The following is a 57671-nucleotide window of genomic DNA, read 5'->3' on the forward strand; positions in this document are numbered from 1 at the left end:
ATTTGCTTCAATGTAGAAAGCCACCTTTCGTTCTAGGCTCAACCTCAGTCGTTACCTAGAAAGAATACGTTAGATTGTTTTACAAGTTCATAGGAGGATGTTTTTTATGGAAAGTGTTATGAAAAAGCGTATTCGCCTACTCATTTCTTGTCATGATCAGCCAGGAATTGTTGCGGCGATTTCAACATTTTTAAACCATCACGGTGCCAACATTGTGCAATCCGATCAATATTCTACCGATCCTGAAGGCGGACGTTTTTTTATGAGGGTTGAATTTGATCAAAATAACGATTCGATTACATTTGAAGCGTTAAAAACAGCCTTTACGGATGTTGCTGCCGAATATAAAATGAACTGGCGCATGGAACAAGCATCAAGAAAAAAACGTATGGCGATCTTCGTCTCAAAAGAAGACCACTGCTTACTTGAGCTATTATGGAAATGGCACTCAAATGAGCTCATCTGTGACATTCCACTCGTCATTAGCAACCACGATGAATTACGAGATGTTGTTGAAGGTTATGGAATCCCTTATTATCATATTCCGGTTTCGAAGGAAAGAAAAGCAGAAGCCGAACAAAAACAAATTGAGCTTCTTCATCAATATAATATTGATGTCATCGTTTTGGCGCGCTATATGCAAATCATTTCATCGCATTTTGTCGATACGTTTAAAGATAAAATCATTAATATTCACCATTCATTCTTGCCCGCTTTTATCGGAGCCAATCCATATGCAAAGGCGTTTGAGCGGGGCGTAAAGCTAATAGGAGCCACAGCTCACTTTGTGACAGATGATTTGGACGAGGGGCCAATTATTGAGCAGGATGTTCTTCGTGTCAATCATCGTTACTCCGTTCCCCAATTAAGAGTGGCTGGTCGTAACGTTGAACGTGTGGTGCTGGCCCGTGCGGTCAATTGGTACCTCGAAGATAAAATTATCGTTTATAGCAACAAAACAGTTGTGTTTTCGTGATTAGTCGAGCCTGCCTTTTGCATGCAAAAGGCGGGCTTTTGTCATGGAAGTGGACATCCCTTCTCCGTTACAGAGGTAAAAAAAACGATCCTGCGTTATCCACGGATCGTTTTTTCAGCAAATACACGTAATTCATCATTTATCCAATCAAATTCTTCAATCGACATAGGTGGCTCCAAATAAATGATTTGCGCCCCATCTTCGACTTCTGGTAACGCCCTTTCTCCGTGCTTTCGGACCCAACCACCAAGTGCTTCCGTCAGTCCTTTTTTCGCTTCACGGATCGTGGAACCATAGCTAAGGCAGCCCTCAAGTTCTTCTAGCTCGATCGTATACCCTTGGCTACCAGACCAATCAAAAGGGCGGGAAATTCTCCATGAAAACGCATCAGGTCCTAATCCACCCAAAGGTGTTAAACGAGTGTCGGCCATTCATATCCCCTCAGTTGTTCTCTCATTGTTTTTCTACTATACAGCCTTACCCATTATACTGATTTTCCTGTGCTATTTCAATGGCTCCTCATCGATAAGAATCTCTTCATCTGGCTCTCTAGGAATCGCAACCGTCTGGCAGTGAGCCAGTAGAGCTTCTGCCGCCATGACTTGATTTTTTTTCAATGGGGACGAATGACGCTTTAGCTTCTCCATCCATGAGGCAATCCGGCGTTTATCGATATACTCAACCGAATGGCCTTGGGCTTGAAGGTCAAAAAATCCATCAGTAGCCAGTACGACCTTTTTGACCGGTAGAGTGCTCCCCGCTTTTTTTAGTATGGGACCAACCACACTAGTCGTTCGATTCAAGGTGATGAGAGGACTTAGTCTTTTTTTCTGCTTTTTCTCGATATACTCGAGCCAAAAGCGTTCAGAGCTTACGGAAAATACGCTATTTTTCGTCCCTTCTAGCAACGTAATACAATATACTTCAGTCGGACTTAACAGTACGATATCAAGTTGGATCGGCGCATTTTTAATAAAAAAAACAGGCTTGTACATGAGGAGATAATTGTCCGGAATTTGCGTTACGAACGTTCGAAGCCATTCGTCCCATTTGTATTTTGGATGCATGCGTGATTCTTCAAGTAAAGAGGTGCTAGCCCAGCGCAATTGGGAATGAAATGTTTCCTCCAAAAATTGCTGCTTCAATGCTTCGAGAGTAGCTGGAAATGAAGGGAGTTGCTTCTCTTCTTCATCCAAGTCCTCCTCAAGCAGTTCCGCCTCTTTCGTATACATTTTTCGCTTCATTTTTTGAAACAGTTGGACAAACTTATTCGGTTCCGTTGCGAACCAGTCAGTATCCTCGTCATCTAGCTCGTCGTTCGGTTCACTTTCTACGAGCTGACGATGTCTCCACTCATTTTCTAGGTAGTACCATTTTTCGCGCTTTAACCGGGTAAACTGACTCGTATATCGCTTCAAATCATACTCATACCGAGATGCGTATTCATCTAGTTTGATTAGCTGAGCCACCAGCCCACCTCCACTCTGGTTACGAATTTTTCAGTTTGCTAGCAGTATTTGAAGTAACGGGAGTAAGCCTGCTACTAGCATGGCACTTATACTCATCGCCAACGTGCTAGCGGCTCCTTCTTGAGGGTGATCTTCCATTGCTTTCGCTGTGCCAATGGCATGTGAGGCTGTGCCAATGGACACCCCTTTTGCTATATGATGATGAATTCCACTGATCTTTGAGAGAACGGTACATAAAACCGCACCACCAATCCCTGCTACCATTACAAATAGGGCAGCAATTGGCGGAATGCCACCTAAGGATTGAGCCACTTCCATCGCAACAGGAGTCGTAATCGACTTTGGGGCAACGGAAGCAATCAGTTGCTCGTCAAAGCCAAGCAGTTTGGCCATTAGAACCCCCGAGCCAACGCCAACGATAGCACCGATGAAAATCCCAATCGTAATCGGGACAAAATACGATTTTAAGCGTTTGAACTGTTTGTATAACGGGAAAGCTAAGGCAACGACAGCTGGACCTAGTAAATGTTCAATCCATTTCGCACTACTGTAATACGTTTTATACGAAATATCGGTCAAAAGTAATAACGCAATGATGCATCCCGTCGCTACTAATATCGGCAATGTCAACGGGTTGTTTACTTTTTTGTGTAACTTCACGGTAAGAAAATAAATAATCACGGTAACAATGATTCCAAAACTAGAGGTGATCATGTTTATCGATCCCCTTTGTCTTCCATACAATGAGCCATTGTGTTATCCAACCGGATATGATAAAAACAAGAATCGTGCTCACAAATGCGATGATAAGTAGCCAAAATCCGCTTCCATGGAACATGTGCCAGTATTCCACAATCCCTACCGTTACTGGAAGAAACAGCATCGGCATCAAGAGCAACAGTTGCATGCTCCCTTGCTCGATCCACTTTGGAGAAATCGCCTTAATGGCTAAGGCGATAAGAAGTAAAACCATCCCGATTATGCTCCCTGGAACGATCAGTTCAAAGGATTTCTGAATCCATGAGCCAACAAGATAAAAGCCATAAAGTATTCCTACTTGAAGTAGGATGTGTACCAACCTCATCTGCTCATTGCCCCCTTAATGGAAAGCTCTCGATGATTTCATACGAAGGGGTTTTTCCTATGTGGGAGCGATAGAGGTGAAAAGATGTCACATGAAGCAGACGAGCAGGTGGTTGAGACACCTCGCTTGCTACTTCTTTAAAGCTTCCCTTACCTATCCACTTTTTCGCCAGCGTTACATGGGGGCGATATGGGCGCCGCTCTACCGAAATTTCTTCCTGCTGACAGCACGTTTTGACCGACTGCTGGAAGGCAGACAGCTCAGCCGAATCACGCACCCCCGCCCAAAAAATTCTAGGTCTCTCCTCTTGACCAAACGTCGAAAGACCTTCGAGCTGAATCGGGAACGAAGTAATATGTTCACCAAGCTTTTGGCAAGCAGTGACAAGGCGTTCGAGACGATCATGAGGCTGAGCGCCAAGAAACACGAGTGTAATATGGTAATCTTCAAGGTGAGTCCACTTTTTAAACGGAAGGCTTTGCTTGTGCCTCTGTACAAACGTATCCAATTGTTTCTTTATTTCGTCTGGCAATGAAATCGCTAGAAAATAGTGCGTGTGAGTCATAACATCACCTGTTGTCTACTTAAGATTCATGACTTATTATACCCCTTTCCCATCAAAAAAGGGGCGTTTTGTTTCAACTATTCCTATCCAATCAGTGGGAATAACCGATTCGTCTATGATACACTTAGGAAAGAAAAAGGTGTAAGAAGGAAGGGACACAACATGAAGATCGTAAATAATATTGCCGAGCTCATCGGTGACACACCTTTGGTTCGGCTTAATCGCTTGCCAAACCCAAAGGGAGCTGCCGTTTATTTGAAAATGGAGATGTTTAACCCAAGTGGGAGCGTAAAAGATCGAGCAGCCTATCAAATGATTGTTCAAGCGGAAAAGGACGGCTATCTTAAGCCAGGTTCCACGATCATTGAACCGACAAGTGGAAACACAGGCATTGGTCTTGCAATGAATGCTGCGGCGAGAGGCTATCGGGCCATTCTTACCATGCCTGATACAATGTCAGAGGAGCGGATCAACCTATTAAAGGCCTACGGGGCAGAGGTTGTACTGACCGAAGGAGAAAAGAAAATGCCGGGGGCTATCGAAAAAGCCCATGAATTAGTAAGAGAAATCCCGAATAGTTTTATGCCGATGCAATTTGAGAATTCGGCAAACCCTGATGCTCACCGTTTCACGACCGCTGTGGAAATCAAGAAAGCCCTTGATTCCATCGGTAAAAAGTTAAGCGCCTTTGTTGCCGCCTCTGGTACGGGTGGTACGATTACGGGAACAGGAGAAGAGTTGAAAAAGTTTTATCCAAACGTAGAGATCCATGTCGTTGAGCCGTTCGGATCCCCCGTTCTCTCAGGAGGAAAGCCAGGTCCACATAAACTAGTTGGGACGAGCCCCGGATTTGTACCTCCGATTTTAAACCAAGACGTTTATGATGTGATTGATAAAATCAAGGATGAAGATGCATATGAAGCTGCGCGAAATCTTGCTCGCCTGGAAGGAATCTTAGTCGGTCCTTCATCAGGTGCGGCTTGCTATGCGGCGATGAAGGTGGCCGAGCGCTTAGCTCCAGATGAGGTCGTTGTCTGTATCGCGTGTGATACTGGGGAACGTTATTTATCTACCGACCTGTTTGATTTTGAAAGTCAATAAAGACAGGAGATATAGGCACAGTTGCCCTTGTCTCCTCGATTCGCTCGCCAGTTGGCGAGTTTTTATTTTGTATAACCGGTCCTTAGACTTTCACTTTAAGACGGCGACTTTGTGGGGAACTGCGAACCAAAGCCATTACGCCCTCGGGTACGTCTATGTGACCTACAGCGTGCCCGCTTAGGCTAACTTCCTGTGACGATGAAAGAAGAAAATCCCCGTTGAATGAAGTTTCACATTATTGACTTGCCAATTCATAGATCGCTTCAGCATATAAAGCCGTCGCCCGTAGCAATTGATCGATGCTGATTGATTCATCTTTTTGATGGGCCGTATCTTCCTCGCCTGGAAATAGTGGTCCAAATGCGACACCCGTTTTTAATGCGCGCGCATACGTCCCGCCTCCAATGGCCAATAATGTCGCTTCTTCTCCCGTTTGTCGCTTATAGACAGTCTGCAATGTTCGAATCAATGGGTGATCCTTCTCCACATAGCTAGGCTTCAGATGGTTCATGATCCTATGGTTATGGGCTTGTAATCCAGCCAAAAAAGTCTCGACATCCACTGTTACCGGATAGCGTATGTTCACGCCGATCGTCCCTGTTTCCCCATATGTATAGGCGAATCTACCCGCATTCATCGTGAGCGGGCCGGAAACGTCATCAGAACAAGCGATGGACAGGCCGGCGCCGTTCGTCTCCCTTAGATGTTCGCTAATAAACTGAATAAACGGATCGGATAATCCATTCACGTGATGTAGAAATTGGGCGAGCTTTACGGCTGCGTTAATCCCTTTCTCAGGTGTGGAGCCATGAGCTGACTTTCCTTCTAAAGTTAGCATAAGCAATCCATTCTCAGCTTTCGTCTTTCCCTCTAATTGATGTTCCTCTATAAAATGATCGAAGCTCGCCTTGATCGCTTCTGTCGATTCATGTGAGCAGATGAGCGAAGCAATCGCTCGATCCGGTACCATATTTAGCCGCTCTCCTGCATAAAATGTTTGCAAGCGAACCGGATGCTCACTCGTATCATGGAAGGGGATCGAGACTTCGACATCGAGAACCCCTTTTTCTGCAACGATAATCGGAAAATCAGCATCTGGGACAATCCCTACTGTTGGCATTTCTTCATGACGAAAATAAAAATCGACACACTCCCAATTCCGTTCTTCGTCAGTGCCGATGATTAAACGAACACGGCGCTTGATCGATAAATTCAGCTCATGGATGATCCGCATCGCAAAAAAAGCGGCAATCGTCGGACCTTTATCGTCAAGAGCGCCTCTTGCCACGATTCGATCATTTTGAATCTCCGCCGCAAAAGGAGGTGACGACCACCCTTCTCCCGGAGGAACGACGTCAATGTGACAAAGAATCCCAACCGATTCTTCACCTTGTCCCATTTCGATGTAACCTGCATAGCCTTCAAGATTTTTCACAGAAAAGTTTGCCTTTTTACCTAAGTTTAATAAATGTAACAAAGCTGCCTCAATTTTTGTCCCAAATGGAGCTCCAGCTTTTCTCGTTTTTTCGTCATAAACGCTGTCATATTGCAAAAATTCGCGCAGTTCATAAACAATCTCATCACGCCTATTTTTCACTTCTTTCAGCCAATTAATTTCCATTTTATCACTCATTTCTCTTTCTTTTCTCTTGACAAAACGTTTCGATGCTTTGCGTATTTCTTTGAATTATTGTACAATGGTACTACATAGGGTTTTTAATGAAGTATGCCGATGTAGACAAAACCACATGGACACATTGAATATCCGCTATACACTCTTATGTTCACACAACAGTTGCCTAGGTTATTCATTTCAATGACCGCCATGGCATCTCTAAACCCTACATATGGTATGTCATTGTCATTCGACAATGAATGAACCATAGGACATTCACATATGTATAAGGAGTGGTTTTTTGAAAGCTTCAACTGATCGTATGTTGACTCGGATCAAGTCCATCTATTTGTACATTCACCAAAGGGGGACCGTCACGACGAATGAATTAGTTGAAGAATTTGGCATCACCCAACGAACGATTCAGCGAGACTTAAATGTACTAGAGTATAATGACTTGGTGGAAAGTCCTTCTCGAGGAAAGTGGACAACAACGAATAAAAAAATCAGAGTTTCTTAAATGATAAACGAACGTTTTCAAAAGACGGAGCCATGAGATGAGGCATCGTCTTTTTATTGGTTTTTGAAAACGCTTAATATCGATACCCCACTCCTCCTTTATTCATTTTTCTCCAACAAGAGAGCAATCTCCTCCTTTGTCAATTCACGGTACTCGCCTCGGGCAAGCTCAGGATCTAAAAGGAGGTTTCCGATCTTTATCCGTTCCAACTCGAGTACCCGCTTGCCGACGGCTTGAAACATCCGCTTCACTTGGTGAAACTTCCCTTCCGTCAGAATGAGTTCAATGTGAGACCGAGCCCCAGCCTCTAAAATGTGAAGGGTCGCCGATTTTGTCACATAGCCATCGCCTAACACTACCCCGTGCGAAAAAGCCCCCACATCTTCTTCTGTCACGTGTCCCTCCACAAGCGCTCGATACGTTTTCGGCACATGGTGCTTTGGTGACATGAGCCAGTGGTTGAATTTCCCGTCATTTGTAATGAGTAGCAACCCGACCGTATCTTTATCTAATCGGCCAACTGGAGATGGTTCATAATGACGCTCTTCTTCTCCTAGCAAGTCAATGACGGTTTCGTGTTCCAGATCTTCCGTCGCACATATGACCCCTTTAGGCTTGTTCATCATTAAGTATACATACGGTTTGTACTCTACTTCCTCTCCATATACGGTAATGCTCTCGGATTCTGGTTCCACATGGGTGGAAGGGTCTTTAATCGGCTGTCCTTGCACGCGCACAGCCCCTGTTTTCAACAGCTTTTTTACGTCTTTTCTTGAGCCGAACCCCATATTCGCTAGTAACTTATCGATTCTCATCGTCTGACTCCTTTTGTTTCATCGTGTTCTTAGCAAAATCCCCTAAATCATCGTTTACATACGCTTTAATGACTCCACGGACCGTTTGCTCTAAAATATGGTCATGCCAATCCGCCGGAATTTGTTGCTTCTGCAATTGTTGCCGAAAAGAAGCAATCCACACCAACGTCTCCTTCGTGGCAAGAGTATTGGCGCGAAGGACGTCCTTTTCATCCCCTACTGTGATCGTGACTTTTTCATTAAACCAGAGCTTGAGCGTTGGCTCCTCTTTCTCAACAACGATCAAGGCATGTTCATCCTCAATCATTTGCCGTGCATGACCAACGACCTTACATAGAATGATCGTTCCTGTCGGTATGATAGAGCGAGCCTCCTTTTTCAAAAGCGCGGTCGCTAAACAATAAAAGCGTGTGTTGGACGAAAAACAGCCTCCATATTGAGCAAAAAACGCTTCATATGCTCCCTTCGGCAAACAGACAAATACATCTGTTGCTTGTGGGAAAGCTTCTGGCGTCACCGTATGTATCCATGAATACCGATCGACCAATTCCTTTGCAGTTTGGTCGTTTCGACTATATAGTCCAACTGTTCTCACTTCCCGTGGCTTTAAAAAAGAAACAAGAGCGGCCGTCAGCCGCCCTGATCCAAGAAAGAGAATCATAGGCTCTCCTCCAGTTATGCTTGTTGCTCTGCCTGAAACATGTAATTTTTCGTTCTCATCCCTACATTTAATACAATTCCGATTGCAATCATGTTTGTGACCAATGCTGTTCCTCCGTAACTAATAAACGGCAATGCTAATCCAGTGACCGGAAACAATCCGACGGTCATCCCGATGTTTTGAACCACTTGGAACACTAACAAGCCGATAATCCCTGATACTAAATAAGTACCAAACAAGTTGTTGCACGTTAAAGCAATAATGACCATTCGGTAAAACATGAGGAAAAAGACGACGAGTAAGACCGTTGCACCGAGAAACCCGAACTCCTCTCCGATGACCGCAAAAATAAAGTCAGTGTGCAATTCTGGAACGGCTGCGCTTTGCGCTTGAACACTATTCATAAAGCCTGAACCGAACAGCTGCCCCGCTCCGATACCGAGAATCGCTTGAGTCGTTTGATATGCAAAGGACCCCGCGTATTCGTCCGGGTTGAGCCAGCCATAAATCCGATCCAACTGATGGGCTTTTATAAGGTTCGATGAGAAAAACTCGTAATGGAAATTGTGTAAATAGACAAGCGTCACAATTCCTCCAACAACGGCTAATAAGCATAAAAAGATTAGCCGCCATGAAATACCAGCAACGAGAATCATCGTTGCGATGACGCTGCCGATGACTAAGGCTGTTCCTAAATCGGGCTGCTTTAAAATCAAAAGAAACGGCGGCATGCCGACAGCTAGGATTTTCCCGAGTAACACTAAGTCACCTTTTAGACTTTTATCTGTTCGATTGGTGGTCAGTAGATAGAGCATATGGGCTAAAGCAATAATTAGAAAGAACTTCATAAATTCCGATGGCTGGAAGGCTGGTCCTACCCCGAATAGTTTCATCCATCGCTGTGAACCATTTTGAACAATTCCGTTAAACTCCACATAAATTAACAGCAACAGGCCGATAACATAAAAAGGAATCGAGAAATTCTTCAGAAGTTCGTAATCAAACGTCATGATGGCAACCATGACAATGAATCCGATGACATAATATACTATTTGTTTTTTTAAAAAGAAGTCTCGACCCATCTCTTCGTAATCGACATATTGCTCTGTTGTCCCGCTATATATCGCTAAAAAGCTAATACACATCAACAAAAAAACTAAAAAGATTAGCGTATAGTCGATTTGCTGAAATGGTGTTTTCTGTTGGTTCATTGGACCTGTTCCTTTCAAACGTAAACTAAACGCACTTCATTATTATAGCAGAAACATCCTAGCACAAATATGGGAAAGTAAGGGATCTAGTAACTACAGCCCCTTATATAAACAGAGAAAAGTCCTCCAACTATACCTGTGAACAATAATTCTATTTTAGCGCACTTTCCGCGGTGTTTCATCTGTTTTCCTTGATGGAATGTGACTTGTTTTTGAAAGCGAGACGCTCATATGACGGTTAAAACTTGTTACAGAGGGTAAAGTACATAAAAGTGTAAAAGAGCATTCCCTGTCGGTGAATGCTCTAACCTGTATCTTCTCTGTTACGAAGCATGCAACGCTTCCTCTTCCCCTTGTTCTTCTTTCCGGCGCTGGCGAATGTTGTTTCGCGAAATGTTCGCTAAGATGGCGAGCGACATAAGCGTTACAAGTAACGACGAGCCACCATTGCTGACAAGAGGGAGCGGAATCCCGGTAATAGGCAATAATCCAGTGACAGCCCCGATGTTAAACACAACTTGGACGGCCAGCTGAAACACGATACCGAAAGCGAGCAAGCTACCAAAAGGACTTTTGCAGCGAGTGCCGATCACAACGCCTCGAAATAGAATCATAGCGTAGCAGAGGAAAACGAACGCCACACCGAAAAATCCTAGCTCCTCGGCGATAATGGCTAAAATAAAATCCGTATGGGCTTCAGGAAGGTACGCTAGCTTCTGAATGCTTTGGCCAAGCCCCGTTCCTGTTAATCCCCCATTAGCAATCGCTAGGTAAGACTGGATGAGCTGATAGCCTGTCCCAGACTGATCGCTAAAAGGATTGACGAACGCGGTTAACCGAGCTAAACGGTACTGTTCTGACGTCGCATATTGGACAAAGAGCGTCACCCCTACCACACCTAAAGCAATCAAGTGGCGCCATTTCGCTCCTGAAAAAAAGACGATCAGCGCAGTCACAATTAAAATCGATGTAGCGGTACCTAAATCGGGCTGACGCATAATTAGGACGAATACAAGACCAACGACAACTAACGGGGGCATAACCCCTGTAATGAACTTGTTAATGTAGGCTTGTTTTTTAGAATAAACAGCCGCTAGATAAACAATGATCCCTAGTTTTACAAATTCGGACGGCTGCAACGTAAACGGACCAATGATGAGCCACCGTTGTGCTCCGTTTCCTTCAACCCCGAAATAGATGACAAGCACTAATAAAGCGAACGAGACGATGAGAATCGGAATCATGAGCTTTTTATAGAAGCGGTAAGGAAAATGCATTAAGAATAAAAACGCTACTGTCCCTATTCCTAACCACATCGATTGTCGTTTAAGAAAGTAATAAAAATCACCGTACTCTCTCAATGCGAGCGCATAGCTTGCACTGAAGATCATCACTAAGCCAAAGGCAGCAAGAAGAAACGTGGTGATAATTAACACCCAATCATTATCTTTTGTAAAAGAATATTTCATTGCCGCCTCCCATCTGCAAACACGTCCTTACTTGATGTTTATACTTGATGCTTGTTCTATTATAGCAAACGCTGTTTGGGAGAAAAAGAGACTTTGGCAATCCTTTCTACTTCTACCCTTGACTTTTTCCTTTTCGTTTTAAAATAGAGAATCGCTCGCCTAATACACGTCCTGCCAAGTTGGATCGGTACGATAGATAGAGGTAAACGGCCGCACCGACTGTTACTCCAACAAACGTCAGAATGAAATAATCTCCGCGCGACGTAGCGTTAATCACATAGGATAGCAAGTGGGTCACGATATAAACCGCCCCGCCCATAATCAAAGCAAAGACCGTAATAAGTAACGTCCGTTTCGCTACAAGCCGGAAATCAAACTGTCCATATTTAGCGATTGCCCATATGTTGATTCCAATCGCAACGACATTCCCTAAATATGAGGAAAAGATTACCCCATTTGGCCCGAACCAATGCAAAAACGGAACGTTCGTCACAAGCTTAATCAACAACCCGACTATAAGGGCAATTACAGCCATCCGTTGGCGGTTAATTCCTTGTAATAAGGCTGCTGAAACGGCAAATAGCGAAAAACAAAGGGTGATCGGTCCGTAATAGCGCATGACATTTCCGCCAAGTTCCAGATTTTCAAAGTAGAGCGCCCCGTAAATAGGGTAAGCAAGAACCGCCATCCCAACCGCAGCCGGAATTGCGATAAACAAAATAATTTGAAACGTTTGTGTCGTTTGCTGTTGGAGTTTTTTCATGTCTCCATCTGTAAACGAGCGAGTAATCGTTGGAATAAGCGTTACTGATAAAGCTGTAGCCAACGCCATAGGGATAAGTACCACTTTATGAACCGCTTGGGTTAATACCCCAATAAAGTCAGTCGATATCGACTCGAATTCTGTTCCAATCAACGCACCTTTAATCGTGTACGTATCAACAAATTGAAACAGAGGAATCGCCAAGCCGACAAATGACAAGGGCAATGCGTAAAGAATAAGCTCCTTATACATATCCTTCAACGTTAAATTGTGACGCACGGTGCTATTCTCGACCTGCTCCAAGATGCCTTTACGCCGTTTAAACCAATAGTACGCGAGAACGGCAAGTCCTCCGAGAGCACCGACAAAGGCCGCAAAGGTGGCAAAGCCAACAGCGGTTGCCATATCACCGTTCAGTACATTTAAGACCGTAAACGCGGCTCCGAGAATAAAAACGATCCGCACAATCTGTTCAACAACCTGAGAGACAGCGGTTGGCCCCATCGATTGATAGCCTTGAAAATAGCCACGGATGATCGACATCGCCGGAACGACGATTAAGGCAACACTCACCATCCGAATTGAAAGGACGACCTCTGCTTGTGTCAAATCTTCCTCCCCAGGATTCATGACATTCGCTAAGAACGGTGCGGCAAAAAACAAGACGAGAAACGATAACGTACCTGTGATCGTCATTAAGACGACGCCCGATCTAAACAGGCGATATCCCGTTTCATAATCGCCCAAGGACTGATATTTAGCGACAAACTTTGAGACAGCAAGAGGGACACCCATTGTCGATAAACTCAGCAAGATAACGTATTGAATATAACCGAACTGATAAAGGGCGATCCCCGTCGTTCCTACCAATGCAGTAAATGGAATGACATAGATAAACCCTAAGATTTTCGAGATGAGCGTCGCGGCTGTTAACACCATCGTCCCGCGCACTAACTTGGAATTCCCCATTTCTGCCTCCTGTATCGATCAAAACAAATTTTTCACTTCTTGCATTGTAGCACAACTCTTTTTCGAGGAAAAAAGAGAACCTTTTTTGCTGTAGTTCAACTATTCCATTAAGAAATCCCCTACCATAATGGCAAGGGAACAAACACGGTTTATCTTTTTAGAAAAAACTCTCGTCTTAAGCGAGTCGGCTTGAGCAATTTGAATTGGACCAACCGTTTTATGTCTTGAGCCTTCGTGTAAGACAAACGGATATAGTACAAATTGATATACTCGACTAAGGAAAAAAGAGAATAAAATGTGACCGCAATGACATGAATGGTTGATAGCTTGTCATTTCCACTAATCAAATAAATGCCGTATGCTAAGAAAAGCAATCCGTTGACCAATCTGAATAGTTTAAAGATGGTCTGATTGAACGTATAATCCAACGGTCGTTTAGCGATTTTTTTCGAGTAATAATACCAAAAATAACATCCTTGCAACAAAATAAAAATGAGCAGCGCATACGGGAAAAACGTAACGACGCTTAATTCCATCTCCCAATAACGATAAAGCGCATAAAACGTAAGCGAAAACATCAGACTAGCTAGGAGATGTCCTCTTACTAATCCACGAATGGTGGCGTTTAGTTCTTTTTTCAAAAAATCCCCTTCTTATGACCAGCAAAATGTAAATATTTCACACCTTCAGCTTACCATAGCGATCTTTCGTTGAAAATAAGCATTTTTCAGCAAATCTTGTTCTCTTTTTAAATGACGCTACCTGTGTATGAAAAGATAATAGTCGAGAAAACCGACAAGTGATATGATAATAGACGATTCTTGCTAAGTGAACGTCGTTCCCAATCAGGTCTATTGACCTTAGGTAAAAAGAATCAAATGGAACTATACATAGATCATAAAGGGTGAATCTCATGCATGAAGTGATTGTGATTGGTGGAGGGCCTGCTGGACTAATGGCTTCTGTTTCCGCAGCGGAGCACGGTGCTCGCGTGCTTCTTCTCGACAAAGGTGATAAACTCGGGCGAAAACTAGCCATCTCAGGAGGAGGTCGCTGTAACGTAACGAATCGGATGCCTCTCGATGAATTAATTGCTCACATCCCAGGCAATGGTCGGTTTATGTACAGCCCGTTTTCTGTATTTAACAATGAAGACATTATCCGTTTTTTTGAACGATTAGGAATTGCACTCAAGGAAGAGGACCGAGGACGAATGTTTCCGGTGAGTGACAAGGCGACCACCGTTGTACAAACATTGTTGAAACGAATCAACGACCTAGGCGTGACGGTTCGAACCAATACAGCGGTTGCTTCCCTTGAATATGACGATGGTCGAATCGCTATGGTTCAGCTTAAAAACGGTGAACGACTTAAAACGAAAACAGTGATTGTAGCGACTGGAGGTCAATCGGTTCCTCATACAGGAAGTACGGGAGATGCCTATCCGTGGGCAAAGGCTGCAGGACATACGATTACCGAGCTGTATCCGACAGAGGTTCCGATCACGTCTGCTGAACCTTTTATTCAAGAAAAGAAACTCCAAGGACTATCGTTACGAGACATTGAGCTCTCTGTTTATGCACCAAATGGAAAACAGATCAAGACCCATGACGGCGATATGATTTTCACCCATTTTGGTCTATCTGGTCCTGCGGCTCTAAGGTGCAGTCAATATGTCGTCAAAGCTTTAAAAAAATATAAACAGCCGACCATTGAAATGAGAATTGATTTACGTCCAACCATCCCAGCAGAAGCTCTTTTCCAAGAAACGATTCAAAACATAAAAGCCGAGCCAAAAAAAGCTTTAAAAACAGTATTAAGAGGAATCGCCCCGGAACGATTCCTCCAGTACGTATATGAGCGCCTTCGCATTGATTCTAATTTGCCTTGCGCAAGTGTGCGCCATGAGGTGATCCGTGAGATCGTGCAACAACTAAAAAGCTTTTCCTTTCACGTGAACGGCACTCTTTCCATCGAGAAAGCGTTCGTCACAGGTGGGGGTGTATCGGTCAAAGAAATTGAACCAAAAACGATGCACTCAAAGAAAAAAGCGGGGCTATTTTTTTGTGGAGAAGTTTTAGATATTCACGGATATACAGGCGGATACAATATTACGTGTGCCTTCTCAACCGGCTATACAGCGGGAAAAGGAGCCGCGGAGTATGTTCATCATAAGTCTTGAACTATGTGACGGTGTGAAACGGATCGAGCCGCTGATACGTAAAAAGAGATGGAGGTGATGGCTTTTGCTGCATTTTCAGAAGCTGTTCAACCATGTTCTCTGGATGACAAAAGGGAATCTACATTTGATTACTTTAGAGAATATTGAACGGAAAATGGTGGAGTATGGTTTTGACCGTGGCTTGAGACAGAAGGTGATTTCCGCTTTTGAAAAAAGGCTCACCACGTACGGAGAAATCGATTTCCAACTTTGGTTCTCTCGTTTGCACTACTCTACCCCAGAGGAATTTCAACATGAGCAAGTAGCGATTTCCCTCTATAAAACATATCAGCCTTGGTTCGATGCTGAAGTAAAGAAACTAGAGCAGGAAACGGATTTATCATGGGTGGAGCAGACAGAAGATCTTGTTGGATTACAGGATGAGGCGCGAAAGGCCCAATTGGTTTTACGACATCGCCTTTCAGAAATTCAATTAGACTTGACCTCATAAAAGCAAAAGCGCACGAATGCTGTTCAATCACAACATTCGTGCGTTTCGTTTAGTTAGCGACAATATTGACAAGCTTACCTGGAACAACGATCACTTTTCGTACGGTCTTTCCGTCGATCGATTCTTTCACCCGTTCGTTGGCAAGTGCCGCCTCTTCCATCTGCTCTTTCGTCGCATCTTTTGCCACAACAACTTTGGCTCGGACTTTTCCGTTATGCTGAACGACGATTTCCACCTCATCTTCCACTAGAAAGGCTTCGTCGTACGTTGGCCACGGTTCATAGGCGATTGTTCCCTCATGACCGAGCTTGCTCCAAAGCTCTTCGGCAAGATGTGGTGCAACAGGGGATAATAGCTTCACGAATCCTTCCGCCTGATCTTGCGGAAGCTCTTCTTGCTTGTATGCTTCATTCACATACACCATCAACTGAGAGATTCCTACATTAAACCGTAGCTCTTCAAAGTCTTCCGTCACCTTTTTCACCGTTTGATGATAGACGCGCTTAAGCTCTGGAGAGCCTTCTCCGTTTACAATTTTGCTGCTTTTGTCTTCCGTATTTTCGTCTACAAGCAAACGCCATACACGATCAAGGAAACGACGCGCTCCATCTAATCCAGTTGTCGACCATGCAATCGAAGCATCGAGCGGTCCCATGAACATTTCATATAAGCGAAGCGTATCGGCTCCGTGACTGTCTATAATATCATCAGGGTTGACGACATTTCCCTTTGATTTACTCATTTTTTCATTGTTTTCACCAAGGATCATTCCTTGGTTGTAAAGCTTTTGGAACGGCTCCTTCGTCGGTACGACCCCTAGATCGTACAACACTTTATGCCAGAACCGGGCATATAACAAGTGAAGCACTGCGTGTTCAGCACCACCGATATAAATATCGACAGGAAGCCATTTTTTCAGCTTTTCAGGGTCGGCGATCATCCGCTCATTATCAGGGTCGATGTAACGAAGGTAATACCAGCAGCTTCCAGCCCATTGCGGCATCGTGTTCGTTTCACGGCGACCTTTTTTCCCTGTGACCGGGTCCACCACTTCAAGCCAATCCGTTGCGTTCGCGAGTGGTGATTCACCTGTCCCAGAAGGTTTGATTTCCGACATTTTCGGAAGTTCTAGTGGTAGCTCATCTTCAGGAACAGTGGACATTGTTCCGTCTTCCCAATGAATCACTGGGATCGGCTCTCCCCAATAACGCTGCCGACTGAACAGCCAGTCACGTAAACGGTATGTGACTTTCTTCGTTCCTTTTTTCTCAGCTTCAAGCCACTGAATCATTTTCTCAATCGCCTCTTCTTTGCTGAGACCGTTCAAAAATTCAGAGTTCACATGAGGACCGTCCCCTGTATAAGCCTCCTGTTCTATGACGCCGCCTGATACTACTTCCTTGATAGGCAAATCAAATGTTTTTGCAAACTCATAGTCCCGTTCGTCGTGAGCCGGAACAGCCATAATTGCACCAGTCCCGTAGCTAACGAGAACGTAGTCAGCGATCCAAATTGGCACCTTCTCGCCATTCACCGGATTGATAGCGTACGCACCAGTAAAAACTCCGGTTTTTTCCTTCGCCAGCTCTGTCCGTTCCAAGTCGCTCTTTGTTGCGACTTCTTTCTTATACGATTCGACCGCTTGTTTTTGCTCGCTAGTTGTAATCGCATCCACGAGCTTATGCTCAGGTGCTAACACCATATAAGTGGCGCCAAACAACGTATCTGGACGAGTCGTAAAGACAGTAATCGTATCATCATGCCCGTCGACCGAAAACGTCACTTCTGCTCCTTCCGAACGACCGATCCAATTGCGCTGCATATCTTTAATGCTTTCTGGCCAATCGAGCTCTTCTAAATCCTCCAGTAAGCGATCAGCATACTCGGTGATTTTCAGCATCCATTGCTTCATCGGACGACGCTCAACTGGGTGTCCACCACGCTCACTCTTGCCATCAATGACCTCTTCATTCGCTAATACGGTTCCAAGGGCTGGGCACCAATTTACTGCCACTTCGTCGATGTACGCTAGTCCTTTGTTGTAAAGCTGAATGAAAATCCATTGAGTCCATTTATAGTAATCAGGATCTGTTGTATTCACTTCCCGATCCCAATCATACGAAAAACCGAGGGATTTTATTTGTCTGCGGAACGTATTAATGTTCTTTTCCGTAAACTCGGCTGGGCTGTTCCCCGTATCAATCGCATATTGCTCAGCTGGAAGGCCAAACGCATCCCACCCCATCGGATGAAGCACATTGTACCCTTGCATTCGTTTCATCCGCGATAAAATATCGGTTGCCGTGTAACCTTCCGGATGACCGACATGAAGTCCCGCGCCTGATGGGTATGGGAACATATCAAGGGCATAAAACTTTTCCCTCGTTTCATCTTCTTCCGTTTTAAACGTTTTGTTCTCTTCCCAATACTTTTGCCATTTCGATTCAATCTCTCGGTGTGAGTATGACATGATCGTTGCGACCTCCTTTTTCTTAACAAACCGATGTCAGTATGTTAGAAAAACTTGGCTTGTCGCCAAGTCTTATAGCGAAAGCCGTTGTTTTTCTTATACTTTAGTCCTTTTTCAAAAGTTAAACTCTCTTAAAAAAGGGTTCTTAGTCAAATGTTGGGGTGGCATAGGAGGGCGAGCCCCTCTTATCCTACCCCGAATGTTTGATGTTTGAATTGATGATGCAAGAGAATACGGTTTCGCAAGCGATCATAACGCCGAAAACCAAAGGCATTTCTCTTAATCACCTTCGTTTGATTATTCAGTCCTTCAATAAAACCATTGTTTAAGCCAAACGCGAGGCTATTCAAGATCTCGGTCTGCCAGTTCTTCAGCGTCTGAATGGCTCGGTGGAACTCCTTTAACGGGCTCGCCTCCACTCTTCGGTAAAAGGCGTAGAGCCCTTGCTTCACCTCGCTCATTCGTCCTTCCCTTCCTTGCATCTTCGCTTCTTGATACCACTGACGAAAATGTTCTTTTAGCTCATACGCTTCCCTTAAATCAGGGGATAGCTCTAAGTACCGCTCCACCTTCTTCTTTTGCTTATCATCCAGTCCTTCTCTCTCTTTCTGAAACAGATGTTTGATCCGTTTACATCGTTTTCGATGATACGGATGGAACGCTTTTTGCACTCGGCGGCGAACCCCTTCCAGAGCCCAGTAGATGTAACGACAGAAATGGAACGGATCCCCAATGATGAGCGGGTGGCCTAAGGCCTTTTGAACAGCCGACTTGAAGGTATAACTGAGATCCATCACGACTGTTTTCACATGATGACCCTTCTCTTGAAGCGTATCGGCTTTACGATCCGGTAAGATATCCAGTGGCTTCCGTGTATCTGCATCCGCAATGATCACTTGATATTTCCCCGCATTCGTATCCCCTTTGTAATCATCAATCGCAATCCGAGGAGGAAGGTGATCCACCTTCTTCACGAGGGGGGCCGCCAATTGATCAAACCGGCGCATGGCAGTTGTCACGGACGTTTGGAATTGATTCGCTGTGTCCGTAAAGTTCTTCCCTTGAATGAGCCGTAAGCGAAACGCTTGATTCCATTCCACTGTCTGACGCTGATATCGCTCTACAAAACAGGCTTTCTCCGCAAACCGCTTCCCGCATCTGCACGCGTACCGGCGCTTTCGATAGAATAGATACACCCACCGTTCAAAGAGCTTGAGATGTTGAACTTTTTGGATGCGGTAATCATGGATTCTCTCGGTTCTCTCCCCGCAGGATGGGCAACGATGAGGCGTTCGCGGCATTTCTACATGGAGCGCGATAAAGTCCTCTCGTTCCTCCATCTTTGTGACCTTCACACCTTTTAATCCGGGCAAATCCATGGTAAAATTCATCGTACACGCAGCTCCTATCCTTTCTTTGTTTCTAGGCAATTCAAGGATAATGGATAAAGGAGCCTGCGTGCATTTTTTTTGCCCTCTTTTGTGCAAAAACCCCAACATTTATTGTAGAGCCTAAAAAAGTGTAAAAAACCTCCCATCCCAAAAAGGGACGAGAGGTTTGTATAACAAACGACCCGCGGTACCACCCTCGTTAACCTTGCTCCTTTAAAGGCTCACTCGTGTCCCTTAACGCGGGCAACGTCATTGGCTACTTCCTGTTCACCAATGCAACTTCAAGGCGAGTTCATGGCTGCTGCGATTGACTTCCACCAACCGTCAATTCTCTAGGCGCAAGCAGGGGCCCACTACTACTCCTCGTCACTGTTTTTTCATTCATGATATGCATTCGTCCCAAACCGTTCCATTAAAAAGACGACAATGAATAATGTAATTGTAAAAATACACTCACTATCTGTCAAGTTTTGATGTTGATCTTGACACCATTTTTGCCACCATTCCCTTACATCATTCCCTTACTGGCAAACATTTCTGATCGTTTCGTTAATAGAACGCGATCATAGAAAGCGGTCGTCACAAAGGCTAGGACAAACATGGAGCCAAGGACGTAAAACAACGTCTCCATTCCGTACGCATCAGCAAGGACGCCCCCAATAAATGGCCCAAACATCCGCCCACCTGTCGCCACACTATTGACAATACCTTGGTAGAATCCAGCTTTTCCTTCAGGGGCAAGCTGATGCGCGACCGTTGGGATCGCTGGCCAAACAAACATTTCTCCAATCGTTAATATGATCATGGCTATTAAAAACATGGAAAAAATCGTTGCTTGTGTTAGGACAAAATAAGCAATCATAAAAACGGCCAAGCCTACATATATCTGGACCTTTAACGTTGGAACCCAGCGTTTAACGATAAACGCGATGAACGGTTGACAAAGGACAATCATCGCCCCATTCACTGTCCATAGAACGCTATATTGCTTTAAGTCAATGCCTAGGTTTTGAGTGTGAACCGAGATCGTCGATTGCCATTGGACATAGGCGACCCAACAGATAAAAAAGCCGACACATAAAATAAGTAGGGCAATCAGCGGTCGCTTCGATCGGATCGCTAGATTTTGTTCAAATACATTTGTAGTTGCGCCACTCTTCTCTCGAGAAGAAGCAAATGACCGAAAAGTAGTCATAACAAATAGTAATAATCCGACGTAGACTAGGCCATTGGCAAGAAAGATCCAATCAAATGATATGGAGGCTACGATTCCAGCTAATGCTGTGCCGACCGCTACCCCGACATTTTGCGCCACATACATAGCATTAAATGATTTTCGTCCTCCCTCAGGCCATACCTTTCCCGCTAATGCGTACATGGCAGGAAACATCATTCCGGAACCAAAACCTAAGCCGACCATTAGTGTAGCATAATAAAAAAATGTATGATTGTAGGCCAGAATAAAGGCGCTGATGATCGTGATCCAAATGGACAGGATGATCGTACGATAGGCGCCTATACGATCGAACATCATCCCACCAATGAGGTTCCCTATGACACCAGCGCCAGCATTACACATTAAAACAAGTCCCGCAATTGCGAGCGATTGACCGAGCTCTTGACTCATATAGATCGTGTTGAGCGGCCATAAAAAGGATGCCGCTGTCACGTTAATGACCATTCCGATCACTAGTAGCCACAGTGGTTTCGGCATAGACTCGCTCCTTCTTTCTAGTGAATTATTTCGTCCCCCTAATTATATTAAAAAAGGAATTGGCGTTTTGCAACTAATTTTATGTAAAATATCGTAAGCTTTAAAAGTACACATTTATGATAGGATGGAAACATGTTTAAATGCCATTTTTCAGGAGGGGAATGCCATGATTGACTTGCGGAGTGATACCGTAACGAAGCCAACTGAGGCCATGAGACAAGCGATGGCTTCAGCAGAAGTAGGGGATGATGTATACCAAGAGGACCCAAGTGTTCGCGCATTAGAAAAACGAGCAGCGGAATTAACAGGAAAAGAAGCAGCGCTGTTCGTAACGAGTGGAACACAAGGAAATCAGGTGGCAGTTGCGACACACTGCGTCCCTGGCCAAGAAATCATTTTAGAAGCGGATGCCCATCTGTTCCTATATGAAGGTGGTGCAGCTTCCGCTTTTGCTGGTGTACAAACATACGCGATTAAAGGGACAAACGGAATGTTCTCTGCCGAGCAAGTAAGGAGAGCTATACGTCCAGAAGACGACCACGATCCTGAGACGGGTTTAATCTGTTTAGAAAACACGCATAATCGAGCGGGAGGAGCCGTTATTTCACCAGAACAGATGAAGGATGTCTACGACGTGGCAAAGGCGTACAATGTACCTGTTCATCTAGATGGAGCGCGCCTATTTCACGCGGCTGTTGCCCTAGGTCAGCCACTATCCTCCTTCACTCAGTACACGGACACCGTTCAACTGTGCCTTTCGAAAGGGCTTGGGGCGCCAGTAGGCTCCATTCTTGCCGGTGATGCTTCATTTATTAAACGGGCAAGAAAATGGCGAAAACGCCTTGGTGGCGGGTGGCGACAAGCCGGTGTGTTAGCTGCACCTGCCCTTCTCGCCTTAAATACAATGGTCGAGCGTTTGGCGGAAGACCACGAGCATGCTAAAATACTCGCAGACGGTATTCACGGGTTGCATGGATTAACCGTCATTCACAAAGTTGAAACAAATATCATTCTCGTTGACGTAGAAAAAACAGGCCATACGAGTGATACATTTGTAGAGGCGTTAAAAGAGCGCGGCGTGCGAGCCGTTGCCTTTGATCCATACATTGTTCGGTTTGTCACCCATAAAGACGTATCTAAGGACGATGTCATGCAAACATTGACTGTTCTTTCCTCGCTTGTTTCATGAACAAGTGACGCAAAATGGAGCAGTGTCTTAGCTAAAGGTGAGCACCGCTTCCACAAGCTTTGAACGCCCCCGCCTTTTTTTGGGTTCAAAAAGGAGGACGGCTAGGTCCAAGCAGCTCGCACCGTAGCGTCTATCTTTCTATACTGAGGACCGCTACCGATGAGATGCGACGGGCATTGCTCCACACGATTTTAATGAGCTTATAGTAGGAAGGTGAAACATCATGGAAAACAACGTGGAAAGCAACCTCCAGCCCGTCCCCATGCGGTATGGAGATAAACGATATTACTCTTGGAATCAGCATTTGCGTGAGCAATTTGGGGAGAAAGTATTTAAGGTACCCCTCGATGCGGGATTTGACTGTCCGAACCGGGATGGGAATGTAGCGAGCGGGGGATGTACGTTTTGCAGTGAGCGCGGTTCGGGGGATTTCGCTGGAGATCGGAAAGATGATTTAGTGACACAATTTCATACGATCAAGGAGCGGATGCATAAAAAATGGACGAGCGGCAAGTACATTGGCTATTTTCAAGCGTATACAAATACGTATGCACCTGTAGAAACCTTGCGAGAATATTATGAAGTGATTTTAGAACAAGAAGGGGTGGTCGGTCTAGCGATTGCCACACGTCCAGACTGTTTACCTGATGACGTGGTGGAATACTTAGCCGAATTAAATAAGCGGACGTATTTATGGGTGGAGCTCGGGTTACAAACGGTCCATGAACGAACCGCCCTTCTCATTAACCGCGCCCATGATTATCAGTGTTATGTTGACGGTGTAAACAAGCTAAGAAAGCACGGCATTCGTGTCTGTTCTCACATCATTAATGGACTCCCTCTTGAAAATCATCAAATGATGATGGAGACGGCCAAAGAAGTTGCCAAATTGGATGTACAAGGAATTAAAATCCACTCACTTCACTTGCTTAAACGAACGCCAATGGTGAAACAATATGAAAAAGGGCTTGTCGAATTCATGAGTTTGGAAGAATATGTGAACCTCGTGGTCGATCAATTAGAAGTGTTACCACCGCACATGATTATCCATCGCTTGATGGGAGATGGACCGGGTGACTTAATGATTGGTCCGATGTGGAGCATGAAAAAATGGGAAGTTTTGAACGCGATTGAAGCAGAGTTAGAGCGCCGCGACAGCTGGCAAGGGAAGCATTACCGAGCGCAGGTGGAGGTCCAATGAACCTTCTTGGCGTCCTCCCTTTTGCCCGGTTTTTATTACAAAACGTCCTCACCCCCGGTTCTATCGCTGTAGATGGGACAACCGGAAACGGACATGATACAGTGTTTCTCGCCAAGCTAGTCGGGGAAACTGGTCATGTGTATGGCTTTGACGTCCAAGATCAAGCGATACACCAAACAAATAAGCGGGTGAAAGAATTAGGATTTCCTGAGCGAGTCACTCTGTTTCATGCCAGTCATGAACAAGTGGCTACCCTTATCCCGCCAGACCAACACCCAAACATAAAAGCCGCCATTTTTAATCTTGGGTATTTGCCAGGAAGCGACAAGACGATTGTCACAAAACCTGAATCAACCATCACCGCAATCAAAAAACTTCTTTCCATCATGCCTTCTGGTGCGCTCATTGTGCTTGTCATTTACCACGGTCACGAGGAAGGAAAAATAGAAAAAACAGCGCTCGAATCGTTTGTTACAGACCTGGATCAAACAACGGTCCATGTTCTGCGCTATGAATTTATCAACCAAGTGAATGATCCACCTTTTATCATTGCGATCGAAAAAAGATGACCTTCATGAGGTAGGTCATCTTTCTTCACATAGTATTGCTTTTTGATAAATTACAAATCATCACCGGGGGGCGATTTTAGTGTCATTGTTAGGCTCGATCTTGACTTATAATCAATCATTTGTGGAAAAGAAAGCGTACGAACCTTTTCAAACATCAAAATTCCCTGACCAAAAGATGGTTGTGCTCACGTGTATGGATACACGCCTTTCCCAGCTTCTCCCACACGCAATGAACATTAAAAACGGAGATGCGAAAATTATTAAAAATGCAGGAGCTGTGATTACCCATCCATACGGCAGTATTATGCGGAGCATCATTGTTGCCTTATATGAGCTTAAAGCAAAAGAAGTTTACATTGTCGGGCACCACGGCTGTGGGATGGCAGGGCTACAGGCAGAGTCTGTTTTAGAAAAGGCAAAAAAATACGGTGTATCTGAAGAAGCGTTAGAACGCTTGCTAGCCCAAGGTGTAGATGTGAATCAGTTTTTATCCGGTTTCGATAAGGTCGAAGATAGTGTAAAACATAGTGCAAATGTCGTTCGCACCCATCCGCTTATTCCGCATGACGTGCCTGTACATGCCCTCGTCATTTGTCCTAAGACGGGGAAGCTTGATGTTGTGGAAAACGGCTATGACATCGTTCAAGCAGCAAAACCGAGCCAACAATAAGAGCACAGCCACATGGCCGCGCCCTTTTACATCGAATCCATCGCTGGTTGCTCACCAGATTTTCTGCGGAACATCCAGCTATTTAAGTAAAAAAGAAACGTAGGCAAACCGCCCATTTTTATCATTCGCTTCGATTGCCTTTTGTATTTCGGGTGTTTTTGTACTTTATCGTCTGATAAATAAATGGCGATCAACCCTCGATGAATCATCCGATGAAACTTCGGATCTGGTAGTTCGGCCATCGTTTCTTCCGCTCGTGCTAAAAAATAGCGAAACCGCTCAATCATCTCCTCCTCATTTTGATAATGGAAAAGAAAGTTGAGCTCGTCATCGGCAATATCCTCCTCTTGATCAATGAAGTAGTCGAGCAAAAGATGAACGCCTTGAACATAAGGAAAATAACCGTCCATTAATTGTCGCGCTTGTCGATCAGTAAACCCTTGTTTCCCCCCGTATACCGTTAACGTATAAATCCCAAGAGTCGAGCCTGTACAGCAGGCAAACTCATACCAGCTCATGGCTGGTACCTCGTCACGGTGACGTTCAAACCACGCTTCTAACATGGGCACACGATCTTCTTTTTTCACGTGCTTGTAAGTTTGGAAATCACAATAGTATTGGCATAGCTTTAACATGTATGGCTGTACGATAGAAAATGAGGGCAGTTTTTGTAGGGCGCTGCGACAGATGTGAATCATGTCATGTAAGTAACCACCATCGTCCTGCATCTCACGAAAGCGATAATAATTTTCCAATGGAGCTTCATCATTAATAGCAGCAAGCAACGCATTGTGTAACGTGCGAAAGTCGTTAGGATCGAGAGAATCACTCTGATCACAAAGATTATCCAAATAATCACACATTTGCTGATAATGAATTAAAAACGTTAAAAACTCATCAAAACAAGTCCGTTCAATTAAACCGAATACCCCTCCACCTTCACAATGGAACGCCTTTCTCGTTAAAGCGTCAAGGGCGTGGAAGCGCAGCGTTTCATCTGGTATCGTCGCTGCTCTTTCCTTCAACTTCTCCAGCTTTTGATGTACCGCTGGTAAAACCTCTTGATATACCGCCTTTAATAACGGCAGCGGCCACGTTGGTGCACTCACTTTACCGTCCTCCTTCAACAAAGCACTGGAAACCTTTTTTATGTACATGGCAACGCCATTGGATTGTCCTATACATTCCTTCCAACATTAAACACAATAGCATAAAGCGCGATCCACCTCAATGAACACTCTTTGACATCTTAAGAAAAGCCGGTAGCTTGTGAAAAGGCGATACTCATTCAAGAGCATCGCCTCCTGTAATCCACTTATGATAATTGCTGTTCGATAAAAAAACAGGTGTATTGAAACACAGCCTCCCGCTCAGGCTCATTAAAAATTTCATGATAGAGTCCATTCCACTCTTTATAGGCCTTTTCCGTTACTTGAACCGAATTAAACCATTCCCACGCCGCTTTTCTATCCGTGATATAATCTTCTCCCGCCTGCATAACAAGCAATGGTACGTTCGGGAACTTTTCAGGATAACGACGGGTATCTCGCATCGCCTTCGATAACTCATAATACCATTTCGTGGACACTTTTGTTACTCTAAGCTCATCCTTCAAGTAGGCTTCACGAATCTCTTCATTTCGAGTAACTAAATCGGAACGAATGCCTGAATGATGCGAGAAAGTAGGCGTTACTCGGTGCAACATTTTCGAAGCCAATTCTTTTCCTTTCCCAGGTGACTGATATAAATCAAAGCATGGTGATGAAAGAATGACAGCACGCACTGGCAATGTGCCTCCTTCAATCATCGTGCGAACGGCTACAAGTCCGCCCATGCTGTGGCCAAACAAGAAGATTGGCACGTGCTCCAACTTAGCTGCTTCCACCCATTCCAAGACAACATCAATGTACTGTTGGAACGACTGAATGTGACCGCGCTTCCCTCTTGTCCTTCCCTGGCCAGGCAAATCACCCATCACTACAGATAATCCGATGCTATTAAACTTTTTTGCGAGCCATTGATAACGCCCATGGTGTTCTCCCGCCCCATGAATGACGACGACCACCCCACGCGGCTCAGCAACTTCCCATTTCCACATGGATGACAACCTCCCTTATGTACCAGGCGTCGTTAAGAGCCTTCCACATACTGTCGTTAAACATAGTATAATCATTTTTAGGGAAAACGAAAAGGAGTTGACTCGATCATGTTGTATCCATACAAAGACAAAAAACCTAAGATCGCAGAAAGTGTATTCCTTGCTGATTATGTCACCATCACGGGAGACGTCACCATTGGGGCAGATTCAAGCATTTGGTATAATACGGTTATTCGCGGAGACGTATCACCAACCTTTATTGGAGAACGCGTGAACATACAAGACAATTCCGTTCTTCACCAAAGCCCTCGCACCCCTTTAGTGATTGAAGACGACGTTACTGTTGGACACCAAGTGATCCTACATAGTTGCACGATTCGCAAAGAAGCCTTGATCGGCATGGGCTCGATCATTTTAGATGGAGCCGAAGTCGGCGAAGGGGCGTTTATCGGCGCAGGAAGCTTAGTCCCTCAAGGCAAGAAAATCCCAGCAAATTCGCTTGCTTTCGGACGACCTGCTAAAGTTGTTCGTACGTTAACGGAAGAAGACCGAAAAGACATGGCTCGAATTCGAAGAGAGTACGTAGAAAAAGGACAATATTATAAACAAGTGCAGCAAGAGTATCGCTCATAATTTTTGTGTAAGGTGCTGTCCCTTGTTCTTTTAGGCAGCACCTTACACAAACTCATGATTAGCATCTGTTCGCGGTAGCCAGACGGTTAGCCCTAGATTGTTCGCTTGGCATCACGATTGTTCTTCATGAACTTGAACGTAAATCGTTCCGAAATAGCGGTCCCCGAAATAAGCGTCTAATTTCCACTAACCACTTTCAGGCAATGAAAGGTTAGAAGGGATATGGGCATCTGCCCCATTGTGTGCTCCTCCTATACCATCATTCTCTCATACAATGATTTTTCGTCAGCTTGATTGCTTTCATGGGTACCAATCACCTTGAAACCACCTGTCAATTCATCAGGTTCTCCCCAAAAGTGCCAGATGTAATTATTCTCTTTATTTGGGTAAAATCTCGTCGCTTCATCATCGTCAAAAATAAAATAAATTTTTCCTTATTCGCCAATCATCGTATAGGAACCAGATGTGAATAACGCACTCTCTTGCCAACTCTCTTCTGTTTGCGTGCATCCAATAAGAACGACCACTAAACCGAAAAAAAGAGCGACGGTTAAACTTTTCTTAGACATAAACTTCCTCTCTTTTCGTCTCATCTTTGTATCTTTCAACATTTGAAGGGTTATTTCCTCTTCAACCTTTAAACGTGAGGACTGTTTTTCTAGGCATACTAAAATGCACGGATCAACAATTGTTGTGCTAGCTTCATCTATAATTCTCACTTTTTCCATGATCATCCTTTTCACCATTATAAAAGACATTGCAGACGAGGAAAAACTTTCAATAAATTGTTGACTTTAATAATGATATTCATTATCATTTAAATTGATATTGATATTCATTATCATTTGTAATTGTAGGAGAGGTTTAGATGAAAAAACACCTATTGACGATAAGCATAATTGCTTTAAGTTTGCTGACAGCCTGTAGCGATAACGATCAATCGAATGCACCTGCTGCAACCGACACCTCTGAAACCCAATATTCGATTACCGATTTCGCTGAGCAAACGATCACATTTGACCACGTACCAGAACGGATCGCTGCGTTAAGCAACGGAGATATGGATATTATTTATGCCCTTGGAGGAACACTTGTCGGCAGGCCTACGTCCAATGGACCGTCCGTCGTCCCCGAAGCAGAAGATGTGGAGCAAATTGGTTCCACCCACGAGCTCGATCTTGAGAAATTAACGTATGTTCAGCCAGAGGTCGTTCTCGGAAATTCACAAATGAATATAAAGGATGTTCCGACCGTCCAAGGGCTCGGCGCACAAATGGTACTGACGAACGCTCAATCCGTCGATGATATTAAAGCTCAGATTACCTTATTCGGTGAAATGCTACAAAATCAAGAAAAAGCAGCCGAAATCGTCGAGATGATCAATCAAAAAGTGTCAGAGATTCAGAGTGAACGAACCGATAAACAAGTGCGTGTTCTCCTCGTGTACGGAGCACCAGGTACATATATGGCTGCACTGCCTAACTCTCTTAGCGGTAACTTGCTAGAACTAGCGGGGGGAGAAAACATTGCAAGTGATTTTCCAAGTTTAGAAGCCTATCCGCAATACGCTCAATTAAACACGGAGCGAGTCGTGGAAGCCGATCCTCACCTCATCCTCTTAATGAGTCATGGAAACTATGAAGAAGTGAAAGCAGGCTTTATGAAGGAAATGGAGCAAAATGCCGCTTGGAATCAATTAGAGGCTGTGCAAGCAGGAAGAATTGACGTGCTACCGTCCGATTTGTTCGGTACGAACCCCGGCACCCGGGTAACGGAAGCTCTTGATGTGCTCGTAGACTTATTTGAATCGGTGCATGATAAATCATGAACATTGAGCAACGGTCGAAGCGAAGAAAATGGGTCATCCTAGCAGTCCCTCCCCTTCTTCTCTTCGTTTCATTTTTTGGACTCACGTATGGATCAGTACCGATCACATTAACGGAAATATGGAACGTGTTCACGGGCACAGAGCAGTCCGTCCACCAAACGATCATTCTTGACTTACGTCTCCCGCGAATGTTGATCGGTCTACTTGTCGGAGCTTGCTTAGCTGTCGCTGGCGCTTTGCTCCAAGGAGTGATGAAAAATCCTCTGGCAGATCCTGGAATTATTGGTGTCACTGCAGGTGGTGGGCTAATGGCTAGCACCACCATGCTCATCCTCCCGCAGTTTAGTTATCTGCTGCCAATCTCGGCATTTATCGGAGCTTTCGTTACAGCAATGGTTATCTACTTTCTCGCCTGGGATAAAGGAGCTTCACCGCTGAAAATCATCCTTGCTGGAGTCGCCATCAATGCCCTTCTAGGTGCTGTACAAAATGGGATAATGGTTATTTTTAGCGATCGTGTCCAATCGGTCATTCCATGGCTTTCTGGGGGATTAAATGGGCGTAGCTGGTATCATCTTGAATTTATGGCTCCATACGCTTTAGTCGGTTTAGCATTATCCATTCTTGCGATTAAACCGGCGAACCTCCTTCAGCTTGGAGATGATTCAGCGAAGCTTTTAGGACAAAAAGTAGAGTTACAACGCTTTTTGCTCATTTCTCTTGCTGCGTTTTTAGCTGGTGCCGCTGTGAGTGTTGCCGGACTGATCGGCTTTGTCGGGCTAGTCGTCCCTCACGCCATTCGTCTGTTGATTGGAGAGGATTATCGGTACTTGCTACCACTTTCCGCCTTTGGTGGCGCGATTTTAGTCGTTTTAGCCGATACAGTGGCCCGCTCTTGGTTTGATCCAATTGAGCTTCCTGTTGGTATATTGCTGGCGGCTCTCGGTGCTCCTTTCTTTTTATATCTCCTGAAAAAGCGAGGGTTGATGTCATGAAATATGCGATTATAACTGAACAACTCGGCTTGCAGGTCGGTTCTTTTCAACTCGATCATCTTGAAATCGCCATTCCTAAGGGGAAAATTACAGCGATCGTCGGGCCAAACGGCTCTGGTAAATCAACGTTGCTCAAAATCATTTCAAGATTACTAAAGCAAGATGTTGGAGACGTTCGTATTGAAGCGATGTCTACGGCAAACATGCAGCCGAAAGATTTCGCGCAAAAGCTTGCCATGATGCCCCAATCGAAACAAGCATTGCCCAATCTTACGGTAGAGGAGCTGATCGCATATGGTCGTTCTCCTTATCAAAAGTGGTTTCAAGCGAAAAAAAGCGAAGAAGATCAAAGCATCATCGAGTGGGCGATGACGGTGACTGGTACGAAAAAGCATGCGAATCGTATGTTTCATACGCTATCTGGTGGCGAACAACAGAAAGTTCGTATCGCCTTAGCCCTTGCACAAAAAACCGATATTCTTCTTCTTGACGAACCGACAACGTATTTAGACATTGCCCATCAGCTTGACGTGATGGAGATGCTCGAGGAGATTAACGAAAAATATAGTATAACAGTCGTTATGGTTCTCCATGAGCTTCAGCAAGCTGCAGCTTATTGCGATCATTTAATCGCGATGAAAAAAGGGGCAGTCGTAGCTGAGGGGGAACCGAAGCAATTGCTGACGTCCAGCTTTTTAAAGGATGTTTATCAAATTGAGGCCAAGGTGATTTTTGAAGACCACTATCCTCTGATCGTGCCTACTAAACGCACGGCCTCTTAAACACAGTGTGTGTTCCATAACGTTGAACATAAATAATATAACTTTTTTAGGGAGGAATGTCTGATGGTTATCGTGACAAACACATCAAAAATTACAAAGGGAAACGGTGAGAAATTAATTGAACGTTTTAACAAAGTAGGGAAAGTCGAGTTTATGGAAGGCTTTCTTGGATTAGAAGTATTGTTAACCGAAAATACGAAAGATTTCGACGAAGTTACTGTCGTTACTCGTTGGAACACGAAGGATGACTTTAAAAACTGGACGAAGAGCAGCGCCTTTAGAGATGCTCATTCAAAGCGTGAAGTTCCTGAATACATTTTAGAAAACAAAATATCGTTTTATGAAGTTAAGGTAGTCAGAGGGCCGCTTACTGCCGCTGAAGCCGGCAATGACTCACAAGCTCAAGCACAATAACGACCAAAGAGGAGTGCACCCTTGGAAAGGGGGTCACTCCTCTTTTCCTATCATTACATCTATACAAAGAATCCCTCGTTAAGTACGAGGGATTAACTTCCCATGGACGACGAGACGCCCCCTATCCCGATCTAAGCGATAATCACACGTGGACAAGGTGATGATTTGATCCTCTTCCCTCACCTCTACATTCGTCTGAACGACGGACCGCTTTTTCAATTCGTTAAGAAAGGCTTTGTAGTCATCTTTTGAAGGAAATTCTGTCTCGATATAATAAAAATCAGTGGTCGTCACATATGCAGAAAATACCTCGACATCATAGCGATCATAAAGAGTGTCATAATAAAATCCTTCATGATGATCAACAAAATCCTGCTCAAGAAATTGGGCTAACTGAGCAAACATGGAGCCGTCTCTCATTCTATGACCATATAAAATCGTATGAGGATCATTAGCTTGAATGTCATTGCGAAAATCCATAAAGATGCTACCAGCTCTCGTATGTTCATGGCGATAATTACGGTCCAAATAATAGTCGTTATCATCTGCCTGCAAGATTGGGTAGTCAATTTTCGTATTGTTAACGGTTATCCAACCGACAATATCTTCATTTATGGCTAAAAGCGGGTCGAACGATTCTCGAATCTCGCCCTCATTTGTTTGGTCAATCGATTCATACACATAGACCTGTTGGATTTCACTTAGTACTTTATCATTCTGCCAATAATCAATAAAAATCACAGCTAATTGATAGAGAGAATAACTAAATACCCCTAAGCAAACCAATGTAATCGATCGGTGCACGATTCGTTTCAACACACTTTTTCTTGCTTGCTGTTTCATCCCTAAGTTCCCCTATTCCGTCTTGCGTTATATACCTACAGGGACAATGTACAGTCCCGTATGGCTATCCTCTTTCACGACAACGTCCACATCATAAATCTCCTTCACAGACCGTTCACAGATAACATCTTTCGGAGTTCCTTGCATGAACAGTTTTCCCTGCTTCATCACAAGAAGGTGATCGCTGTACCGTATCGCTTGATTCAAATCGTGTAACACCATGACGATCGTCATTTGGTGCTTCCGATTAAGTGTTTGAACCAGCTCCAAAATTTCAAATTGATGATACATATCTAAATAAGTTGTCGGTTCATCTAAAAAAAGGATCGGTGTTTTTTGGGCAAGAGCCATCGCGATCCATACCCGTTGTCGCTCTCCTCCGGAAAGCTGGTGCACTAGCGTTTCCCGCTTTTCCGTCAACTGCGTACAAGAAAGGGCCCAATCAATCGCTACCTGATCTTCCTCTTTTTTGTTTTGAAACAACCGTTTATGAGGAATCCGGCCATAGCTTACGAGCTTTTCGACAGTAATATCGGCAGGTGCGATGTTTTGTTGATGTACAACGGCGATTTTTTTTGCAAACGCCTTTGGCGAGTAGTCACAAATCGCTTGACCATCCACAATGATTTGTCCCCCATCTGGCGTTAGGTTTCGAGACATTGCCTGTAGTAAAGTGGATTTTCCTGATCCGTTTGGTCCAATAATCGTCGTCACTTTCCCAGGTTTAACCGTTGCGGTTACCTTGTCTAAGTGCCATACCTTTTGATTATAAGAAAACGTGAGCTCACGAATGTCCATTGGTTTTTTCCCCCTTTCTTATGAGGAAAATGAGAAATGGTCCACCGATGATCGACATAATAATGGACGCAGGGATCTCGTTTGGTGCAATGATGGATCGCCCTAACGTATCCGCTACTAATAGCAGAAGAGCACCTGCGACTGCTGAAAACGGAATTAACCATTTATGATCAGAGCCAACAAGCTGCCGTGCGATGTGAGGAATAAGTAATCCGATAAAGGCAATCATCCCCGCAACAGCGGTAGATACAGCTGCTAGTAGAACGGCAATTGCTGAAACGGTAAGGCGTGAACGCATAACGGCAACCCCTAAATTTTTCGCTGTTTTATCTTGTAAGACAAGCAAGTTGCATGATGAGAAGAAAAAGACGGCTAGAATAAGCCCCACGGAAGCAAACGTAACCATTATTTCAACATCGGTCCATGTTTTCATCGACAATGTGGATGTCGTCGTTGGGCTAATGCTCGTCACCGTATAGCTGCCACGATAGTTAAACGTATCACTTAAGCCACTGAATACAGCATTTAGAGCCACCCCTACGAGAATCATCTTAATCGGACTCAGGCCAGAGCGCCAAGAAAAACTATAGACGAGAAAACACGCAAGAGCCCCTCCAATAAAAGCAAACAATGGTGACCAGAAATAAAGGGTCGGAAAGATACTAACTAGTAAAATCGACGTAAAGCCAGCTCCTGACGAAATCCCAATGATTCCAGCCTCCGCTAATGGATTTCTTAACACTGCTTGCAACAAAACTCCCGATACAGCTAAAGCTGCACCGGCAAACATGGAAATGATGATTCGCGGTAACCGTAAATCTTTTACGACCTGGACTTCCTCATTCGTTCCGCTGATTAATCCTTGAATTAACTCCCCAATGCTCACTTGAATACTTCCCGTCACAGCAGAATAACTAGCAACAAAAATAAGTAACAGCAAAACAACAATAAAGCTTACTAATTTTTTCGTCATGTATAAACCCTTCTTCCAAATGCCACCTACGGATAGAGCATTTTGACTAATTCATCCATCGCCTCTACAACGGCTAAGTTTCCTGTTGTCGGAAAAATCAACTCATCCAAATCATAGACCCGTCGATTTTTCACTGCGTTAAAATGTTTCCAAATGTCATTCGTTTGAAACTCTTGATCGAACATTTCGATCACCTCTTCAGGCATTCCATGAGCTGCTCGTAATATGACATCTGGATTCGCCTGCTGCAAATATTCCGTGTTAGAGGCTAAATATTCCACCTCTTCCCCTTGCACAATATTCACGCCACCAGCACGCTTGACAAGATCGCCGATATAGGAATGCTCTGTAGCTACTAGATAGCTTCCCGGAACACCGAGCAAGATTAAGACCGTTGGTGATTCCTTTCCTTCTACCTGAGACTCAACTTCAGCTAATCTCGTTTTAATTGATGACACGAGAGCTTCTGCTTGCTCCGTTCGGTTATATTTTTCACCTAACGCTTCAATCTCCGAAAGCATGTGATCTAAGCTTTGCAAGTTTAAAAAGGTTGCATCAAGCTGAACTCTCTCAAACACTGGTTCTAAGTCAGTCTGTAATGTCGTCACTGAAATGACATCCGTCGGGTTTAGTGATTTGACAAGCTCCATATCTGGGCTCATCGGATTCCCTACTTCTTGGACTCCCTCATAGCGTTCAGGTAGCTCTTTATAGCTTGTAGGAATTCCTACAAGGTCTAACTCTAAAGCATCAAAGATTTCCGTTGCTGCAACGGTTGTCGAAACGATCCGGTCATCTTTCGATTGTTCGTTTTCTATCGTTTCCGTCTCTACATTTGTTGTGTCATTGCTAGCATTAACGGCCTCATTTTCAGAACAGCCGACAAAAAGGAGAAACAACATACATAAGAAAAAGCCGTGAAGAAATCGATTCATGTTTTAAGATTTCCTCCTTTGAAAAATTGGTCCTTCTGGGCTTATGAAGACAAGAAGCCTTGATACACCGCAATCAGTGTATCAAGACTTTCCTGTTGTTATAATGTCCCAAGACGATACTTACGAATGAGCCAGAATGCAGACCCTGCTAACAGGAGGATAAGCAAACCAATCATCGCTGTATCAGCTGTCTTCGAGTTCGTCACTCTTTCTGCTGTCGTAGGCTGACTTCCTCCGTGGTCACGGGTAAACGAAAGGTTGTCCTCCTCAGCAGAGCCGGTGCCATTTCCTGATCCCTTTTCATTGTTTCCAGAACCGATACCGCCTTCTCCGAGCGGTGTAATGCTATGAACATCAAAGTCAAATTGAACAAAATACTTGCCGTCATATAAGATTGGCTCTTCAAAATAAACTTCCGTGTATGCATGAACCAGTGCCTCTAGATCTTCAACATAGAAGCGCACATCACGTGTATCTTCCGCTGCATTGACTGAGACGATTTCTGCATCAACATATGTCCCGTCTTGCTCAGTTTGGAACACTTTAATCCATTCACTATTCTTTAAAGTCACAGTAACATACGTTTCTTGATTTTCTACAGACAAAATCGCTGGCTTTACGGTGTAATCATCCATTACAGAGACTTCGTTTGTGTTATTTTTCAAGACCGTAAAGTCAATGGTATACTCTCCATCCTTCAACCCTTCTTCAGGAAGCTGTCCTCCGCCCGGATTTGACGGATTTGTTGGGGTTGTTGGACTAGGTTGAGATGGAACAGTAGGACCCGGCTGTGCTGGATTTGGATTCGGATTTGGCGTTACAATGTTACCATCCTCGTCCCGAATGCTATTCGTATCAAAACGAATGTGCACCTCATAGAAGTTATCGTATTGAAACTCTGGAATGACCACATGGGTATACGCAGACTGCTTGGCTGAAAGGTCTTGAACGTCAAACCGAACGACTCGCTTATTGGCTGCTGTATCTGCTGAAACAACTTCGGCATCGACATACTCACCATTTTGCTTCGTTTGGAACAGCTTAATCCAATCGCTATTCGTCAACGTTAAATCAATCGTTTGTTGTCCGTCTTGAACAACGAGTGTTGCTGGTTTTTCTGTATAGTTATCCATCACGGAAACTTCGTCGGTGTTATGCTTTAGCACTGTAAAATCAATCGTATATGTGCCATTAGGTAAGCCTGTTGTTGGTGTTTCCTCTTCTTCCTCAGAGGCTGTTTCAAAAACGCCAAATGTACTAAAGTGTGAGACGTGAGCCGTTACCGTTTGTCCATTTGAATCAATGTTAGTAGGATTAATGAACTCGGCTTTTTCACCTGCATCATTGATATAAACGACTTGAAGTTGATCCCATTTATTGACGAGCTGGCCATCGACAGCAAAGTTAAGGGTAACGGGATCGGCAAATTGCGTGATTTCTTTATCCCCCATGTAAACGTTGAAGTCATAAACCTTACTTACCGCACCTTCCGTTATTTTCGCATCTGTCACTTCGTGAAATGAAAACGTAATGCTTTCCTCACCGGCAAATTGTGATTGCAAGAAGCCGACTGGGAAAATTGCTGTCACATCATCGCCAATAGCAAATGATACGGAAGCGTCGTGGTTCAATTGAGCGAAAATCTCTGAACTAATTTCATAGGCTGTCACATTACGGTGACCAATTTCATAACGTTTTTTTCCTGAGTCATAAGTGAAGTTGCGAACATCTTGAATGACGAGTGAAAACTTACCACCGTCACCCTCAACAACCTTTGGTGGAATAACCTCAGGGACTTCGGGTGTTTCGGATTCATTATCTGCTGGCTTCAAGCTATTAACATCAAACAAAAGCTGCACGGTGTAGTAGTTATCATAGTTGATCATCGGGATGACGACATGCGTGTACGCGTCAAGCTTTTCATTGATATCGTCAATTGGGAAGCGAACCACTCTCGTATTTGCCTCTGCATCCTCTAAAACGACTTCCGCATCGACGAATGCCCCGTTTTGCTTCGTTTGGAATTGCTTAATCCAGTCACTATTCGTCAAGGTTAAATCCACAAAGATTTCGTCCTTTTTAACAGTAAGCCGAGCTGGCTTTTCTGTATAGCCGTCCATAACGGACGTATCATTCGTTCCATCTTTTAAAACCGTAAAATCGATCGTATATTCCCCGACCGCTAATTCGGTTTCGTCACTTGGTTGTTCCGGCTTCTCTGGCTGTCCTGGCTCTGTTGGCTCCTCTGGTTGTTCTTCCTCTACTTCTGTGATGCTGTCCATATCAAACGCTAAGCGGAACTTTTGCGTATTACGGTAGTTCGCTCGTGGAACATACATATCCACTTCCGCATCAATAACCGCCGCGATGTTCGCAACTTCGTATTTCACTACACGTGATAAGTTCTCTGGATCTTCACTTACTACCGTGCCACTCGTCCACTCTCCGTTAGTGTCTAAACGCACATCTGTAAGGAATTGACCTTCCCGTTCGTTAATCGTAAGCGATACGAACATTTTCCCACCTTCTACTTCTAGCAATGCTGGCTTTCCTAAATAGCCGTCCATAGATGATAGGTTATCATTGTCTGCCCGTAGTGCCCTGAAGTCGATCGTGTATGTTCCATCTTCTAGTTCAGGTGATTCTGGTTGCTTAGACTCTTCTTCACCTTCACCTGGCTCTGTAGCCTCCTCTTCTGGTTGGCTAGATTCTTCTTCACCTGGCTCCGTTACTTCCTCTTCCGGTTGGCCAGACTCTCCTTCACCTGGCTCCGTTACTTCCTCTTCCGGTTGGCCAGACTCTCCTTCACCTGGCTCCGTTACTTCCTCTTCCGGTTGGCCAGACTCTCCTTCACCTGGCTCCGTTATTTCTTCCTCCGGTTGCCCAGATTCCCCTTCACCTGGCTCCGTTACTTCTTCCTCCGGCTGACCGTTTTCCTCTTCACCTGGTTGTTCCACATTGACTGGGGTTAAGCTAGTTTCATCAAATTGAAATTGGACAGTATACCAGTTGTCATAGTTAATCATCGGGATGACAACATGTGTATACGCATCCAGCTTCGTAGCTAAATCCTCTACTGGAAAACGTACGATACGTGTGTTTGCCTCAGGATCTTCTGACACGACTTCGGCATCGACGAACGTTCCGTTTTGCCTCGTCTGAAATACTTTAATCCAATCACTCTGAGTTAACGTCACTTCAACGTATGTGTCATTTCCGTTAATAAACACTGTTGCCGGTTTCGCTGTATAGCCGTTCATAACAGACGTTTCATTTGTACCATCTTTCAATACTTTAAAATCTATCGTATACTCGCCATTGGCTAGTGAATTCGCTTCAGCAGCTCCAGCGATAGACGGCGCAAATGAGGCAAAAAGAATCATCCAAACGGACAGAATGCTCAGCAGCTTTTGCCATTTTCTCTTCACTGCGTATTTCCCCTTTCTCCCTTGGATTTCATAACTCTATTGGCTTTGCCATTTGAAACGCGTAAAGATGAGAGCGGATAAAGCTACGACCAACACTGCACCCCACAACACAATATCGGTATCCCCTGTTTGCGGATTATCTGTTTTCTTCGTATCAGTCGTATCGTTTTTGTTGCTGTCTTTAGTAGATGTTCCGTTTTCTTCCTGTTTTTCGTCATTTGTGCTTGCTACATTTACTTCTTGGATACTGCTCGTATCAAAGGAAAGACGAATCGTATAATCATGGTCATAGTCGATATCTTCCACCGTCACGTGAATCTTTGACTCTAACGGAGTTGATAGATCTGAAATTGGAAATTCAACGACCCGCTTATCCGCTGCTTCGTCCGTACTGACAACCGTTACATCACGGAAGCCACCATTGCTCGGCACTTTAAATTCTGTTACCCATGAACTATGGTTAATCGTCATTTGCATGGTCATGTTGCCACCGTTAACCGTCAAGCGCGCAGGTTTTTCCCAATAATCATTCGCCATTGAAGCCGAATCGTTATCGGCATGCAGAACCGTATATTGGATTGTGTATGTACCATCCGCCAGATTCTGCGCATGGGCACCGCTCGAAAGTAGTGTCCATGAAATAAAGCTAGTAACTAAAAAAACGGATAAAAACCATTGAAACCTTGATAAAATCCCCTTCATTGCCTTTCTCCTTTCAATCAATGAAAAAATAATTGATGAAATTGATTATTATTCTCACTCAATCGCAAAAAAATAAAACGATCGGTGTCGAACACAGGTGATAAATAAGTGAACATGATAATCATTCTCACCTGATACTTTAAAAAAAGCGCCCTTCCCCATATTTTATTGTTTAAATCCTTTGATATCATCACCCCCATGGCAACGATCACCTTTATGTGTCATGTTTTGGTACGAATTAATAGTAGCTCACAATGATAATCATTGTCAATTAGGAAGTGCGTTTTTTTCTTTCTTTTTACACAGTTTTTGATCGATTTGAAGAAAACTAGTGTTCACAATTGCTTTCCTTCCCTTCTTCATAAAAGAAAAAAGATGACTCCACTCATCATGAAGTCATCTTCTCCCCTACGCTTGTTGGCGTAAAATTTCAGCTTTATCTGTTTGCTCCCACGGCAACTCAACATCGGTTCGCCCAAAGTGACCGTATGCCGCTGTTTGTTTGTAGATTGGACGACGAAGATCTAACATTTTAATAATCCCCGCTGGGCGAAGGTCAAAGTGTTCCCGTACAAGCTCTACTAAACGTGCCTCTGACACTTGACCAGTTCCAAATGTATCAATCGAAATCGACACTGGCTTGGCAACCCCGATCGCATAAGCTAACTGGACTTCACACTTGTCAGCTAAACCAGCGGCTACAATATTTTTTGCTACATATCGAGCCGCATATGCTCCAGAACGGTCGACTTTCGTTGGGTCCTTTCCAGAAAACGCACCACCGCCGTGACGAGCATATCCACCATACGTATCAACGATAATTTTACGTCCCGTTAAACCAGCATCTCCCTGAGGGCCACCGATCACAAACCGGCCTGTTGGGTTAATAAAGTATTTCGTTTCTTCATCGATCAGCTCTTCTGGGACAACCGAACGAATGACATGCTGTTTTAGGTCGCTTTCAATTTGCTCCAGCGTCACTTCCGGATGGTGTTGTGTTGAAATCACAATGGTATCAATGCGAACAGGCTGATCGTTTTCATCGTACTCAACTGTGACTTGCGTTTTTCCGTCTGGACGTAAGTATGGAAGGATTTCATCTTTCCGTGCCTCTGATAAACGGCGAGCTAGTTTATGACTTAAAGAAATAGGTAGTGGCATGAGTTCAGGCGTTTCATTGTTCGCATAACCGAACATCAACCCTTGATCACCTGCGCCAATCGCTTCAATCTCAGCATCGGTCATTTGACCTTCACGGGCTTCAAGCGCTTGGTTAACACCTTGAGCAATATCTGGTGATTGTTCATCGATTGACGTTAACACCGCGCACGTCTCCGAATCAAAGCCATATTTTGCACGAGTGTATCCTATATTTCTAATGGTGTCACGTACGACTTTAGGAATATCGACGTATGTGCTCGTCGTAATTTCTCCAGCAACGAGAACCAAACCAGTCGTAACAGATGTTTCACATGCCACACGAGCGTTCGGATCTTCCTTTAAAATTTCGTCAAGAATGGAATCAGAAATTTGGTCACAAATTTTATCAGGATGTCCTTCTGTAACAGACTCTGATGTAAATAAGCGACGACTTCTTGTATCTGCCATTTACGAATATCCTCCCTTAAGCACACCCTTACCAACGGCAGGCTGCGCAAAACATGATACGGCACTCATTCTCCACAGCACACTTGCAAAAGTATAAAAATGAGGAAAACCCTTTTCCATTATGAGGAAAAGGGTTAATTAACATACCTTTCGCCTCTTATCTTTCAAGGCAACGCCTTGCAGGTTAGCACCTTTTCACCTTTGTTTAACAGGTGTTGGTTGCTGGGGTTTCTTCGGGCCTGTCCCTCCACCAACTCTGGATAAGAGTATCCGTTCGCGACATATCATAACGTAGATTGGGCACTGTGTCAATATGGTAATCATTGTTTATTAAAATGTTCATTCTTTTGTCTTGTTATTCATGACGAAAAAATGGTCAACTATTCTTTTCGAGTTTGCTGTGAATTTTCTTCTTCTGAATGGAGACGGTCCTCACGACTCTTATGCTCTTCCATCTCTTGCCGGATTTCTTCTCGCATTTGCAGTCGTAATAATTCATTTGCATTATCCCTCGGTTTTACTTGGCTGTACACCCCGCTAGCAGTTAACCCGATGATTAGTGCAATAATGACCTGCTCTCCCCATTCTTTCGGCAAAAACCAAAGAACCGAAGCAATTGCAACAGCAAGCAGCGAACGATAATTTTTATCCATATTCACCGCATTGCCGACGACGGTCACAAGGGCTGCCACCACCGCGGCTATTGTTGCAATGTCGAGAATAAATACATCCTGCATGCTAAAAGCCTCCTTAAGCCGATGCTTCTGTATCGTATGCATCTCTCACTTAAAGGGGAACCTTTTAGGAAAACTTAGCTAAAGCTAAGCCTTAATGGCAGAACATTACTTCCCTTAAGATGTATAGCTAATTTTATTTAAAAAGTGTCACATTTATCATTTTTTAATAATAGTATAGACTATTAATTTAAATGTGTTATACTAAATAAAAATCATGACATTCTTTTTAGGAAGAGGGGTCTGCTTGCATGAATACGATATCAACTACAACACGTCTTGAACAATTGCTGGGCGACCAGCACGTCTTAAAAAATGCACCAGCTTCTACTTTAGTGGAGAAATCATTGCTTCGTGGCGAAGGAAGGCTGACTGATACTGGTGCGTTAACAGTAGCTACAGGGGCTTATACAGGACGCTCACCAAAAGATAAATTTATCGTGGATGAGACTTCTGTCCATGAAAAAATCGAATGGGGACAAGTCAACCAAGCCATTGAAAAGGAAACGTTTCTACATTTATACGAAAAAGTTCTTACGTACTTAGCTGATAAAGATGAATTGTTTGAATTTCGCGGTTTTGCAGGGGCTGACAAGACGTATCGTCTTCCCCTTCAAGTCGTAAACGAATTTGCATGGCACAATTTATTCGCTCAACAGCTGTTCATTCAGCCAACAACTGAAGAGTTAACGCAACATACACCTGAGTTTACAATCGTCTCAGCGCCAGGTTTTAAAGCTGATCCGTCGGTAGATGGCACACGATCGGAAGCATTTGTGATCATCTCGTTTGAAGAGCGTATCGTCCTCATTGGTGGAACGGAATACGCAGGAGAAATGAAAAAGTCGATTTTTTCTGTTATGAACTACCTCCTTCCAAAGCAAGATGTCTTATCGATGCATTGTTCAGCCAATGTTGGGGTAGAAGGTGATGTCGCTCTATTTTTCGGGTTGTCGGGTACAGGAAAAACAACCCTATCAGCTGATCCAAACCGCAAACTCATCGGTGATGATGAGCATGGCTGGTCGGAGCGTGGCGTTTTTAACATTGAAGGCGGCTGCTACGCCAAATGTGTTAACCTATCCTACGAAAAAGAACCGCAAATTTGGAATGCGATCCGCTTTGGCTCCGTTCTTGAAAATGTCATCGTTGACGAAAAAACAGGGCTACCGGATTACAACGATACATCGTTAACCGAAAATACACGGGCAGCTTATTCTCTTGAAGCGATTCCAAACAGTGTGATCCCAAGCGTCGCAGGTCATCCGAACACGATTATTTTTTTGACGGCTGATGCCTTTGGCGTGCTGCCTCCAATAAGCAAACTTACTCCTGAACAAGCGATGTACCATTTCTTATCAGGATACACGAGCAAGCTTGCTGGAACGGAACGAGGGGTCACGTCACCTGAAGCGACATTCTCCACTTGCTTTGGGGCACCGTTTTTACCATTACCAGCAGCTCGATATGCGGAGATGCTAGGGGAGAAAATAGCCCAATACGAAGTTCAAGTGTTCCTCGTCAATACCGGTTGGTCAGGAGGACCTTACGGTGTCGGTCAACGCATGAAGCTCAGCTACACACGGGCGATGGTTCAAGCAGCTCTTCAAGGGGAATTAAATACGGTTGAAACGATCACCGATTCGGTATTTGGCCTGCATATCCCAACGCGTTGTCCTGGGGTACCAGACTTTGTCCTCCAGCCTCGAAACACATGGGACGACAAAGAAAAGTATGACAAAAAAGCACAGGAGCTCGCAAAGCAATTTATCGAAAATTTTAAACGGTTCACGAACGTAAGTGAAGCGATTCAAAAAGCAGGACCAAGTATTTAGCCATTACAGAATGACCTCGGCAAACATTAGTTGCCGAGGTCATTCAAGCGAAACGACAGGTCCTTCTATTCCAGAACCATGTTGACAGCTAAAACCTTGTCCTTAAAAGGGATTGGCTCTAATGGTTTCTTTTAATGCTCTATATTTCTTTCATTCATCCTATTAAAAATAACTAGGCTTTGTTTATAAAAAATGAATAAAAACTTGCATATTTTCAGACTTGATTATTTTCATCTGTCTGTTGAAGAAGAAACTTTATAATTTACTTAGTATACCATCAACAAACTTCTTCTTTTCATCGGTGTATAAACGTTCATCATTAGGATATTTTAATGCCAACCTCTTTTTTAATGTTTCGTATTCTCTTGCTTTTTCTGGATTCTCATTAAGATAATCTCTAAAAGAGGTATGCTCTTTCCACCAAGTACCGTTATGTTCAACTATGTGCATTATATGTGTCTTCGTTAGGTTTTCTAAGTTAGAGAATTTAGCAAAAACTACTTTTCCTTCAAGACGTACTCTCCGCAAATGGTAATATCCACTTTCTTTTAATCTCTCTTTATCGAATTTCTCAACTTCATTTAAAGATTCCACTCCAACGAGTATGTCGATGATAGGTTTTGCATTAATACCTTCAATAGCTGTACTTCCGAAATGCTGAATGTCCTTGATGTTTTCTCCAATGATGGATTCTAACATTTCTTTCTCTTCAACAAATAGTTCTTTCCATTTTGGCGAATAAGCTACCAACTTTACTTTTCCTTTATTTACTCCTAACATTAAAGCCCCTCCCTAATAACGGAATATGATGTTTGTTGAATGATAAGTGGAAACAAAGGAAATCAAGGTTAGCGTGGCAGATAGGGTGCATGTTAGTAACGGAAATCTAGAAGGCTTTTTTATCCTTGTTTTTCTAATTTATTATGATGTTGAAATAACGTTACATTTTAAATCGATTGTATATGATAAACCGTGAAATTTCAAAGTATGGCAATTATTAATTTTTATTTTTTTTAAAAGGTAATACCACCTGTCGGTCATTTGACAGGTGGTTTTTATATAAAAGCAAAGCGTATAGCGGTAATGTTCATCTATAAGACAGTCAAAGGAGTGTTTATGAGGGCTCCTCTACATCTAGCCATTCTTGAGACCATGCTTCGACTTTTTTTAAGACCGGTTCCAGCGCTAAACCTTTTTCCGTTAAGGAATATTCAATCCGAACAGGCGTCTCCGGATATACGTCACGTTTAACAATCCCGTGCTGCTCCAAATCCTTCAATCTTTCGGAAAGCACTCGACCGCTTATCGGAAGAGACGACTCAATTGACCTGAAGCGCTGTGGCCCTGATAGTAATTGATAAATGATCAAGCCCGTCCACCGTTGACTTAGAATCGTAATCGCTTTTTCAAATCGCGGACACAAGTTCGACTGATTCATTTTAACTCACCTCTACTGTTATCTTATCCCATACTAAAGCTGATTACAAATTTAACGAAATGTACTTGACGTCATTTAATTATGATTATATACTTACTTACATAAAGTAATTAATTAACTTTAATTTCATAGGAGGAATACAATCATATGCTAACAAAAGAAGAAATCGGCGTACTACTTTTACGTTTATTTTTAGGAGTCACATTTTTCATTCACGGTCTCGTGAAATTTCAAGACGGGATCGGTCAGACGGTAGGATTTTTTGATAGCATCGGAATTCCTGGCTTTCTTGCCTATGTGGTAGCAATTGTAGAGCTTGTCGGGGGATTAGCCGTTCTATTAGGTGTTGGGACAAAATATGTTTCCATTTTATTCGCTATCATTATGGTTGGCGCGATTGCGACGGTCAAATGGCCTGCAGGATTCTTAGGTGGATATGAACTAGATGTTGCCTTGCTCGCCATTTCTGTTTATTTTGCACTCGCAAAAACGGCTCCTTTAGCATTGGATAACATTCTTTTTACATCCAAAAAATTAGCAAAAAAAAAGACTGGAGGCACTTATGATGGAGTTCCACCGTCAGCCAAACACCTTTGTCGATCTAGTGAACATTAAGGTAAGTGATTTATCACGTGCGTTAACGTTTTATCAAGAAATCATTGGCTTTCAAGTGTTAGAGCGCTCGGAGCGATCGGCTACCCTTACAGCAAACGGTCGTACGCCTCTTTTAGTTATAGAGCAACCAGATCCGGTGATTGCAAAACAACCACGAACCACAGGACTTTATCACTTTGCCCTATTATTGCCGAGCCGTGCTGATTTAGGGAGATTTCTTAACCATTTGCTACAATCAGGGTACCCATTGCAAGGGGCATCTGACCACCTTGTGAGCGAAGCGATTTATTTTGCTGATCCGGATGGGAATGGAGTTGAAGTGTATGCCGATCGGCCGTCTTCATCATGGGATTGGAGCAACGGGGAAGTCAAGATGAGTACCGAACCAATCCATGCGGAGAACTTACTAGCCGAAGGCAAAGATGAGCCTTGGACGGCACTCCCCCCTGAAACAATCTTGGGGCATATTCATCTCCACGTGGCAAATTTGTTCGAGGCTGAAACTTTTTACATTGAAGGATTAGGGTTTAACGTTGTTGCCCGATTAGGGAATCAAGCTTTGTTCATTTCGACCGGCAACTATCATCACCATATAGGCTTAAACACGTGGAACGGTGTAGGTGCCCCTACGCCTCCTGAACATAGCGTTGGCCTGAAGTGGTTTTCACTTACGTATCCGAGTGAAGAGGTTAGGGCAAAAACGGTCAATCGACTAGAAACGATCGGGTTTCAAGTCGAACGGAAGCATGGTGAAGAATGGGTGATCGATCCTTCAGGCAATCATATTCGTCTACTTGTAGATGCCTCCTAATCATTTTCTTATTTAAAGCAACGAGACCTCTTGTTAAGAAGGTCTCGTTGGTTGTGTATTATGCTGCTTCATCCAATTCGCGGCTTTCGTCAATATTTTTCGATGTTCTTGGGCGGGAAATTGATGCGAGTATGCTGGGAAATACCAAGCTTCATACGGCTTCCCTTCTTCTATTAGCCGTGCTTCCAACCGTCTCGCATGCTCAAACGATACATGCTCGTCTAACTTCCCGTGAACAATTAATACAGGAGCAGTGATAAGAGCGATTTCATGTAACGGTGTTCGCGCCGCATAAGCAGCGGGCTTTTTCCCAGGGGTACCGCCAATGACACGTTTCATCATCCGCCTTAAATCAACCCGCTCCTCATACGTAAGAACCATATCAGATACACCATTCCATGTTGTGACAGAGGCTACCGGTCGGTAAATGCCACAAAGGAGAGCCATCACTCCGCCACGAGAAAAACCGAAAACATGAATTTGTGACGGGATCACATTCGGATGTTCTGCTAGCAGGTCAAACGCAGCAAAGGCATCTTCTCGATCCACTCCAGCAAAGTCCTCCTGACCTTCCCCACCCCAATTTCCTCGATAAAAAGGAGCGACGACAATAAACCCTTCCATTGCCCACTGAATCATACGTGCTGGTCGAACCATCCCGACTCGCTTAATCCCCCCTCGTAAATACAACAAACCAGGCAGTGGTTCTTCTGTCTTTGGCTCTGCCATATATCCTTTTACAATTAGTCCTCCCACCTCATACGAAATAAGGGATAGACGGATATGGGGACTGGGAGACGGAACGAACTGCTTTTTGAGTAACTTTGTCAATGGTGTCGTCCTTTCCTCAATTATATTCACTGTTATCATACAAAATTTTTTTCAACCTTCCAAACCATTCACCTAATCGTTTGCTTCTTGTTGTCGTTCAATGCTCTTCCTCACCTTCCATCACCTTTGCCAAGACAGTGCCAATATACTCTAATTCTTCGTCTGTAAACGGCATAAAGACTGAAGCAGAAAGAGCCTCTTCGTCTAACACATCTTGATTTTTCATCATTTCATGAAAGATGTTCATTCCTAGAGATCGCTGAATCATCTCAATCAATTGATGGCCCGTCTCGACTACTTTTTCATGCTCAGGCGGTAATTTTTGATGAAACATTGTTTTCAAGACGGTACATAACTGATAAAACTGTTGTTCAAATTCAAACCGTTTCGTTTCATCCATCTCTTCAAGAAACATTTTTTTGATGATCTCTTCTGAAAAATATTCACGAAAAAGCTGCTTCTGGTCTTGTTCATAAAGAAGTGAATGAATAAAAGCTAAATAAAAAGTCTCATCGATGGACTCTTCGATTTTTGATAACTTTAACATCCGTTCAAGACATTTAATTAAGTGATTGAGATGATCTCGTTTACATTGTAGCAATTGCTGTTGCTTTTGAAATGTTTCGTGAATGGAATATTCCTCTTTCATCATCTTTTTAATTTCAGACAATGAAAAATCGAGTGATTTCAAGGTTAAAATGCGTTGCAATGGGATAAGATCTTTCATCTGATAGTAGCGATGATCGCTCTGTTTATCCCGTTGCGGCTTTAATAGCCCTTTCTGATCATAGTAACGAAGCGTACGTTCCGTCACGCCTGTTAATTTAGCAAATTCTCCAACGGTATAGGTTTTCTCACTCATACGTACGTTCCTCCTTTCACCCTCCACCTTACTTGTTGACGTAACGTCAAGGGCAAGACCTTTTATTTAGAACATTTTATAGAAAGATGAAAAAAGCACCTGTTAAAACAGCTGCTTTCGTTTTAAGTAATCTAGTGTTTTTCTTAGCACAAGGTCTTTCATAATAAAGCTGAAGGAGGGATCTTTTTCGATCGCTTCTGGTAGCTCAGCTATCTTTACCGGACCGTTTGTTTCATAGTAAGAGTTCCGGTTGCTAAGGACTTGCACGTCCGCAGCATAAATGTTTTTTACGATCCGCTCGCTAGGAAGGGTCACCTCATACTGACCGAGAAAAGTAAGAGAACGAACGGTCGCTCCCGTCTCTTCTTTTACTTCTCGTATAGCCGCGGCTTCTGGTGTTTCTCCATGTTCGACTTTTCCGCCTGGGAACTCCAATCCACGTTTTTTATGATTCGTTAGTAACCATTGACCATCCATGTGACAGATGACCCAAACGTGTCGGGGATTTATCGAAAAAGGAGTCGAATCAAAGGCAAGCCGTACGGGATAACCGTAATAATCGTTGAATACGTCCATGAGACACGCTCCTTGCGTCTAAGTAGCTGTCTATAAGTATAGCGAATTCGTTTAGATTTGACTATTCCCTTAGCTCCATGTAGGCTTGACCCCTTCCTCCGGCCGAATCGCCCATAAAATGAGAAGCATCGTAAGAAAAGCAGTGATCGCATTGACCATAAATGTGATACTATGGGATGTTTTCATGAGTAAGGCAAAAAGCGGCGGGCCAAACGCAACACCAACAAATCGCATGCTGTTGTATAAGGAAGTGATCGTTCCCCTCTGTTCTTTGTGAATTCCTTCTGTCACGAGAGCATCCAGACTAGGAAGCGTCATCCCGATTCCGATTCCGCTAATAAAAAGCCCTGCGAGCAATACATAGATACTCTCAGAAAAAATAATCCACGCGGTCGATGCGGTTAGTAATGCTAAACCTAACACGCTCATCCATTTCATCTTCGCTTTATCCTCTTCAATCCAGCGCCCTGTTGCCAGCGACGCTATACAAAGAGCGGCCAACGGAATTGCTAAAACAATCCCCTTTTTGACACCTTCAATTTGATAGCGCTCTTCCAGCATCGTCGACAAATAAAAAAGAATGCCAAATAAGAAAAACATGCAAATACAGCCGACAACAAACACTGCGTACAACCAGCGACCTTCTCGCTTAAAAATCGTTTTAATCGTTTGAATAAACGTCTGAAAAGGAACAGGCTCCTTCGTCTCTTTTTCCGTTTTCACAAGAAAGAGCATAAGTAAAATAGAGAACAGGCAAAAAAGAGGAATCGCCCAAAACGGAAGATACCATACAATCGTCGCTAAATATGCGCCTAAAATCGGGCTTAATACTTTTCCCAATGTATTTGATGTTTCAATAATTCCGAGCCCTCGGCTGACTTCTTTTTCTTGTTGAAACAAGTCACCGACTAACGGCATGACGATTGGGGCAGCCCCTGCAGCACCGATTCCTTGCAACAGTCTTCCGACAAGGATCATCGTATAAGGCGAAGAAGACTTCCATGCAGCAAAGCCAGAGATAACACCTCCGATTGCAGCAAGGATTAAACTCGGAATAATGACCTTCTTTCGCCCGATGATGTCTGACAAATAACCAGCGATAGGAATGAAGATAATGGCGACGACTGAGTAAACTGTGATCAACAAGCTCACTTGCAATGAGCTTATGTCGAGCTCACGTTCTATGATAGGAAGCACGGGGATCAACATGGAGTTACCGAGCGTCATCACAAGAGGAATTGAAGCTAATGACATAAGCGCCCATGTTTTCTTGTCCTTCATCAACTGCTCTCCTCTTTTCCGTTGTTTCATAATCACTACATCGTTAGTATGGGGGCATTAAAGCGTTCTATGCATGATTAGTAAAAGTGCAAAAGCGTCCATTCCTTTTAAAATGGACGCTGACGTTTTTGTCTACAAAATCATAACCGATAGTGATCGCTCTCTTTTAAGGAACGGTACAATCCGTTTGACACGATATTCGATTGGGTCTGTTGAGAGCCTTGTCTTGTTTTAAATTCATCAATTAATTCCTGGCCCATATACCCTTCATCGATGAGCTCTTTTAACATATGCTCGACGACGTCTTCTTTTTGCAGTAATAACTTCCCTTCTAAAAGAACGCTCACTTGCTCTTTTAATGGTGTCATTTTCCGGACATGGGTGATCATCGTGGCCGGATAGTTGTTCTTACTCGTAATCACAACTTCAACGATGACATCCCGATCCTGCTGTTTGATTTCTTGGAAAAAGGCCGCTTGCTCTTGTGACATAACCGCATCGATGAGCCACATTTTTTTCTTGTTTTCCATGTTAATAATGAGCCCATCTTCAATGGATACGTCCACATGTTTAATCTCATCGCCCTCTTCTTTCCATACATGAAGCGAATAAAGCTTAAACGTTTTCATGGAAGCCCTCCTTTTCGTTACTCCAATTAAACCATATGTCCACAATCCCTGTCCAAAAAATTCGGCTTATTTTACGTCCGCCATGCCCTCATGCTAAATCGTAACAAAGCTTAAAGCAACAAAAGCAAGAGGATTCCCGGTGAGCTTAGCGAACCGCTAATGACTGAACGTAGACCACTATATGAGAAAGCCTTCGCCCTGCGCTAAATACCTTCGTTTATTTTTCTTAAAGTGTCAGCAACTCTTAATGGCGAGAACGACCGTTTTCCTTTATGAGAAGTTAACGTTTTTAAAGTGAAAAAAAGAGCTCATCTTCGTTTAGGAAAATGAGCTTAGCTTTTTATCACGAACTTTTTTGCGAAAATTGTAGTTCTAATTGACGTTCCGATATCCATTGTATGAGTTCCAGCTCTTTGTTTGTCAGCTCACGATCAAGTTTACTTTGACACTCGTCCACTAAACTCTTTGTTAGTTCTTGCCTCATCATGATCATGTCTCCTTTTAACCTGACTTGCTAAGACAAATGAACATCGCGCGAATTTCTTAAATAAAGATTCGTGATCTACTGCTGAAAACCCTTTCTTGTATAAAGAATTTTTTTTATATTCTTACAATTCCCTCTTCCTGAAAAGGCAAACATCTACGTACCATTTCGTTCATTAATAATTCAATGAAATCTTGCTTTAAATTAAGCTCTTTAGCCCGAACGTAAGCTTCAATCAATACATCATCATGAATGTTATCCATTCTTACCTTTCCTCCACACACATGTAATCAAATAATCTTGTCTCTATACTCCCCTTTACGAGTCAAACGTTAAAGCATCATAGGCTCTTTTTAGTCGACGCATGGCTTCTTCAACCGTTACTCGTGGACAAGCAATATTCATCCGTTCAAACGACTGCCCTTCTACACCGAAAATTTCACCGTGATTCATCGCTACTTTCGCTTCATCTACCAACCATTTCTTTCGTTCACTTGCCGTTAGCCCTAATCGTGAACAATCAATCCACAACAAGTACGTTCCTTCTGGCTCAAGGACGGAAAGTCTTGGCATTGAAGTCTCAAGCGTGTCCTTCACATATAAATAATTGTCCCACACGTATTTCCGTAAAGCTAACAGCCATTCATCGCCTTGGTTATACGCAACTTCCGTGACAAGCTCCGCAAACGAGTTCGACATACCCATAAACCGCTTTTTTAAATATTTTTGCAGTCTAGCTCTGTACTTATCGTTACGAATGACACAATAGGATGTTTGCAGGCCAGCCAAATTGAATGTCTTACTTGGGGCAAGACATGTAAATGTGCGACTCGCGACCTCTGCTGATAATGAAGCAATTGGGATATGTTTCTTCCCTTCAAAGACCAAATCTGCATGAATTTCATCTGATACGAGAAGCAAATCATGTTTCACGCAAAGCTCGGCAATCTTCTCTAATTCTTCTTTCCGCCAAACACGCCCGACTGGATTATGTGGGTTGCATAGAATGAGCATCTTCGCTTTTTCAGAGATGACCGATGATAAATGCTCTAGATCCATCGTATAGGTTTCACCATCAAAACGAAGGGGATTTTTCACGAGCGTCCGCTCATTATTGTTCACTAATTGATAAAATGGGTAATACACTGGGGTTTGGATTACGATTTCGTCTCCTACCGCTGTGAACGCTTCAATGATGTAACTAATCGTCGGCACGACACCTGAAGTGTACACAATATCTGATTCTCGAATCTCCCAATCATAGTGACGTTTCACCCAATGTTTAACGGCTGCGTCAACAGACGGGGAATGAACAGGATAGCCAAAAACCCCATGCTCTACTCGTTCTTTTAACGCATCGATCACAGGCTGTGGTGCACGAAAATCCATATCCGCCACCCACATAGGCAAGAGATCTTCTCCTTGAAATAACTGATCTACAGCGTCCCACTTGGCGGAGGCTGTCTGTTTTCGTTCAATGACTTGATCAAAGACTGTTCGTGAGATCAACAAATTTCCGCTCCTTTCTTCCTAAGATTGAAACAGTCTCAAGGGCAAAACATAACCCCTAACCTATTCAATCTTTTTAAAAGAATCCCTTTTATTTTTCATGTACTTCTGGATTGGCTATATGGGTTAACGATTTTCCTTTGATCCCAAGAAGCAAATTTTCAATGGCTAAGCGCACCATCTCTCGCCTCGTGCCTACTTCGGCGCTACCGATGTGGGGCAATGCCACAACATTCGGCAATTGTACGAGAGGATGATCGGCTGAAATTGGCTCTTTTTCATACACATCAAGACCAGCTCCTGCGATCCACCCTTCCGTCAATGCACGGTATAGGGCGTGTTCATCTACATTTGTTCCTCTTGATGTATTGATGAAGTGAGCGGTCGACTTCATTTTTTGAAATTGCGCTGGCCCCATCATCTTCCACGTTTCATCCGTCGAAGGAGCCAACAAGACGACGTAATCAGATCTGGCTAACAGGTGATCAAGGGAGCAATACGTTGCGCCAAGCTCTTTTTCAGCCTGTTCATTTCGGCTCCGATTATGATAGAGGAGCGTCATATTGAAGCCCTTCGCCCGTTTGGCTACCGCTTGGCCAATTCGCCCCATTCCAATGATCCCCAATGTCGTTCCATAAATGGCCTGACCCGTTAACATAAAGGGGCCCCAGCTCTTCCATTGGTCATTTCGCACATAATCGATGCTTTCGCGCAATCGACGACCTGTGGCCATAAGGAGAGCAAACGTTAAATCAGCCGTAGCCTCGGTTAAAACCCCCGGCGTATGTCCAACAGAAACCCCGCGTTTTGTCGCTTCTTTGATGTCAATATTATCGTACCCAACAGCCATCGTACTTACGACTTTAAGTCGTTTCGCCCGCTCAAATGCTTCTACATCAAAACGATCCGTTAAATTCGTAAATACACCGTCGGCTTCTTCAAGCTCTTTTAAAAAAAGCTCCCGCGGCATCGGAATATTTTCTTCCGTCCACATGCGAATGTCATGCTCATCTTTGAGCGGTTCAATCCACTCTGGATCAAGAGCACGTGTAAACAATAGCCTCACCAATCATCTCCTCCTTCCTCATTATTGTAGTACAAAATAGCCTCTACGTCAGAATGAGCGCTCGCACAAAAAAACCCCTCTTTCACTAAAAGGGAAAGAGGGTGTCCTATGATTAGGAGTATTTTTTTAAGATGTCTTGTAGCTTTAATGCTAGCCCCATTTTCCCGTCTACTTTCAATCCACCAGTCATAAATGCCATGGTCGTATTTAACGACCCCGTGAGTAGCTTTTGAAAATGGTCAGGAGACATCGAAAGAACAAGCTCTGGTTCCAATGGTGTACCTTCACGGACGATCATCTGTCCTTGCTCAAACACTAATTGCATGGGAGACTCACCTGTAATTCTAAATTCAAAAGCACGATCCTTCTCCCCTTGAATATGTATGGGATTGTCATTAACCTTTTCAGCAAGTGCTAGCAGTTGTTCATAAACAGTCATAAAATTCTCCCTTCCCTTTTTTATTTATTGTACCAGAAAAATGAATGAATGTTCATTCTTTTTTCGTGTGTGAGAATTGGCGGTGACATGTCGTCGTACCGCCAATCAATTGACTATAGACCAATAGAGACAAACTTTGTTTCCAGAAATGCCTCAATTCCTTCCTGGCCACCTTCACGCCCAAGTCCGCTTTCCTTCATCCCACCGAACGGTGCTTGAGCTATGGATGGTGCTCCATCGTTCCAACCAACAATCCCAAAATCTAACGCTTCGGATAAGCGAATCCCTCGTGCATAATTTTCTGTAAAGAAATATGCCGCTAGTCCATAGCGTGTTCCATTCGCTTTTTCAATCACGTCTTCGTCTGTTGCAAATGTTTGAATGGGCGCCACCGGACCAAAGGTTTCCTCTTGCATAACGAGCATTTCATCATGAACATCGGTCAAAATGGTTGGGTCATAGAAATAGCTATCGTTTCCTTCTTGTCCTTTCCCCCCAATCACGACACGAGCCCCTTTTGCAACCGCATCGTCTACATGAGCTTTCACTTTTTCATAACCTTTCTTCTCGATGAGTGGCCCGATATGTACTCCCTCTTCTAGACCATTCCCAACCTTGAGCTGTACTACCTTATCGGTTAGCCTCTTAACAAATTCATCTACGATCGTTTCCTGGACGTAAATCCGATTTCCGCAAACGCACGTTTGTCCTGCATTTCGATATTTCGAGGCAACGACACCTGCCACGGCTTTATCAAGGTCGGCATCGTCACAAATGATCATCGGTGCTTGACCACCTAATTCCAAGGACAAATTTAACATTCGTCCAGCACTTTGTTTCATCAACAATTTTCCAACAGCCGTCGATCCGGTGAACGTTAACTTTCGGACATGCTCATGGCTCGTCATTTCTTCCCCTATTTCTTTTGCATCTCCACATACAAGATTGACGACCCCTTTTGGAAACCCAGCCTCTTCACACAGCTCAACTATTTTTACCGCTGTTAGCGGGGTAAGCTCTGCTGGTTTACCGACAAATGTGCAGCCAGCCGCTAATGCAGGAGCCATTTTTCGAACGATCATTGCAGCTGGAAAGTTCCAAGGTGTAATCGCAGCGACGACCCCGACAGGCTGCTTTTGCACGTGAATTCGCTTATTTTCAGCTGAAGCAGGGACTGTCCGTCCGTAGACTCGCTTTCCTTCTTCTGCAAACCAGCGAATGAACGAAGCTGAGTATTCAATCTCACCTCTTGCTTCAGCTAGCGGCTTCCCCATCTCCATCGTTAACATTTCAGCTATCTCTTCTTTTTGTTGTAGCAATAAATCATGCCATGTCATCAAAAAGTTTGCACGCTCTGCGGCCGTGTACTTACGCCATTTAGGAAAAGCGCGCTGGGCTGCTTCAATCGCTGCAGTAGCTTCCGCCTTTCCTCCGTTCGGCATTACCCCGACAACCTCACCGGTTGCTGGGTTCTTCACGTCAAATGTGTCTAAAAGATCACCAGTCCACGTCCCATCAATATATAGCTTTCCGCGAAACATTCACTCACCCCTTATAGAAGTGTCTTCTTGTTTTCCTTCTCGCTGTCAGTTTCTATTGTAAGCTCCCTCTATCGAATTCACAATGTATCCACTATGCAAATGGAATGACATTCATAAATGTGCAAAAGTCTTGAAACTCCTCTTGATCCCTTATGACATTCGCCATCGCACCTATGTGGGTAAAAGATTGACACGCTTTATGGACAGCGCTCTCTTGGTCGATTGCCTCAAGCGAACAGAGGAGTTCAATGTTTGCCTGAAACCAAGAAAAGCTTTGGGTTTGATAGCCTCTCGCTTCATTCCAAATCACATATTGATAGGCCAATGCTGGAAGTTCTTTTTCTTCCAAAGTCGTTTTTAATGCTTCGATTAATTCCACCCGTTTCATTTCCCCTTCTCTAAATAGCTCTCTCGTATTATATCAATCTCCCGCTTAGCAAACATTCGTAAAATCTTGGAGTCTGTTCACGGAATCGTCATGGAATCTTAAAAAAGAACCCTGCTATACTAGTAACAGTGATTGAATGAAATGGAGTGAATGTGATGTTTTCATCCTCGGTTCAACGTTTCCGCCTCATTGGGTATGCAGAAGGAATCTCGTTTATCTTGCTTTTAGGAATTGCGATGCCATTGAAATATATGTTTGACATCCCTCTAGCTGTGACCATCGTCGGTGCCATCCATGGAGTGCTGTTTATTATCTACGTATTAGCGATTATGTTTATGCACGGTTCCAATCAATGGTGGAAAATCTCTCACTCATTGCTCGCACTTCTCGCTTCTGTTCTCCCATTCGGACCTTTTATTCTCGACAAAAAAATCCTGAAAGCCCACGATGACTCGACATATTCGGCTTAAACTAGGATGACCACCCCCCTCTTGCATAGGGTAGGTGGTTTTTTTGTAAGGCTAATCCCGTAAAGAGATACTTAGCCATAGGCGCTTTATTGGTACAAATGGCACTGTTTCGATATAATGAGAACATCAGAAAAACTCGGCTTCTCGGCAAGTGGCGGAAGCGAGCGTTTTTCTTATACTTTCATCCTGTATAGAAGGTAAACTTTCGTAAAGTGAAAATAACGCAATTGAAGGTAAGGGGGGGTATCGTGGAACCCATTCAAACGCAACAGGTGCAACAGTGGATTGACCAGTTTGCGAAAGAGGACGTATATCTCCATGTGGAAACAACAAATGGTGCTTACGCTTCTCATTTCGATCAAACCTTTTTTTCTGCTGGAGCATTTCTTCGCAATGTGAAAATTCAATATGAGCACGGAAAAATCGTTGGGAACGGCCCGTATCGTGTAGGATTAAAGCTTTCCATCGGTTGGGTGTATACAGAGGGATTAACCCATGCCGAATTGGATACGCAAGGCCGACTTCTTTTAGCAGGTCATGGCCATGATGGGAAGCTTGCCGTTGCCCTTGAAATAAGTAGGACCCCATTTGATTAGGAGAGTGATAGGAATGAATCAGGAGCGTCATGTACTTGTCATTTTCCCCCACCCTGATGATGAAGCCTTCGGCGTTTCGGGAACGATTGCTTTATTTCGCAAGCAAGGGGTTCCCGTCACCTATGCGTGCCTCACACTTGGAGAGATGGGGCGAAACCTTGGCAATCCACCGTTTGCTACAAGGGAGTCGCTGCCCGACATTCGCAAAAAAGAGCTGATCAAATCGGCGGAAGCGATGGGAATTGAAGACTTACGGATGCTCGGATATCGCGACAAAACGATTGAGTTTGAAGACGAAACAAAATTAACCGATATGGTGAGCGACTTAATGGCCGAACTGAACCCAAGCTTGATCATTACGTTTTATCCCGGCTATTCAGTACACCCGGATCATGAAGCGACAGGACGGGCAGTCGTCCGAGCTGTAAGAAGATT

61 protein-coding genes, 1 riboswitch and 1 other annotated feature (2 of these 63 cut by a window edge) are annotated in these 57671 nt (G+C 43.8%); of the genes, 20 read left to right on the plus strand and 41 right to left on the minus strand.

What is annotated here, in order from left to right:
- Nucleotides 1-11, minus strand: partial view of a type I pullulanase gene (gene pulA, locus FED51_RS16550; protein ID WP_138090709.1) — the beginning only. 2143 nt of this gene lie to the left of the window's left edge; the window shows 11 of its 2154 coding nt (coding positions 1-11); its start codon is at nt 9-11; its stop codon lies beyond the left edge, outside the window.
- Between the two features lie 86 nt (nt 12-97).
- Here pulA and purU point away from each other — a divergent pair, with 86 nt between their 5' ends.
- Entirely contained in the window at nt 98-976 is an 879-nt protein-coding gene (purU, locus tag FED51_RS16555) for a formyltetrahydrofolate deformylase (protein ID WP_041820819.1), read from the plus strand.
- Nucleotides 977-1071: 95 nt separating this feature from the next.
- On the opposite strand, the gene FED51_RS16560 is transcribed toward purU, so the two are convergent.
- From FED51_RS16560 to thpR, 5 genes are all read right to left on the minus strand, one after another.
- Complete coding sequence (locus FED51_RS16560) at nt 1072-1407, minus strand: type II toxin-antitoxin system HicB family antitoxin (protein WP_010899407.1); 336 nt, start codon at nt 1405-1407, stop codon at nt 1072-1074.
- A gap of 72 nt (nt 1408-1479) precedes the next feature.
- Nucleotides 1480-2445, minus strand: a complete 966-nt coding sequence (locus FED51_RS16565) for a nuclease-related domain-containing protein (protein ID WP_053430480.1) — start codon at nt 2443-2445, stop codon at nt 1480-1482.
- Nucleotides 2446-2475: 30 nt separating this feature from the next.
- Entirely contained in the window at nt 2476-3159 is a 684-nt protein-coding gene (locus FED51_RS16570) for an LrgB family protein (protein ID WP_053430479.1), read from the minus strand.
- A complete protein-coding gene (locus FED51_RS16575; protein ID WP_138090712.1) occupies nt 3146-3529 on the minus strand; it encodes a CidA/LrgA family protein in 384 nt (127 codons plus the stop codon). Before FED51_RS16575 ends, FED51_RS16570 begins: the two co-directional genes overlap by 14 nt.
- A 4-nt stretch (nt 3530-3533) precedes the next feature.
- Nucleotides 3534-4094, minus strand: a complete 561-nt coding sequence (gene thpR, locus FED51_RS16580) for an RNA 2',3'-cyclic phosphodiesterase (protein WP_053430477.1) — start codon at nt 4092-4094, stop codon at nt 3534-3536.
- A gap of 162 nt (nt 4095-4256) precedes the next feature.
- On the opposite strand from thpR, the gene cysK reads away from it, so the two are divergent.
- On the plus strand, nt 4257-5195 hold the full coding sequence (cysK, locus tag FED51_RS16585) for a cysteine synthase A (RefSeq protein ID WP_010899412.1): 939 nt from the start codon (nt 4257-4259) through the stop codon (nt 5193-5195).
- A gap of 235 nt (nt 5196-5430) precedes the next feature.
- Here cysK and pepV read toward each other — a convergent pair whose 3' ends face one another.
- Nucleotides 5431-6828, minus strand: coding sequence for a dipeptidase PepV (gene pepV, locus FED51_RS16590; RefSeq protein WP_138090715.1), 1398 nt, complete (start codon nt 6826-6828; stop codon nt 5431-5433).
- Between the two features lie 283 nt (nt 6829-7111).
- Between pepV and FED51_RS16595 the strand changes: the two genes are divergently transcribed.
- Nucleotides 7112-7330, plus strand: a complete 219-nt coding sequence (locus FED51_RS16595) for a DeoR family transcriptional regulator (RefSeq protein WP_041820822.1) — start codon at nt 7112-7114, stop codon at nt 7328-7330.
- Between the two features lie 98 nt (nt 7331-7428).
- Here the strand turns inward: FED51_RS16595 and FED51_RS16600 are convergent, their stop codons facing one another.
- The 6 genes from FED51_RS16600 to FED51_RS16625 form a co-directional block, all read right to left on the minus strand.
- On the minus strand, nt 7429-8145 hold the full coding sequence (locus FED51_RS16600) for a pseudouridine synthase (protein ID WP_053430476.1): 717 nt from the start codon (nt 8143-8145) through the stop codon (nt 7429-7431).
- Nucleotides 8132-8806 carry a hypothetical protein gene (locus FED51_RS16605; RefSeq protein WP_053430475.1) on the minus strand — a complete coding sequence of 225 codons (675 nt, stop codon included), beginning with the start codon at nt 8804-8806 and terminating at the stop codon, nt 8132-8134. Before FED51_RS16605 ends, FED51_RS16600 begins: the two co-directional genes overlap by 14 nt.
- Before the next feature lie 14 nt (nt 8807-8820).
- Nucleotides 8821-10017, minus strand: coding sequence for a rod shape-determining protein RodA (rodA, locus tag FED51_RS16610; protein ID WP_053430474.1), 1197 nt, complete (start codon nt 10015-10017; stop codon nt 8821-8823).
- Nucleotides 10018-10340: 323 nt separating this feature from the next.
- Nucleotides 10341-11486 carry a putative lipid II flippase FtsW gene (gene ftsW, locus FED51_RS16615; RefSeq protein ID WP_053430473.1) on the minus strand — a complete coding sequence of 382 codons (1146 nt, stop codon included), beginning with the start codon at nt 11484-11486 and terminating at the stop codon, nt 10341-10343.
- Between the two features lie 112 nt (nt 11487-11598).
- Nucleotides 11599-13218 (minus strand): putative polysaccharide biosynthesis protein, encoded by a 1620-nt coding sequence (locus tag FED51_RS16620; protein ID WP_053430472.1) that lies wholly within the window; start codon nt 13216-13218, stop codon nt 11599-11601.
- 149 nt (nt 13219-13367) lie between these two features.
- Entirely contained in the window at nt 13368-13859 is a 492-nt protein-coding gene (locus tag FED51_RS16625; RefSeq protein ID WP_053430471.1) for a hypothetical protein, read from the minus strand.
- 272 nt (nt 13860-14131) lie between these two features.
- Between FED51_RS16625 and FED51_RS16630 the strand changes: the two genes are divergently transcribed.
- Complete coding sequence (locus tag FED51_RS16630) at nt 14132-15400, plus strand: BaiN/RdsA family NAD(P)/FAD-dependent oxidoreductase (protein WP_053430470.1); 1269 nt, start codon at nt 14132-14134, stop codon at nt 15398-15400.
- A 64-nt stretch (nt 15401-15464) separates the two neighbouring features.
- Nucleotides 15465-15890, plus strand: a complete 426-nt coding sequence (locus FED51_RS16635; protein WP_053430469.1) for a hypothetical protein — start codon at nt 15465-15467, stop codon at nt 15888-15890.
- Between the two features lie 49 nt (nt 15891-15939).
- On the opposite strand, the gene leuS is transcribed toward FED51_RS16635, so the two are convergent.
- The 3 genes from leuS to FED51_RS16650 form a co-directional block, all read right to left on the minus strand.
- Nucleotides 15940-18360: a leucine--tRNA ligase gene (gene leuS, locus FED51_RS16640; protein ID WP_053430468.1), complete on the minus strand. Its 2421-nt coding sequence runs from the start codon at nt 18358-18360 to the stop codon at nt 15940-15942.
- 185 nt (nt 18361-18545) lie between these two features.
- On the minus strand, nt 18546-19751 hold the full coding sequence (locus tag FED51_RS16645; RefSeq protein WP_138090718.1) for an ISL3 family transposase: 1206 nt from the start codon (nt 19749-19751) through the stop codon (nt 18546-18548).
- A 150-nt stretch (nt 19752-19901) separates the two neighbouring features.
- Nucleotides 19902-20130, minus strand: a binding site (T-box leader).
- 129 nt (nt 20131-20259) lie between these two features.
- Nucleotides 20260-21465 (minus strand): MDR family MFS transporter, encoded by a 1206-nt coding sequence (locus FED51_RS16650; RefSeq protein WP_053430467.1) that lies wholly within the window; start codon nt 21463-21465, stop codon nt 20260-20262.
- 166 nt (nt 21466-21631) lie between these two features.
- Between FED51_RS16650 and ltaE the strand changes: the two genes are divergently transcribed.
- The 4 genes from ltaE (at nt 21632) to FED51_RS16670 (ending at nt 25094) form a co-directional block, all read left to right on the plus strand.
- A complete protein-coding gene (ltaE, locus tag FED51_RS16655; RefSeq protein WP_053430466.1) occupies nt 21632-22654 on the plus strand; it encodes a low-specificity L-threonine aldolase in 1023 nt (340 codons plus the stop codon).
- Between the two features lie 223 nt (nt 22655-22877).
- Nucleotides 22878-23855: a tRNA modification radical SAM protein MnmL/YtqA gene (mnmL, locus tag FED51_RS16660; protein ID WP_010899425.1), complete on the plus strand. Its 978-nt coding sequence runs from the start codon at nt 22878-22880 to the stop codon at nt 23853-23855.
- Nucleotides 23852-24424 (plus strand): tRNA 5-(aminomethyl)-2-thiouridylate-methyltransferase MnmM, encoded by a 573-nt coding sequence (gene mnmM, locus FED51_RS16665; RefSeq protein WP_053430465.1) that lies wholly within the window; start codon nt 23852-23854, stop codon nt 24422-24424. The genes mnmL and mnmM overlap by 4 nt, the downstream gene beginning before the upstream one ends.
- Before the next feature lie 79 nt (nt 24425-24503).
- Nucleotides 24504-25094, plus strand: a complete 591-nt coding sequence (locus FED51_RS16670) for a beta-class carbonic anhydrase (RefSeq protein WP_053430464.1) — start codon at nt 24504-24506, stop codon at nt 25092-25094.
- Nucleotides 25095-25120: 26 nt separating this feature from the next.
- Here the strand turns inward: FED51_RS16670 and FED51_RS16675 are convergent, their stop codons facing one another.
- Complete coding sequence (locus tag FED51_RS16675) at nt 25121-26203, minus strand: tetraprenyl-beta-curcumene synthase family protein (protein WP_138090721.1); 1083 nt, start codon at nt 26201-26203, stop codon at nt 25121-25123.
- Nucleotides 26204-26409: 206 nt separating this feature from the next.
- On the minus strand, nt 26410-27192 hold the full coding sequence (locus FED51_RS16680) for an alpha/beta hydrolase (RefSeq protein WP_010899429.1): 783 nt from the start codon (nt 27190-27192) through the stop codon (nt 26410-26412).
- 108 nt (nt 27193-27300) lie between these two features.
- Here FED51_RS16680 and FED51_RS16685 point away from each other — a divergent pair, with 108 nt between their 5' ends.
- A complete protein-coding gene (locus tag FED51_RS16685) occupies nt 27301-27825 on the plus strand; it encodes a gamma carbonic anhydrase (RefSeq protein WP_053430463.1) in 525 nt (174 codons plus the stop codon).
- A gap of 434 nt (nt 27826-28259) precedes the next feature.
- Here FED51_RS16685 and FED51_RS21435 read toward each other — a convergent pair whose 3' ends face one another.
- Complete coding sequence (locus tag FED51_RS21435) at nt 28260-28553, minus strand: hypothetical protein (protein ID WP_233443844.1); 294 nt, start codon at nt 28551-28553, stop codon at nt 28260-28262.
- 140 nt (nt 28554-28693) lie between these two features.
- Here FED51_RS21435 and FED51_RS16695 point away from each other — a divergent pair, with 140 nt between their 5' ends.
- From FED51_RS16695 to isdG, 4 genes are all read left to right on the plus strand, one after another.
- The gene (locus tag FED51_RS16695; protein WP_053430461.1) at nt 28694-29653 is read left to right on the plus strand and encodes an ABC transporter substrate-binding protein; all 960 of its coding nucleotides are present in this window, start codon (nt 28694-28696) and stop codon (nt 29651-29653) included.
- Nucleotides 29650-30648: a FecCD family ABC transporter permease gene (locus tag FED51_RS16700; RefSeq protein WP_010899432.1), complete on the plus strand. Its 999-nt coding sequence runs from the start codon at nt 29650-29652 to the stop codon at nt 30646-30648. The genes FED51_RS16695 and FED51_RS16700 overlap by 4 nt, the downstream gene beginning before the upstream one ends.
- Entirely contained in the window at nt 30645-31430 is a 786-nt protein-coding gene (locus FED51_RS16705) for an ABC transporter ATP-binding protein (protein ID WP_010899433.1), read from the plus strand. Before FED51_RS16700 ends, FED51_RS16705 begins: the two co-directional genes overlap by 4 nt.
- Nucleotides 31431-31493: 63 nt before the next feature.
- Entirely contained in the window at nt 31494-31844 is a 351-nt protein-coding gene (gene isdG / locus FED51_RS16710; protein WP_010899434.1) for a heme oxygenase, read from the plus strand.
- A gap of 78 nt (nt 31845-31922) precedes the next feature.
- Here the strand turns inward: isdG and srtB are convergent, their stop codons facing one another.
- From srtB to FED51_RS16750, 8 genes are all read right to left on the minus strand, one after another.
- On the minus strand, nt 31923-32687 hold the full coding sequence (gene srtB / locus FED51_RS16715) for a class B sortase (RefSeq protein ID WP_053430460.1): 765 nt from the start codon (nt 32685-32687) through the stop codon (nt 31923-31925).
- A gap of 27 nt (nt 32688-32714) precedes the next feature.
- Nucleotides 32715-33485, minus strand: coding sequence for an ABC transporter ATP-binding protein (locus tag FED51_RS16720; RefSeq protein WP_053430459.1), 771 nt, complete (start codon nt 33483-33485; stop codon nt 32715-32717).
- Nucleotides 33472-34458 carry a FecCD family ABC transporter permease gene (locus FED51_RS16725; protein ID WP_053430458.1) on the minus strand — a complete coding sequence of 329 codons (987 nt, stop codon included), beginning with the start codon at nt 34456-34458 and terminating at the stop codon, nt 33472-33474. Before FED51_RS16725 ends, FED51_RS16720 begins: the two co-directional genes overlap by 14 nt.
- Nucleotides 34459-34484: 26 nt before the next feature.
- On the minus strand, nt 34485-35393 hold the full coding sequence (gene isdE, locus FED51_RS16730) for a heme ABC transporter substrate-binding protein IsdE (RefSeq protein WP_053430457.1): 909 nt from the start codon (nt 35391-35393) through the stop codon (nt 34485-34487).
- 98 nt (nt 35394-35491) lie between these two features.
- Nucleotides 35492-38821 (minus strand): NEAT domain-containing protein, encoded by a 3330-nt coding sequence (locus FED51_RS16735; protein WP_138090724.1) that lies wholly within the window; start codon nt 38819-38821, stop codon nt 35492-35494.
- Between the two features lie 36 nt (nt 38822-38857).
- Nucleotides 38858-39523 carry a heme uptake protein IsdC gene (gene isdC, locus FED51_RS16740; RefSeq protein ID WP_083445464.1) on the minus strand — a complete coding sequence of 222 codons (666 nt, stop codon included), beginning with the start codon at nt 39521-39523 and terminating at the stop codon, nt 38858-38860.
- A 408-nt stretch (nt 39524-39931) separates the two neighbouring features.
- Entirely contained in the window at nt 39932-41131 is a 1200-nt protein-coding gene (gene metK / locus FED51_RS16745; RefSeq protein ID WP_053430454.1) for a methionine adenosyltransferase, read from the minus strand.
- A 154-nt stretch (nt 41132-41285) separates the two neighbouring features.
- A riboswitch (SAM riboswitch) is annotated at nt 41286-41398 on the minus strand.
- A gap of 113 nt (nt 41399-41511) precedes the next feature.
- Nucleotides 41512-41868, minus strand: coding sequence for a hypothetical protein (locus FED51_RS16750; RefSeq protein ID WP_053430453.1), 357 nt, complete (start codon nt 41866-41868; stop codon nt 41512-41514).
- Nucleotides 41869-42116: 248 nt separating this feature from the next.
- On the opposite strand from FED51_RS16750, the gene pckA reads away from it, so the two are divergent.
- Complete coding sequence (pckA, locus tag FED51_RS16755) at nt 42117-43700, plus strand: phosphoenolpyruvate carboxykinase (ATP) (RefSeq protein WP_053430452.1); 1584 nt, start codon at nt 42117-42119, stop codon at nt 43698-43700.
- 255 nt (nt 43701-43955) lie between these two features.
- On the opposite strand, the gene FED51_RS16760 is transcribed toward pckA, so the two are convergent.
- Together FED51_RS16760 and FED51_RS16765 are read right to left on the minus strand one after the other, a co-directional pair.
- Complete coding sequence (locus FED51_RS16760; protein ID WP_053430451.1) at nt 43956-44480, minus strand: GrpB family protein; 525 nt, start codon at nt 44478-44480, stop codon at nt 43956-43958.
- A gap of 334 nt (nt 44481-44814) precedes the next feature.
- Nucleotides 44815-45138: a winged helix-turn-helix transcriptional regulator gene (locus tag FED51_RS16765; protein WP_053430450.1), complete on the minus strand. Its 324-nt coding sequence runs from the start codon at nt 45136-45138 to the stop codon at nt 44815-44817.
- A 147-nt stretch (nt 45139-45285) separates the two neighbouring features.
- Between FED51_RS16765 and FED51_RS16770 the strand changes: the two genes are divergently transcribed.
- Both FED51_RS16770 and FED51_RS16775 read left to right on the plus strand, forming a co-directional pair.
- The gene (locus FED51_RS16770) at nt 45286-45753 is read left to right on the plus strand and encodes a DoxX family protein (RefSeq protein WP_233443845.1); all 468 of its coding nucleotides are present in this window, start codon (nt 45286-45288) and stop codon (nt 45751-45753) included.
- Nucleotides 45704-46564: a VOC family protein gene (locus tag FED51_RS16775; RefSeq protein ID WP_010899446.1), complete on the plus strand. Its 861-nt coding sequence runs from the start codon at nt 45704-45706 to the stop codon at nt 46562-46564. Before FED51_RS16770 ends, FED51_RS16775 begins: the two co-directional genes overlap by 50 nt.
- Nucleotides 46565-46597: 33 nt before the next feature.
- On the opposite strand, the gene FED51_RS16780 is transcribed toward FED51_RS16775, so the two are convergent.
- The 12 genes from FED51_RS16780 to FED51_RS16830 form a co-directional block, all read right to left on the minus strand.
- Nucleotides 46598-47395, minus strand: a complete 798-nt coding sequence (locus FED51_RS16780; RefSeq protein WP_233443846.1) for an alpha/beta hydrolase family protein — start codon at nt 47393-47395, stop codon at nt 46598-46600.
- A 97-nt stretch (nt 47396-47492) separates the two neighbouring features.
- Nucleotides 47493-48257 (minus strand): MerR family transcriptional regulator, encoded by a 765-nt coding sequence (locus FED51_RS16785; RefSeq protein WP_053430448.1) that lies wholly within the window; start codon nt 48255-48257, stop codon nt 47493-47495.
- Between the two features lie 102 nt (nt 48258-48359).
- Entirely contained in the window at nt 48360-48833 is a 474-nt protein-coding gene (gene ytkD, locus FED51_RS16790) for an RNA deprotection pyrophosphohydrolase (protein WP_053430447.1), read from the minus strand.
- Between the two features lie 69 nt (nt 48834-48902).
- On the minus strand, nt 48903-50114 hold the full coding sequence (locus FED51_RS16795) for a bacillibactin exporter BcbE (RefSeq protein ID WP_053430446.1): 1212 nt from the start codon (nt 50112-50114) through the stop codon (nt 48903-48905).
- A 140-nt stretch (nt 50115-50254) separates the two neighbouring features.
- A complete protein-coding gene (locus FED51_RS16800; protein WP_010899451.1) occupies nt 50255-50743 on the minus strand; it encodes a YwpF-like family protein in 489 nt (162 codons plus the stop codon).
- Between the two features lie 343 nt (nt 50744-51086).
- Nucleotides 51087-51230: a hypothetical protein gene (locus FED51_RS21205; protein ID WP_010899452.1), complete on the minus strand. Its 144-nt coding sequence runs from the start codon at nt 51228-51230 to the stop codon at nt 51087-51089.
- Nucleotides 51231-51343: 113 nt separating this feature from the next.
- Nucleotides 51344-51490 carry a sporulation histidine kinase inhibitor Sda gene (locus FED51_RS16805; RefSeq protein ID WP_010899453.1) on the minus strand — a complete coding sequence of 49 codons (147 nt, stop codon included), beginning with the start codon at nt 51488-51490 and terminating at the stop codon, nt 51344-51346.
- Nucleotides 51491-51545: 55 nt separating this feature from the next.
- Nucleotides 51546-52736: a MalY/PatB family protein gene (locus FED51_RS16810; RefSeq protein ID WP_328018150.1), complete on the minus strand. Its 1191-nt coding sequence runs from the start codon at nt 52734-52736 to the stop codon at nt 51546-51548.
- A gap of 91 nt (nt 52737-52827) precedes the next feature.
- The gene (locus FED51_RS16815) at nt 52828-53802 is read right to left on the minus strand and encodes a 2-hydroxyacid dehydrogenase (RefSeq protein ID WP_053431925.1); all 975 of its coding nucleotides are present in this window, start codon (nt 53800-53802) and stop codon (nt 52828-52830) included.
- Between the two features lie 112 nt (nt 53803-53914).
- Nucleotides 53915-54241, minus strand: a complete 327-nt coding sequence (locus FED51_RS16820; RefSeq protein WP_053430444.1) for an SCP2 sterol-binding domain-containing protein — start codon at nt 54239-54241, stop codon at nt 53915-53917.
- A gap of 113 nt (nt 54242-54354) precedes the next feature.
- Nucleotides 54355-55782 (minus strand): NAD-dependent succinate-semialdehyde dehydrogenase, encoded by a 1428-nt coding sequence (locus tag FED51_RS16825; RefSeq protein ID WP_053430443.1) that lies wholly within the window; start codon nt 55780-55782, stop codon nt 54355-54357.
- A 91-nt stretch (nt 55783-55873) separates the two neighbouring features.
- Complete coding sequence (locus FED51_RS16830; RefSeq protein WP_041820830.1) at nt 55874-56161, minus strand: hypothetical protein; 288 nt, start codon at nt 56159-56161, stop codon at nt 55874-55876.
- Nucleotides 56162-56325: 164 nt separating this feature from the next.
- On the opposite strand from FED51_RS16830, the gene FED51_RS16835 reads away from it, so the two are divergent.
- The 3 genes from FED51_RS16835 to bshB2 form a co-directional block, all read left to right on the plus strand.
- The gene (locus FED51_RS16835) at nt 56326-56640 is read left to right on the plus strand and encodes a DUF3817 domain-containing protein (RefSeq protein WP_010899459.1); all 315 of its coding nucleotides are present in this window, start codon (nt 56326-56328) and stop codon (nt 56638-56640) included.
- A gap of 248 nt (nt 56641-56888) precedes the next feature.
- Nucleotides 56889-57236 (plus strand): YojF family protein, encoded by a 348-nt coding sequence (locus tag FED51_RS16840; RefSeq protein WP_010899460.1) that lies wholly within the window; start codon nt 56889-56891, stop codon nt 57234-57236.
- A 13-nt stretch (nt 57237-57249) separates the two neighbouring features.
- A protein-coding gene (bshB2, locus tag FED51_RS16845; RefSeq protein ID WP_053430442.1) for a bacillithiol biosynthesis deacetylase BshB2 crosses the window boundary here: on the plus strand, nt 57250-57671 show its 5' portion. It continues 262 nt past the right edge of the window; the window shows 422 of its 684 coding nt (coding positions 1-422); it begins with the start codon at nt 57250-57252; its stop codon lies beyond the right edge, outside the window.

Source organism: Halalkalibacterium halodurans (genome assembly GCF_005671335.1).
Taxonomy (GTDB): Bacteria; Bacillota; Bacilli; order Bacillales; family Bacillaceae_D; genus Halalkalibacterium; species Halalkalibacterium halodurans.

Bases quoted from the DNA above. Each gene is read 5' to 3' on its own strand.
- purU (WP_041820819.1), top strand. From the start codon at position 98: ATGTTTTTTATGGAAAGTGTTATGAAAAAGCGTATTCGCCTACTCATT.
- FED51_RS16560 (WP_010899407.1), bottom strand. From the start codon at position 1,407: ATGGCCGACACTCGTTTAACACCTTTGGGTGGATTAGGACCTGATGCG.
- FED51_RS16570 (WP_053430479.1), bottom strand. From the start codon at position 3,159: ATGATCACCTCTAGTTTTGGAATCATTGTTACCGTGATTATTTATTTT.
- FED51_RS16575 (WP_138090712.1), bottom strand. From the start codon at position 3,529: ATGAGGTTGGTACACATCCTACTTCAAGTAGGAATACTTTATGGCTTT.
- thpR (WP_053430477.1), bottom strand. From the start codon at position 4,094: ATGACTCACACGCACTATTTTCTAGCGATTTCATTGCCAGACGAAATA.
- cysK (WP_010899412.1), top strand. From the start codon at position 4,257: ATGAAGATCGTAAATAATATTGCCGAGCTCATCGGTGACACACCTTTG.
- pepV (WP_138090715.1), bottom strand. From the start codon at position 6,828: ATGAGTGATAAAATGGAAATTAATTGGCTGAAAGAAGTGAAAAATAGG.
- FED51_RS16600 (WP_053430476.1), bottom strand. From the start codon at position 8,145: ATGAGAATCGATAAGTTACTAGCGAATATGGGGTTCGGCTCAAGAAAA.
- FED51_RS16605 (WP_053430475.1), bottom strand. From the start codon at position 8,806: ATGATTCTCTTTCTTGGATCAGGGCGGCTGACGGCCGCTCTTGTTTCT.
- rodA (WP_053430474.1), bottom strand. From the start codon at position 10,017: ATGAACCAACAGAAAACACCATTTCAGCAAATCGACTATACGCTAATC.
- ftsW (WP_053430473.1), bottom strand. From the start codon at position 11,486: ATGAAATATTCTTTTACAAAAGATAATGATTGGGTGTTAATTATCACC.
- FED51_RS16620 (WP_053430472.1), bottom strand. From the start codon at position 13,218: ATGGGGAATTCCAAGTTAGTGCGCGGGACGATGGTGTTAACAGCCGCG.
- FED51_RS16630 (WP_053430470.1), top strand. From the start codon at position 14,132: ATGCATGAAGTGATTGTGATTGGTGGAGGGCCTGCTGGACTAATGGCT.
- leuS (WP_053430468.1), bottom strand. From the start codon at position 18,360: ATGTCATACTCACACCGAGAGATTGAATCGAAATGGCAAAAGTATTGG.
- FED51_RS16645 (WP_138090718.1), bottom strand. From the start codon at position 19,751: ATGAATTTTACCATGGATTTGCCCGGATTAAAAGGTGTGAAGGTCACA.
- FED51_RS16650 (WP_053430467.1), bottom strand. From the start codon at position 21,465: ATGCCGAAACCACTGTGGCTACTAGTGATCGGAATGGTCATTAACGTG.
- ltaE (WP_053430466.1), top strand. From the start codon at position 21,632: ATGATTGACTTGCGGAGTGATACCGTAACGAAGCCAACTGAGGCCATG.
- mnmL (WP_010899425.1), top strand. From the start codon at position 22,878: ATGGAAAACAACGTGGAAAGCAACCTCCAGCCCGTCCCCATGCGGTAT.
- mnmM (WP_053430465.1), top strand. From the start codon at position 23,852: ATGAACCTTCTTGGCGTCCTCCCTTTTGCCCGGTTTTTATTACAAAAC.
- FED51_RS16680 (WP_010899429.1), bottom strand. From the start codon at position 27,192: ATGTGGAAATGGGAAGTTGCTGAGCCGCGTGGGGTGGTCGTCGTCATT.
- FED51_RS16685 (WP_053430463.1), top strand. From the start codon at position 27,301: ATGTTGTATCCATACAAAGACAAAAAACCTAAGATCGCAGAAAGTGTA.
- FED51_RS21435 (WP_233443844.1), bottom strand. From the start codon at position 28,553: ATGGAAAAAGTGAGAATTATAGATGAAGCTAGCACAACAATTGTTGAT.
- FED51_RS16695 (WP_053430461.1), top strand. From the start codon at position 28,694: ATGAAAAAACACCTATTGACGATAAGCATAATTGCTTTAAGTTTGCTG.
- FED51_RS16700 (WP_010899432.1), top strand. From the start codon at position 29,650: ATGAACATTGAGCAACGGTCGAAGCGAAGAAAATGGGTCATCCTAGCA.
- FED51_RS16705 (WP_010899433.1), top strand. From the start codon at position 30,645: ATGAAATATGCGATTATAACTGAACAACTCGGCTTGCAGGTCGGTTCT.
- isdG (WP_010899434.1), top strand. From the start codon at position 31,494: ATGGTTATCGTGACAAACACATCAAAAATTACAAAGGGAAACGGTGAG.
- srtB (WP_053430460.1), bottom strand. From the start codon at position 32,687: ATGAAACAGCAAGCAAGAAAAAGTGTGTTGAAACGAATCGTGCACCGA.
- FED51_RS16720 (WP_053430459.1), bottom strand. From the start codon at position 33,485: ATGGACATTCGTGAGCTCACGTTTTCTTATAATCAAAAGGTATGGCAC.
- FED51_RS16725 (WP_053430458.1), bottom strand. From the start codon at position 34,458: ATGACGAAAAAATTAGTAAGCTTTATTGTTGTTTTGCTGTTACTTATT.
- isdE (WP_053430457.1), bottom strand. From the start codon at position 35,393: ATGAATCGATTTCTTCACGGCTTTTTCTTATGTATGTTGTTTCTCCTT.
- isdC (WP_083445464.1), bottom strand. From the start codon at position 39,523: ATGAAGGGGATTTTATCAAGGTTTCAATGGTTTTTATCCGTTTTTTTA.
- metK (WP_053430454.1), bottom strand. From the start codon at position 41,131: ATGGCAGATACAAGAAGTCGTCGCTTATTTACATCAGAGTCTGTTACA.
- FED51_RS16750 (WP_053430453.1), bottom strand. From the start codon at position 41,868: ATGCAGGATGTATTTATTCTCGACATTGCAACAATAGCCGCGGTGGTG.
- pckA (WP_053430452.1), top strand. From the start codon at position 42,117: ATGAATACGATATCAACTACAACACGTCTTGAACAATTGCTGGGCGAC.
- FED51_RS16760 (WP_053430451.1), bottom strand. From the start codon at position 44,480: ATGTTAGGAGTAAATAAAGGAAAAGTAAAGTTGGTAGCTTATTCGCCA.
- FED51_RS16765 (WP_053430450.1), bottom strand. From the start codon at position 45,138: ATGAATCAGTCGAACTTGTGTCCGCGATTTGAAAAAGCGATTACGATT.
- FED51_RS16770 (WP_233443845.1), top strand. From the start codon at position 45,286: ATGCTAACAAAAGAAGAAATCGGCGTACTACTTTTACGTTTATTTTTA.
- FED51_RS16775 (WP_010899446.1), top strand. From the start codon at position 45,704: ATGGAGTTCCACCGTCAGCCAAACACCTTTGTCGATCTAGTGAACATT.
- FED51_RS16785 (WP_053430448.1), bottom strand. From the start codon at position 48,257: ATGAGTGAGAAAACCTATACCGTTGGAGAATTTGCTAAATTAACAGGC.
- ytkD (WP_053430447.1), bottom strand. From the start codon at position 48,833: ATGGACGTATTCAACGATTATTACGGTTATCCCGTACGGCTTGCCTTT.
- FED51_RS16795 (WP_053430446.1), bottom strand. From the start codon at position 50,114: ATGAAGGACAAGAAAACATGGGCGCTTATGTCATTAGCTTCAATTCCT.
- FED51_RS16800 (WP_010899451.1), bottom strand. From the start codon at position 50,743: ATGAAAACGTTTAAGCTTTATTCGCTTCATGTATGGAAAGAAGAGGGC.
- FED51_RS21205 (WP_010899452.1), bottom strand. From the start codon at position 51,230: ATGATGAGGCAAGAACTAACAAAGAGTTTAGTGGACGAGTGTCAAAGT.
- FED51_RS16805 (WP_010899453.1), bottom strand. From the start codon at position 51,490: ATGGATAACATTCATGATGATGTATTGATTGAAGCTTACGTTCGGGCT.
- FED51_RS16820 (WP_053430444.1), bottom strand. From the start codon at position 54,241: ATGACTGTTTATGAACAACTGCTAGCACTTGCTGAAAAGGTTAATGAC.
- FED51_RS16825 (WP_053430443.1), bottom strand. From the start codon at position 55,782: ATGTTTCGCGGAAAGCTATATATTGATGGGACGTGGACTGGTGATCTT.
- FED51_RS16835 (WP_010899459.1), top strand. From the start codon at position 56,326: ATGTTTTCATCCTCGGTTCAACGTTTCCGCCTCATTGGGTATGCAGAA.